Consider the following 55969-nt stretch of genomic DNA (forward strand, 5'->3'; position numbering starts at 1 on the left):
ACTGGGACCTTAGACAAGCCTCATCGTTGCAGCTCAGAAGGCACTTTCGCTTTTCCGATCATGCTCCGGACGCGACCCCGGATGAAACACGCAGGTTAGGCTCCGCAGATGGGGCGCGGGGTGCTCATCCTGGATTCGACCCCTTGCCGGCTCCCGCGCCCCTCCCCTCTCGCGGGGCGGCTGAGCCTGCCCCAGGCACGCCCTGTGGAGCCGTGTAGATCCACTAAGCAGGCGCGAAGCGCCTGGGTGATCAAGAACCCTGCGGCGCTGTCGCTGCTCTCTGTGGACTCCTGGTGGCCTCTGGCAGTGGCTCTGCTGTGCACCCCACCAGTCACAGATTTGTCACGCACGTACCCACGCTGTCTGGGACACGACGCTCTGACCTGGGGGTTTATGGACTGGGTGGACTAGACGGACGCCCCAAAACCGTGTTTCAGCCTGCAGGTCAAAAATGGGTTGGCGCAGCCAGGGCGCTTCGCTAGCGTGTGACGTGTCCGGTTCGGAGGCCGTTGGGCCGCCCGAGGAGTAGAGAGCAGGAGGTGAACCCCGTGGTCGTTGTCGCCCCGATAGCTGCCCAGGGCAGTACTCGCGTTCACCTCCTTTTCCCGGCCGCCGGCTGAGCCCTTCGCGCCAGCCGTAGCTCGCCGGGACCATTGCTCCCGAAGGGCCACTGCGTTGACCAACGCTGCCTCCGTTCCGTCGTTCTCTCCTTCTCTTTCTCTGTCTTCTTTCTCCTCCGCCGAGGTCGGCACCGCTCCCTCCGAGGCCGGCTCCGCGCTGGCCGGCTACGGCTGGACGCCCGAGCTCGCGGAGCTGTTCACCCCGCTCGGCGAGGCCGGGCTGCTCCCGGCCCGGATCGTCCGGGTCGACCGCGGCCAGTGCGACGCCGTGATCGCCGACCCGGAGACGGGCGAGCCGCGCACCGTCCGCTTCGACACCCGGCCGGTCGGCGACGCCGACATGATCAACTGCCCGTGCACGGGCGACTGGGCGGCCGTGGACCTCCACGCCCAGCCGATGGCCGCCGTCGTCGCGCTGCTGCCGCGCTCCACCGCGATCATCCGCAAGGTGGCCGGCAAGCGCTCCGACGGTCAGGTGCTGGCGGCCAACGTCGACACCGTCCTGATCGCCTCCTCCCTCGCCACCGATCCCGACCTCGGGCGGATCGAGCGCTTCCTCGCCCTGGCCTGGGAGTCCGGCGCCGAACCACTCGTCGCCCTCACCAAGGCCGACCTTGTGGACGACGCCGACTTCATCCGGGCCGACGTCGAGGCGATCGCGCCCGGGGTCACGGTGGTCGTCGTGAGCGCCGAGACCGGCGAAGGCATGGACGTGCTGCGCGCCTGTACCCCCGGCACCACCGCGGTGATCGGCCAGTCCGGCGTCGGCAAGTCCACGCTCACCAACGCGCTGGCCGGCGCCGTGGTGATGACCGTCCAGGAGGCCCGCGAGGTCGACCAGAAGGGCCGCCACACCACGACCACCCGCGAGCTGATCCCGCTGTCCGGCGGGGGCGTCCTGATCGACACTCCCGGGCTGCGCGAGGTCGGCCTCTACGGTGGCGAGGGCGTGGACCTGGCTTTCGCCGACATCGCCGAGCTGGCCGAGGAGTGCCGCTTCCACGACTGCGGCCACCACACCGAGCCGGGCTGCGCGGTGCAGGCGGCGCTGGCCGACGGGACCCTGCCGCAGCGCCGGATGGAGAGCTACCTCAAGCTCCAGCGCGAGAACGAGTGGATCGCCTCGCGCTCGGACGCCCGGGTGGCCAAGGCCCGGCTGCAGAAGTGGAAGACGATCACCAAGTCGATGCGTGCCGTGGGAGGTCCGGTGAAGCGCTGACCCGTCGGAGCCGGCCGACCGCCGTCAATCGGCCGCTGTCGCGCTGCGGCGACGGTGGCCGGCCTCCGCCCGGCCCACCCGGCTCAGCGGAGGTCGGCCACCAGCCGGAAGCGCTGGAGGAGCACGGGGGTGGTGTCGTCCACGGTGAAGTCCGGGTCATCGAGGGCGGCGAGCATCTCCGGGCTCCGCCAGAACCCCTCGTGCACGGCGCGCCAGTCAGCCACGCTGGCGTACCCCTCGCCCTCGTCCAGGGCGTGCCGCAGGTCGACCTCGGAGAGCGGGACCACACGGACGTCCGTGGTCTCGATCACCGCGACCCGGCGGCCGTCCGAGTCGAGGACGGCGCCCCGCTCGCCGGGCTGCGGCAGGGGCTCGCCCTCGTGCTCGTAGCCGGCGACCAGCCCGGTGGTGCTGGTCTTGGCGCCGCTGAGGACGGCCGCGACCAGCTGGTCGCGCAGCGGGCCGGGGAACGCGAACTCCTCCGGGGGCAGGGCGACCACGCGCGGGTCGTCCGGGCCGGCGTAGGGGTGGCCGGTGTAGGGCCGGCCGGTGGGCCGGGCACCTGGCTGCTCGCTCATGCGGCGAGCGTAGCCGCGGGCCGGCTGGAACGGCCGTGAATTTCGGGCCGGGCCGGGCCTGGGCGGGGGAGGGGTGGGGCGGGGGAGGGGGAGGGCCCCCGAACGGCGATGTCCGATTCCCGCCAGTCACCCCCCGCCCGATCCCGCAGACTGGACAACGTGATCGACGACGACATCCGGTACCGAGCCGTGGACAGCCGCGACGCCCGCTTCGACGGCGTCTTCTTCACGGCCGTCACCTCCACCGGCATCTACTGCCGACCAAGCTGCCCCGCCGTGACCCCCAAGCGGGTCAACTGCGTCTTCTACCCCAGCGCCGCGGCCGCCCAGGGCGCAGGCTTCCGTGCCTGCCGCCGCTGCCGCCCCGACTCGGTGCCGGGATCCCCCGAGTGGAACCACCGCGCCGACCTGGTCGGCCGCGCGATGCGACTGATCGGCGACGGCGTGGTGGACCGCGAGGGCGTCGCGGGTCTGGCCGGCCGCCTCGGTTACAGCTCCCGCCAGCTGCAGCGTCAGCTCACCGCCGAGCTCGGCGCGGGCCCGATCGCGCTGGCCCGCGCCCGTCGCGCCCAGACCGCCCGCCTCCTCCTGCAGACCACCGAGCTGTCCGTCACCGACATCGCGTTCGCGGCCGGCTTCGCCTCCGTCCGCCAGTTCAACGACACCGTGCGCGAGGTCTACGACCGTACGCCCAGCGGCCTGCGCGCCGAGGTCGCCGCCGGTCGCCGCACCGCGACCCCGGCCGGCGGCCTGACCCTGCGCCTCGCCTACCGCGGCGCGCTGGACAGCGACCACCTGATCGACTTCCTCGCCCTGCGCGCCATCCCCGGTGTGGAGGAGGTCGTCCCCGGCGCGCGCCCGGGCGTCCGGACCTACCGGCGCACCCTCGGGCTCCCGTACGGCCACGGCATCGCCGAGGTCGACGGCCTGGCGCCGGACGAGCCGCGCACCCGAGGCTGGCTGGACTGCCGGCTCTTCCTCGCCGACCTGCGCGACCTGCCGACCGCCGTCCAACGGCTGCGCATCCTCTTCGACCTGGACGCCGACCCGCTCGCGGTCGACGAGCAGCTCGGCGCCGACCCGGTGCTCGGTCCGCTGGTCCGCGAGCGCCCCGGACTGCGCTCGCCCGGCCACGTGGACCCGCACGAACTCGCCGTCCGCGCCGTCCTCGGCCAGCAGGTCAGCGTCGGCGCGGCCCGTACCCTGGCGGGCCGGCTCGCCGAGAAGTACGGCACCGCACTGCCCGAGCCCAGCGGCGGCCTGCGGCTGCTCTTCCCGACCGCGGCGGTCCTGGCCACGGCAGAGGCGGAGGACTTCGCGATGCCCGCCGCCCGCCGCCGCGCGCTCACCGGCCTGTGCGCGGCCCTGGCGGAGGGCGTGGTGAGCCTCGACAGCGGGGTCGACCGGGAGGAGGCCGCGACCCGGCTGCTGGCCCTGCCCGGCATCGGCCCCTGGACGGTCGGCTACCTGCGGATGCGGGCCCTCGCCGACCCCGATGTCTTCCTCCCGAGCGACGTGGGAGTCAAGCACGGCCTCGTCCGGCTCGGCGTCCCCGGCGACCCGAAGTCCGCCGCCCGCGCGGCCGAGGCCTGGGCCCCGTGGCGCTCCTACGCGGTCCACCGGCTGTGGGCCGGCCCCGCGACCACCAGCACCGGAACGGAGAACGAACGAGCATGAGCACCACCGTCCCCACTGCCACCGTCCCCACTGCCACCGTCCACACGAGCACCGCCCACACCGGCACCGTCTACACCACCATGGAGAGCCCCTTCGGCCGGCTGCTGCTCAGCGGTGTCCTGCCCGAGGACGGCGGGCCGGCCGCGCTGGCCACCGTCACGGCGCCGGGCCAGAAGTACGCGCTGGCCGAACCCGCCGACGACTGGGTCCTCGACCCGGAGGCGCTCGCCGAGCCGGTCGCCCAGCTGACCGCCTACTTCGCCGGCGAGCGCACCGGCTTCGACCTGCCGCTCGCGCCGGTCGGCACCGAGTTCCGCCGCCGGATCTGGGCCGCGCTGGACGAGATCCCGTACGGCACGACCGTCACCTACGGCGAACTCGCCGAGCTGGCCGGGCAGGAGCCGCGGATGGTCCGCGCGGTCGGCGGCGCGGTGGGCGCCAACCCGCTGCTGATCGTGCGCCCCTGCCACCGGGTGCTCGGCGCCAACGGCTCGCTCACCGGCTTCGCGGCGGGCGTGGACCGCAAGCGCCTGCTGCTGGAGCTGGAGAGCGGCACCCTGTTCTGACCGCCGGCCCGATCGCTCCGGACCGATCGCTCCGGACCGATCACTCCGGACCGATCACTCCTGAGGTGATCACTCCGAACTGCGCAGGTCCACCCGCCAGTTGTGGCTGCGCATGAACCGCCCGGGCGGGAACTCGAACTCCGTCTCGCCGAGCAGCGTGAACCCGGCCTTCGCGCAGACCGCGTTGGAGGCGGGGTTGTCCACCGACGGGAAGGCGTGCAGGTACCGGTGGGCCGCCTCGCGGCGGGCGGCCGCGACCGCGGCGCGGGTGGCGGCGACGGCGATGCCCCGGCCCTGGAAGCCGGGCAGCACGTTCCAGCCCATCTCGTGGACGGTCTCGCCCTCCCAGGTCCGGGTGCCGTAGCCGACCGTGCCAACCGACTCGCCGTCGACTGCCCCGCCGTCGACTGTCCCGTCCCCGACCGCCGCGTCCTCGGGCAGCAGCACGATCCGGTACATGCAGCCGAGGCCGGACGGGACGAAGTCCAGGTAGCGGCCGTGCCGGACGAGCAGCTGCTCCTCGGTCTCCGGGCCGCCGACGTGCGTCTTCATCTCCGGTGTGTTGACCCGGCGCAGCAGCGCGAGGTCGGCGTCCGTCCAGGGCTCGATGTGTACCCGTGCTGTGGTCATGCCGGCGACGGTAGCGGCAGGACCGGGCCGTCGACCAACGGGTTTGTCCACCGGTCGGCACCGGCGGCACCGGCGGCACCGGCCGGGACGGGGCGAGCCGGTCGACGCCGGTTCAGCCCTGTTCGGTGCCGGTCCCCGGCTGTTGCGCGAGGGCCCGGGCGAGCTGCTCCAGGGCGGGCAGGGCGTTGACGACCGCCGCGCGGTCGGCGGGTTCGAGGGCGCCGAGCGCGGTGGCGATGCGGCGCTCGTGCGCCTGCTGCCAGTCGTCGAGCTGGCGCCGTCCGGCCGGGGTGAGGGCGATCCGGGCGGTGCGGCGGTCGCCGGGGTCGGCCTGGCGGTCCACGAAGCCGGCTTCGAGCAGCTTGCCGACCAGTCCGCTGACGGTGTTGGGGGCGAGCCGCTGACGGGCGGCCAGTTCGCCGACCCGCAGTGGTGCGGCGGCGAGGGTCTGGAGGAGTTCGACCTGCGCCATCGGCAGGGACTCCCACGGGTAGTCGGTGCGGATGCTGCTGCGCAGTGCGCGGCGCAGCCGGGTCACGGTGTCGGTCAGTTGCCGGGCGTGCTCGACCGCCGGGTCGGGGCTTGTGGTGGCGGGGTCGGGAACGTGTGGTGACGACGGCATGGCGGACAGCGTATCTCCTGGTACGGGGCGTGCCGGGGGCGCGGTCCGTCCCTCGGGCGCGGTGTGGACGCCCCGCGAGACGCTTCGTATCGCAGGACGACCTGCTCGTAGAAAGAACATGTCTGCATCCGATATATTCGTCCCATGAACGCCACCGCCCTTGCCGCCCGACTGCTCACCGAGCGGCCCCGGCCCCGCGGCATCGCCGGGTGGCGCCACGCCCACTGGCTGGCTGTCGGCACGGTCTGCCTCGGCGCCTTCCTCGGCCAGCTCGACGCCAGCGTCATCGCCCTGGTCTTCCCCGCCATCGGCCACCACTTCGACGCGGGCTTCGCCGCCGTCGAATGGGTCGCCCTCGCCTACCTGCTCGTCCTGGTCGCCCTGCTGGCCCCGATCGGCCGACTGTCCGACCTGGCCGGCCGCAAGACGATGTACATCGGCGGCTTCGCCGTCTTCGGCCTCTCCTCGCTCGGCGCCGGATTCGCCGGCAGCCTCTGGATCCTGGTCGGCTGCCGGGCCGTCCAGGCCGTCGGCGCCGCGATGATGCAGGCCAACAGCGTCGCGCTGGTCGCCCGCGGCGTCCCGGAGCACGCGATGCGGCGCGCGCTCGGCATCCAGGCCTCCGCCCAGGGCCTCGGGCTGGCGCTGGGGCCCAGCCTCGGCGGCCTGCTGGTCGAACACGCCTCGTGGCGCTGGGTGTTCTGGGTCAACGTGCCGATCGCCGTGTTCGGCATCCTGGCCGGCTGGTACCTGCTGCCCCGCACCCGGACGGACGGCGTGGGCCCCGTTCCCAACCCCCGGACGCGCCCCACGGTCCGTCCGCACCGCGACGACGCCCGCTTCGACCTGCCCGGCATGCTGCTGCTCACCGGCGCGACCACGTCGCTGCTGCTCGCCCTGTCCACCGCCTCCGGCCTTCCGCTGCCCGGCTGGGTCGTCGCCGTCCTGCTGCTCGCCGCCGCCGTGCTCACGGTGGCGCTGGTGCGCCAGGAGCGGCGGGCCGCCCGGCCGATCCTGGCACCCGGCCTGGTCAACACCCCGGGCGTGCGGTCCGGCCTGGTGGTCGCGCTGATCGGCTACCTGCTGCTGTTCTGCCCGCTCGTGCTGGGCCCCGTGCTGCTCACCGGCGCGGGTGTGTCGACGGCCGGCGCGGGCCTGCTGGTCACCCTGCTGCCCGCCGCGTTCGCCTTCGCCGCGACGGTCGGCGGCGGGCTGCTGCCCCGGGACTGGTCGGATGCGACCAGGTGCCGCTTCGGCGCAGCCGTGGCGGCGGGCGGGCTGCTGCTGTTCGCCCTGCTGCCGGCCTCGACCGTGTCGGCGGCCCCGCTGCTGGTCGCCGGGTACGGGCTGGGCCTGCTGCTGCCGGCCAACAACGCGCTGGTGATGCGGGCGATCCCTGCGGAGTGTTCGGCGGTCGGCGGCGGCATGGTGAACATGGCGCGCAGCCTCGGTACGGCGCTCGGCATGGCACTGTCCGTCCTCGGCGTCCACCTGGCAGGCGCGGCGTCCGGTGGGCGGACGGTGCTCCTCCTCCTCGCGGCGGTCGCGGCCGCGGCCGCACTCCTCACCCGGCCGGCCCGCGGTCCGCTCCGCAGACATCGGGCCGTGCCCGGTCCCGGGGCTCCCGGGGCTCCCGGGGCTCCCGGGGCTCCCGGGGCGTTCGAGGCACCCGGGGTGCCCGGGGTGCCCGGGGTGCCCGGTGATCCTCATTCGAAGTCGTCGGCTGCGGTGAGGCCTTCGAGGAACGAGCGGAAGTCCGGCGCGAGCGGCAGCTCCCGGCCGAGGTCCGCCTCGAACCAGGTGACGGACGGTTCCCGGTCCCGGCCGCGCTCCCGGTAGTCCAGCCCGATCCAGCACGGTCCCTCACCCGAGAGCAGGACCACCGGGGAGGGCAGGCCCCACTCCGTGACCAGGTACGGGCTGTCGAGCAGGGACAGCGCTCCCGCGCGCCGGCCGATGCCCATCAGCCAGTCGAACGGGACGTGGTCGGCGCTCCACGAGGTCGGCCGACTGGTGGGGAAGGCGTTCCGGTCCTCCGCGACCCCGCCGCCGTCGCGGTGGTGCAGCAGGTCGAGCAGGGCGGCCGGAAGCGTGACGCCGAGCAGCCGCTGGGCCTCCGCGACCGCTTCGGCGGTCAGGGCCGACTGCGCGTCGTCCTCGGCCCCGGCGTCCCACAGGGAACACCGGAAGTCGTCACCGCGCGCCATGGTCGGTCTCCGTGCCACGGCCCGCTTCCGCGCCGTGACCGGTCTCAGGGACGGGGCGGGCGTTCAGGGCGTCCTGGGCCCGGTTCAGGCCGCGCCGCACCAGGGTCTCCAGGGCGTCCGCGCAACGGTCCAACTCGCCGGGCATGGCCGTGAGTTCGTCGTCCGAGAACTTCTTCAGCACGAAGTCGCCGACGCTCTGCCCCTTCGGCGGCCGGCCGATGCCGAACCGCAGTCGGACGAAGTCGCGGGTGCCGAGCACCTCGCCCACCGAGCGCACCCCGTTGTGGCCGCCGGGCCCGCCGCCGCGCTTGAGCCTGGCGGAGCCGAACGCGAAGTCCAGGTCGTCCTGCACGACCACCAGCTGCTCCACCGGCACGCCGTAGCGGCGCAGCAGCGCGGCCACCGGGCGGCCGGACAGGTTGATGAACCACAGCGGCTTGGCGAGCAGCACCGGCCGGCCGTCGACCGCGATCTCCGCGACCAGGGTGGCGATGCCGTGCCACCGGAACCGGGCGCCGTGCCGCTCGGCCAGCCGGTCGACGGCCAGGAAGCCCGCGTTGTGCCGGGTCTGCCGGAACCACGGTCCGGGGTTGCCCAGTCCGGCGATCAGCCAGGGTGCGCCGGGTGCGCGGGGTGCGCGGGGTGCGCGGGGTGCGCGGGGTGCGCGGGGTGCGTCGGGTGCGTCGGGTGCGTCGGGGGTCATGCGAGGTCTCCGCAGGGGGGTGGGAACGGCGGACGGCCGGGGCGCGGCGGGGACGGTGCGGGACCGTCGGCTGCGCCCCGGCCGTCCGGGGAACGAGAGCGGTGGGAGTGGTGAGCCGGTTCAGGACGCGGGCACGCCGGGGGCGGCGCCGCGCTCCGTGAGCATGTCGGTCATCAGCTGCAGCTCCGAGGTCTGGGCGATCACCATCGACTGCGCGAGCCGCTTCTCGGTGTCGTTCCTGGCCAGGTCCACGTAACCCTGGGCCATCTCGACGCCGCCCTTGTGGTGCTCGATCATCAGCTGCAGGTAGAACACCTCGGCGTCCCGCCCGCTGAGCGAACGCAGCTTCGCGATCTGGGTGTTGGTGGCCATGCCGGGCATCAGCGAACCGTCGTGCGCCTGGTAGTCGTGGCCCATCTGCATCCACGCCATCGGCTTGGCGCCCGAGTGCTGTGTCAGCCCCCACTGGTCCAGCCAGCCCATCATCATGCCGCGCTGGTTGGCCTGGGTGTTGATGATGTCGAAGGCGAGGGTGCGGGTCGGCTCGTCGCTCGTGCGGTCCCGGACGACGAACGACAGGTCCACCGCCTGCTGGTGGTGGGTCGCCATGTCGCGGGCGAACCCGGCCTCGGGCGAGTCGTCCGCGGGGACCGACAGCGCGGTGCCGGAGGCGGAGGTCCCGCTTGCCACCAGGGCCGGCACCCCGAGCGCCAGCGCCACGGCGGCGGCCAGCGCGGCCGGCCACCACATGCGCCGACGGCGCGGGGCGGCGCCCCCGCCGTCCTCGGCGGTGACGGCTCCGGTGACGGCCTCCGCAGCCGGGTCCACGGCCGTCTCCACGCCGTTCTCGGCCGCGGCCGCCTGGGGACGGCCCGCGTCGGCGGTCACATCTGCCCCATGGTGCAGGAGGCGCCCGGCTCCTGGGTCTGCTTGCCCTGGACGTACTTGGTGAAGAACTGGTTCACCCGGGGGTCGCTGGCGCTGTCCACGACCAGCTGGGTGCTCCAGGCGTTCAGGGTGATGGTGCCCTGCTCGTCCGGGTACGGGCTCATCAGCGAGTACGGGGTGGCCTTGACCTTGTCGGTCAGGGTCTTGATGTCGTCCGGGGTGGCCTTGCCGTTGTACGTCACCCAGACCGCGCCGTGCTCCAGCGAGTGGACGGCACGCTCGTTCTCGACCGGCTGGTCGTAGACGTGGCCCATGCAGTCCAGCCAGACCGCGTTGTGGTCGCCGCCGACCGGCGGGGTCATCGGGTAGGTGACCTTCTCCTTGACGTGGTTGCGGGTCAGGTCGCCGAAGGTCTTCACACCCGGGATGTCCGCGTTGGCGGCGGCTTCCTTGTCCTTCTTCTTCTGGTTCTGGTCCATGACGACCCAGGTGCCGGTGGCTATCGCGGCGATCACCAGCACACCGGCCACCACCGAAGCGACGACCTTGTTACGGCGGTCGCGGCGCTGCTCGGCGGCGCGCAGCTCGGCGATCCGGGCGCGGCGGTCGAGGCCGACCTGCTTGCCGCCGGACTTGTTGGACTGCTTGGCGGAACCCATGGTGGTGTCCTTGTCTCCGCCGCGCACAAGGTCGGTGGCGGCGGTCAGCTGGAGAGTGAGGCAGGGCGGATCCGTCGGCGGCTGGGCCGGCGGTGGGTTCCGCTCAGGACCGGTGGACCTGGAGTTCGTGCAGGTCGGGCGCCGGGTGCGAACCGTCCAGCAGGCCCGCGGGCACCACCCGGGGCAGCGCCTCGGGCGCGGCCGGGGTCACGGGTGACACGGCGGGCTGCGGCTGCGGCGGCGGATTCGGCAGCTGGGCGTCCTGCGGGCAGTACGGGTGGCTGGTGCAGCCGTTGTTGCGCGGGGGCTGGCCGTCGGCGGTGCAGAGGATCCAGTGCCCCTGCTCCTCGGCGATCCGCTGCTGGTCGGAGGCCTTCGAGGCCTTGCCGACCTCGGCGAGCTTCGCGGCCTTGGCGGGCTTGGTGGCCTGCTCGGCGTGGCCCGTGTGGGGCGCTTGTCCGGTCGCGACCTGGACGCTGACGACGCTGACGACGGTGAGGGCACTGGCCGGGGCGGCGGCCGGCACCGGACGGGCAGGCCCGTCCACCGCCTTCGCCGGACCCGCGCAGGGCAGCATCGACAACAGGGCGGCGAGCAGCAGGACCAACAGCGCACCCACCGGGCGGCCCGCCGGTGCGGCCCTCCCCGGTCGGGGTGAGCTGGGGGCCGACGCGGTCATGCGCACATTTAATCAGCCGAACGAGTGAAGCGATGCCCCCCACCGGCCCTCATTTTCGGGGGTCGGAACGCCCGGATGTCCAGGAAACACCCTGCTCCGGGCACATCCGGCAAGCACGGACGGAACGGAAGCGGGCCGGGCGGTGACGTCCCCGGTGAAGCGACCGGGCGCGGGCGACGAACCGGCTGGTCGGCGCGGTGGCCGGGATGTTCCGGTGGGTGACCGGTTGTCGCCGAAACCCGGACAGGGCCGTTGCACTTGGAGAACAATGACGTCGAGCCCGGCCCGCCGGGGGCGGCGCGACCACGGACCGAGGCAGGAGCCGCCAGATGAGCAAGCAGGGTGCACCCGCACAGCCGCACCGGCCCGACGACGGCTGGTGGGACACCGTCTACGACGGCCCGGCGGGCACCCTCCCGGACACCCCGCACGCCGACCCGGGGGACGGCAGCGTCGACGACTGGTTCGACACGGCGGCAGGGCTCATCGGGCAGCAGCGGTCGGCGGAGCCGGAGCCGGAGCCGGCCCCGGCTCCGGCGGCGGCGGAGGGTGAGCCGGAGCCCGCGCAGGACGGCCGCGACAGCCTCGACGACTGGTTCGACACGGCGGTCGGCGTGATCGACGGACCAGACGTGACCGACGGACCGGAGGGGATCGGGCGTCAGCGGACGTCCATGGAGACCCACCAGTTCCCGGCGCCTTCCTTCGCCGACGACGCGCCGAGGGCGGCGGCGGAGACGCCGGAGCCGGAGCCGGAGGAGACGGCTGTTCCGCTCTCGCTGGAGAAGAACACCCCGCCGTCAGCCCCCGGGCCCGTCGTCGCCGAGGTTCCGGAACCTCCGGAGGTTCCGGAGGTTGCCGAGGTTTCAGAGGTTGCCGAGGTGCCTGAAGCGCCCGAGGCGGTGGCCGAGGCGCCCGAAGGACCCGAGGCAGCCACCCCCGACCCGACCCCCGAACCCGAGCCCGACCACGCACCGGCGCCCGAATCCGACCCGGCACCGGCACCTGTCACCGCCACCGTCCCCGACCCCCGCCTGGCCGTCCGCGCGCCGCTCGCCGACGGCGGGGCCACCGTCCCGCACGTCGGCGAACGCCCCCCGACCTACGGGCCCGAGCCGACGGCCGTACCGGAGGCGGACCCGGGCTCGCTGCGCTCGCTCGCCCCGGACACCGTGCTGGAGGGCGCGCAGTACGGGCCGTCCGTCCTGCGCGCCGTGTCCGTCCGGGGCGACTCCGCGCGCTACCGGGGCGAACCGCGCCGCGACTCCCTCCTGGTCACCCGCTTCGGCGACGGGCCCGACGGACTGCTGCTCGCCGTGCTCGGCGGCTTCGACCGGACGGGCGGCGCCGAGGACGACACGGTCACCGCGGAGGCCGTCGCCACCGCCGCCGGTGAGGCCTGCCGCCAACTCGCCGCCGCGATCGGGCGCAGCCGGGCCGGACTGGCCGCCGACCTGCGCGACGGTGCCCGGGACCGGCTCCGCTACGGGCTCCAGCGGCTGGCCACCGGAGCCGTCGCCCCGCTGCGCGCGCTGGCACCCCGGGCGGAGGGGGACGACAGCCCGTCGCCGGCCTCGCTGCACTGCCTGATGGTGTCGCTCGACCCGGCGGCGGGCTATCGCGCGGCCTTCGGTGTCGGCCCGGGCGGCCTGTACCTGCTGCGTTCCGGCCACTGGATCGACGCGTACGCGGCCCGGCTCCTGCACCACCCGGACGGCCAGCCGCCGGCGCCCGAGGCCCCGGTCCCGGACCCGCGCCCGTTCCGCTTCCGGCTCGTTCCCGCCACGCCGGGCGACATCCTGCTCCTCTGCACCCCCGGCCTGGCCCGCCCGATCGCCGACGAACCAGCCGTCGCCCATTTCCTCTCCACCCACTGGGCCCACCCGCACACCCCGGGCACCGTCGACTTCCTGCGCCAGGTCCAGGTCCGCGCCAAGGGTTACGCCGACGACCGCACCGCCGCCGCCGTCTGGACCGAGTGACGGTGGACCGGTCTGCCTATTTCGCCCCGGGAGCGGCCGCGGCTCAGGTGCGGAGGAGGATGCCGGTGACGGCGGTGGCCTGGGTGAGGGCGGCTGGGGGGTGGGAGTCGGGGAGGCCGATGGCGATGGGGACGGCGAGGCCGTCGAGGAGGGCGCGGATCTGGGTGGCGCGGTCGGCGGCGGGGCCCGGGGTGAAGTGGCCGGTGGCGGTGCCCTGTTCGATGAGGGTCACCAGGTCGGCCTGCCAGGGGGCTTCGATCTCCTGCTGTCCCCGGCGGATCTCGGCGCTCGCGGGGGAGCGGCCCCAGACTTCGACCCAGAGGATCCAGCGCGGGTCCCCCGCTCCCTCGGGCAGGTAGAGGCGCAGGTAGGCGTCGAGGCGCTGCCAGGGGTCGAGGGTGTGGTCGGCGAGGGTGTCGCGGCGGCGGGCGCCGAGCTGGTCCTCGCTCCAGCGGAGGGTTTCCAGCAGGAGCTGGTCCTTGCTGCCGAAGTAGTAGAGCAGGTGTCCGGCGCTCATCTGGAGCTGTTTGCCGAGTCCGGCCATGGTGAGCTTGGCGAGCCCGTGTTCGGCGATCGCGGCCCGGGCGGTGGCGAAGACCTCCTCGCGGGGGCGTGCGGGCCGGCGCGGGCGGGGGTCGGCCATGTGCGGTGCTCTCCCTGGGTGGAACGGTAGTTCGAAGGCTGCCGGAGCGGGGCGGTGGGCCCCGCTCCGGCAGCCCCGGGGGTCAGGCCTTGGGCTGCTGCTGGGTGATGCAGTGGATGCCGCCGCCGTTGGCGAAGATCTCGCGGGCGTCGACGAGTTCGACGGTGCGGCCCGGGTAGGCGCGGCCGAGGATGGCGGCGGCCTCCTGGTCGCGCGGGTCGGCGAAGGCGCACAGGATCACGGCGCCGTTGGCCACGTAGTGGTTGATGTAGGAGTAGTCGACCGGTTCGCCGTCCTCGTCCAGCAGGACGGTGGGGGCGGGCAGTTCGACGACCTCCAGCGGCCGGCCCTGGGCGTCCGTCGAGGCGCGCAGGACGGCGACGAGTTCCCGGCAGACCTCGTGGTCCGGGTGGGACGGGTCGGGCTGCACGTGGGCGACCACGACGCCGGGGCGCACGAAGGAGGCGACGATGTCGATGTGCCCGCGGGTGCCGAACTCGTCGTAGTCGCGGGTGAGTCCGCGCGGCAGCCAGATCGCCTTGGTGGTGCCGAGGAAGGCATGCAGCTCGGCCTCGACCTCCTCCTTGGTCCAGTCGGCGTTGCGGCCCTCGCCGAGCTGGACGGTCTCGGTGAGCAGCACCGTGCCCTCGCCGTCGACGTGGATGCCGCCGCCCTCGTTGATCAGCCGGGAGGCGAAGCGCTGAACCTCCGTCAGTTCGCCGATGTGCTCGGCGATGTGCTGGTCCTTGTCCCAGCGGGCCCAGGACTGCGCACCCCAGCCGTTGAAGATCCAGTCGGCGGCGGCCAGCGAGCCCTTGCCGTCGATCAGGAAGGACGGGCCGATGTCGCGCATCCACGCGTCGTTGAGCGGGCGCTCGACGATCTCGACCCGCTCGGAGACGTACTTGCGGGCCTCAGCCGTCTCACCGGTGTTGACGACCAGCGTCACCGGCTCGTACCGGACGATGGTGTCGGCGACGGCGGCCCAGGCCTCGCGGCCGGCGTGCAGCGCCTCGGGGGTGTCGAAGGTGGGGTTGGCGGTCGGGAAGGCCATCCAGGTGCGGTCGTGCGGGTGCCACTCGGCGGGCATCCGGTAGCCGAGGGAGGCGGGCGTGGGGGTGGTCATCATCAAGTCCTATGGGGGAGATCGGGGGAGATCCGGGGAGATCCGGGGCGATCAGAGGAAGTAGAGACGGCTGAGCGAGACGCTGTCGGCCGGTTCGGAGCGCAGCGGTGAGCCGTCCAGCGAGACCAGCCCGGTCTCGGTGACCTCGACGTGGCCGACCCGGGCGTTGCGCACCATGTCGCGCGGCCCGATGCCGCGGGTGCCCCGGACGCCGACGCGGCGGCGGCGGGTGGGCAGCCCGTCGGCGGGGCGGTCGAGGTAGGCGCCGTCGGCGGCGGCCTGGGCGACGAAGGCCACCGAGATGTCGGCGGCGGTCGCGCCGTGGGCGCCGAACTGCGGCCCCAGGACGAGCGGTTCGCAGCGGTCGGTGGAGGCGTTGGGGTCGCCGACCACGCCGTACGCGGGGAAGCCGGCCTTGAGGACGAGCTGCGGCTTGGCCCCGAAGTGGTCCGGGCGCCACAGCACGATGTCGGCGAGCTTGCCGATCTCGATCGAGCCGACCTCGTGCGAGAGGCCGTGCGCGATGGCCGGGTTGATGGTGAGCTTGGCGATGTAGCGCAGTACGCGCTCGTTGTCGTCGCCGGTCTCCGTCGTCCCGTACGAGCCGGTGCCGTCGAGCGGGCCGAGTTCGGCCTTCATCTTCCCGGCCATGGCGAAGGTGCGGCGCACCGTCTCGCCGGCCCGGCCCATGCCCTGGGCGTCGGAGGAGGTGATCCCGATGACTCCGAGGTCGTGTAGCACGTCCTCGGCGCCCATGGTGCCGGCCCGGATGCGGTCGCGGGCCATCGCCGCGTCGCCGGGCAGGTCGACCTTGAGGTCGTGCGCGGAGACGATCATGCCGAAGTGCTCGCCGAGGGCGTCCCGGCCGAACGGCAGCGTCGGGTTGGTGGAGGAGCCGATGACGTTCGGCACGCCCGCCATCTTCAGCACGTTGGGGACGTGACCGCCGCCGCAGCCCTCGATGTGGAAGGCGTGGATGGTCCGGCCCTCCAGCACCTTCAGGGTGTCCTCGACGGAGAGGCACTCGTTCAGGCCGTCGGTGTGCAGGGCGACCTGGACGTCGTACTCCTCGGCGACCCGCAGCGCGGTGTCCAGCGCGCGGGTGTGCGCGCCCATGTCCTCGTGCACCTTGAAGCCGGACGCGCCGCCCTCGGCCAGCGCCTCGACCAGCGGGGCCGGGTCGGAGGACGAACCGCGGCCCAGGAAGCCGATGTTGACCGGCCAGGCGTCGAAGGCGTTGAACGCGTGGCGCAGCGCCCACGGCGAGTTGACGCCGACGCCCCAGACCGGGCCGAACTCCTGGCCGATGATCGTGGTGACCCCGGAGGCCAGCGAGGCCTCCATGATCCGCGGCGAGAGCAGGTGGACGTGGGTGTCGATGGCGCCCGCGGTGGCGATCATGCCCTCGCCGGAGACGATCGTGGTGCCGGTGCCGACGACCACGTCCACCCCGTCCAGGGTGTCCGGGTTGCCGGCCCGCCCGATCGAGGCGATCCGGCCGCCGATCAGGCCGATCGAGGTCTTGCGGATGCCCTGGACCGCGTCGATCACCAGCACGTTGCTGATCACGACGTCGCAGGTGTCGCGGACGGCGGCGGGCTTGAGGTGCAGGCCGTCGCGGGCGGTCTTGCCGAAGCCGGCCAGGAACTCGTCGCCGGGCGCCTGGGAGTCGGACTCGACGCGGACGATCAGACCGCTGTCGCCGAGCCGGATCCGGTCCCCGGCGCGCGGGCCGTGCACGGAGATGTAGTCATGGGGGGTGATCGCCGTCATGAGGGCACCTCCGCGTCGTCGAAGCTGGTCAGGTAGCCGGTCGCGCGGGCCTTGGCCAGGGCGGCCTCCTTCGCGCCGGGCGCGTCCAGGGGCCCGTCCACGAGCCCCGCGAAGCCGATCGCGACCCGCTCGCCGCCGATCGGCACCAGGCCGACCTCGACGGTGGCGCCCGGGTCGAAGCGCACCGAGGAACCCGCCGGGACGGCCAGGTGGGTGCCGTAGGCGGCGGCGCGGTCGAAGGCCAGGCGCGGGTTGGCCTCGAAGAAGTGGAAGTGCGAGGTGACCGAGATCGGCACCTCGGAGGTGTTGTGGACGGGGAGCAGCAGCGTCTCCTCGACCGGGTCGTAACCGGCGCCGTCGCCGATCAGCGCGCCGCCGGGGGCCTCGTCGCCGAGCGAGCCGGCGCCCTGGAACGGGTCGTTGACGACGGCGAGGCGGGTGCCGTCGTCGAAGACGGCCTCGACCTGGACGACGGTGACCACGTCGGGCACGCCGGGCAGTACGTCGTCGGCGGTCAGCACGGAGCGGCCGGCCTCGATGGCCTCGGCCAGGCGCCGGCCGTCGCGGGCGGCCTCGCAGACGGCGTCCGCGATCAGGGCGGTGGCCTCGGGGATGTTGAGGCGTACGCCCCGGGCTCGGCGGGCGCGGGCCAGTTCGGCTGCTGTGAAGATCAGCAGCCGGTCCCGCTCGGTGGGGGTCAGTCGCACGGTTCCTCGCTCGCGGTCGCCGGGGGAGGGGGTCGGCTCGGGGGCCGGGGGGCTTCCCGGGGGTGATGTTAGAACGGCGTTCAAACATCTCGGGCCATTGAACCCGGCCCGGGGCGCCCTGTCCAGCGTTGCCGGTCCGCGCGGGTTCGGCTTCCTGGGCGGCGGATGGGGGTGAGAGGCGGCGGCCGGGGTGACGGGCAGGGGTGACGGGCAGGGCGGAAGGGGAGGGGGCGCGGGCGGGAGCGGGGTCGGGGGCGCGGGGTCGGGGGCGCGGCCCGTACGGGCGCCGGGTGTGCGCGGGATCGAGTGGCGGCGGCTTCGAAATCGCCTCTGTGCTTCGCAAACCTGTCCGGCGCGGGCAGTTGGATCACGCGGACCTCCCCGTGCCCCTTTCACCCCACGTGATCGGACGCACACTGTTGCAAACGCCGTCAACTGGGCATGAGGATGGTGGTCAGATCGAGGGGGCCACCCGGCCGGCGGGGGATCCGGAGGCGGGGGCCCGGATTTCAGGGCGGGGGCATTGTGGTGATGGACGGTCAGTCGCGATTCCCGCGGCAGCGGACGAGTTCGGGCGACGCCTACCGGTCCGGCCCGGTCCAGGGTGCGGTCGGCAACACCGGGACGGTCGGCGCCACCGGCACCGCCGGGGCCACCGGGACGGCCCTGCCGGGCACACCGGCCCCCGGGTGCGCGCTGCACCGCCGGCTGCACCTGACGCTCGACCCGGCCGACCTGGTCGCGGTCGGCTCGGTCCGGCGGCGACTGCGCTCGGCGCTGGACCGCTGGGGGGTGCCGGAGCTGTCCGACACCGCCGAGCTGCTCTCCTCCGAGCTGGTCACCAACGCGCTGCTGCACACCACCAAGGGCGCGGTCTTCGACGCGGTGCTCGGCTCGGACCACCGGCTGCGCATCGAGGTGCAGGACGGCACGAGCAGGCTGCCCGGGCGCCGCCGCGCCCCGGAGGCCGAGTACGCGACCTCGGGGCGCGGCCTGCTGCTGGTGGAGGCGCTCGCGGACTCCTGGGGCGTGCAGCTGAGAGGCGACGGCAAGGTCACCTGGTTCGAACTCGCGTTGCCCTGAGCCCGGCCGCCGCGGCCGTACGATTGTTCGCGGCCGATTGATTCGCCGGCGAAGGAAGCCCTGAACAGAAGGCGGAGCGGAAGATTTCCGGACCGTTGGCATTGCCGCTCGGCGGAACATTGGCCAGGATGGTGGGAATGTGTGTCCACGTGCGGGAAGTAGCGGGGAGACCGTACCTCGACTGACCACCGTCCGTCGGCACCGTCCTATCCAGCACGACCCATCACACCGCCACGCGGCCCGTCCGAACGGTCGGCGCGGTCCGCCACGGCAGCGGCAGGAGCAGCATGCCCACTGAGCCCGAGTCGCCGGGGCCGGCGCTTCCTCCCGGCGCGTCCGCCGTAGAGCCGCGAGCCGTGGAGCCCAGAACCGCAGAGCCGCGAGCCGTGGAGCCGTCGCGAGCCGTGGAGTCCGCAACCATCGAGCCGACCCTCCCCGAGCAGCCGACCGTCCCCGAGCCGTGGAGCCCCGGACAGCCCCTCGTCGGCCCCACCACCGCCGGGACGGGCCGGGCCCGGCCGCCCGCGCAGTCGACCCGGCGAAGCCCCGCGGTGCGCCCGTCGCCGAGCCTCGCCGCCGCCCGGCTGGCCCCCGTGCTGACCGGCGGACTGCCGCCCGCCTCCGCCGACTCCATGCCGGACTGGCTGGAGCCCGCGATGGCTGCCAACGGCATCGGGTCCTTCGACTGGGACATCCGCCGCGACGTCCTGGAGGGCGACCAGCGGGCCTGCACGATCATCGGCCTGGACGGCCCGGGGCAGGCCCGCTTCGACCGCACCGCCACCTCCTTCCTGGCCCTGCTGCACCCCGAGGACGCGCCGGTGGTGCGTCGCCGGGTCGAGCGCGCGGTCGCCGAGCTCGGCCAGTGCGGCGCCTACTACCGCACCGTCGGGCCGAACGGCACCATGCGCGCGGTGCGCTTCCGCGGCCGGGTGCTCGCGGACGCCTTCGGCCGCGCCTCCCGGATGGTCGGCTTCGTCTGGGACGCCACCGTCGAGCTGCACAAGCGCGACCTCGCCGACCGGATGGCCCTGCTGCGCGAGGACCGCTCCCGGTTCATCAAGGAGGCGGCGCGCGCCCTCTCCGAAGCCGTCACCGTCCGTGACGTGGCCCGGGTGTTCACCGAGCTGCCGCTGCCCGGCCTGCCACCGGACGGCCTGGTGCTGGCCTCCTTCGAGGCCGGACGGGCCCGGATCCTCGGCGCCTTCGGCTACCGCGCCGACGCGCTGGCGGTCTGGGACCGCACCGTGCTGCCCGCCGGCCACCCGGCCGCCGAGGCGCTGCGGCACCGCGCGCCGGTGTTCGTCTCGACCCGCGAGGAGTTCCGCGCCGGCTACCCCGAGGTGTGGGAGCCGACCAGCCGCACCGGCCGCGGCTCCTGGGCGTACCTGCCGCTGGTGGCCAGCGGCCGGGCGATCGGCGTCTGCGTGGTCAGCTTCGACGACGAGCGCGAGCTGGACGCGGACGAGCGCACCCTGCTGTCCACCCTGGGCGGGCTGGTCGCCCAGTCGCTGGCCCGGGCCCGGCTGCACGACGCCGAGCACGAGCTGGCGGCCGGCCTGCAGCGGGTGATGCTGCCGCGCACCGTCCCCTCCGTGCCGGGCGTGACCACCGCCGTGCGCTACCTCGCGGCCGGCTCCGGCCTGCAGATCGGCGGCGACTGGTACGACGTGGTGCCGCTGCCCGGCGGGCACGTCGGCCTGGTGATCGGCGACGTCCAGGGGCACGACGTGCACGCCGCCGGGATCATGGGCCAGCTGCGGATCGCGCTGCGCGCCTACGCGGCCGAGGGCCACCCGCCCGCCGCCGTGATGGCCCGCGCCTCCCGCTTCCTCGCCGACCTGGACACCGACCACTTCGCGACCTGCACCTACGCCGAGGTCAACGTGGACTACGGCGTGGTCTACGCGGTCCGGGCCGGCCACCTCGACCCGGTGGTGCGCCGCGCGGACGGCACCGCCGCCGTGGTGCCGGTGGCCGGCGGGCTGCCGCTGGGCATCGATCCGGACCAGGAGTACCGGGTCACCCGGTTCAGCCTGGACCCGGGCGAGACCGTGCTGCTCTGTACCGACGGCCTGGTCGAGGCACGCGGCATGGACCTGGACGAGGGCATCGCCCGGCTCACCCAGGTGCTCGCCCGCCCGCTGCCGCCCGCCGGGGAGGCGGCCCGCGACCCGCTGGACGAGCTGGCCGAGCGGATCGCCTCCCAGGCCGCCGACTCCAGCGAGCGCGAGGACGACATAGCGCTGCTGCTCCTGCGCTGGGACGGCCCGGCGGGCGGGCTCGCCGCCCAGCAGCTGCGCCGCCGGATCGGCCAGGCCGACCTGGCGCGGGTCGCCGAGGTGCGGGCCGAGCTGCGTGACGCGCTGCGCCGCTGGGGCGTCGCCGAGTTCATCGACACCGCCGAACTGCTCTCCTCCGAGCTGGTCACCAACGCCATCCGGCACACCGACCGGGACGCCATGTTCACCGCCCGGCTCTACCGGGAGCCCGAGGAGGACGGCGGGCGGGCCCGGCTGCGGGTCGAGGTGGAGGACGAGTCGGACCTGTGGCCGACCCGCCGGACCCCGGGGGAGCAGGCCTCCTCAGGCCGCGGGCTGATGCTGGTCGAGGCGCTCGCGGACTCCTGGGGCGTGGAGCCCCGCGGGTCCGGCAAGCGGATGTGGTTCGAGCTCAGCGGGGCGGCGGCCTGAACACCCGCGGGGCCCGGGCAACCGGGGTGGCCTGAGCAACCGAGCGGCCTGAGCACCCGGGGCGCCCCGGGTGCTCAGGCCGCTCGGGCGCCGACGCTCCTGCGGGAGGGCCGACGGTGCCTGGCGGATCATCGGGCCCCGGGGCGTCGACAGGGCGTCAGCCGAACTGCTGCTCCAGGTCCTTCAGCTTGCGCTCCAGCGAGTCCAGCCGGGGCAGCGTGACGGTGTCCTCCTCCAGGGTGAGGTCGATGGTGCGCCGCTCCGGGCGGGCCGGCAGGCCGGGCTGGACCACGGTGCCCTCGGCGGGCTCGACCTCGGCGGGCTCGACCTCGCGTGGAGCGGCGGGCCGTTCCACCTCGGGGCGGCCCGCCCGGCGCCGTCCGGTGGCGGCGGGCCGGTCGGCCCCGGGCCCGTCGGCTATGGCGGGCTCCGAGCCGGACTCCAGCTGCCGCGCGGCGCCGCCGCCGCGGCGCCAGGTGCTGTGGGATCGGTTGATCGCCCGGATCTCGGCCCGCTCGCGGCGCCCGGCCAGCCTGCGGCGCTCCTTGTCCAGGGCGCGCTCCCGCTTGTCGTCGCGGACCTCCTCGACCGCCTCGTCCAGGCTGCGCACGCCCTCCAGGAGCATCAGCGACCAGGCCGCGTAGGTCTCGCGCGGGGCGCGCAGCCAGCGGACGATGCGGATCTGTGGCAGCGGCCGGGGGACCAGCCCCTGTTCGCGCAGCGCGGCCCGGCGGGTCTGCTTCAGCGCCCGGTCGAACAGGACCGCCGCCGAGAGGGACATGCCGGAGAAGAACTGCGGGGACCCGGCGTGGCCGAAGCCGCGTGGTGCGTGCACCCAGTTGAACCAGGCCGAGGCGCCCGCGAAGATCCAGACCAGCAGCCGGGAGCCGAACGCCGCGTCGCCGTGGCTGGCCTCGCGGACGGCGAGCACCGAGCAGAACATCGCGGCGCCGTCGAGCCCGAAGGGGACGAGGTACTCCCAGCCCCCGGAGAGGTTGAGGTTCTGTACGCCGAAGCCGACCAGCCCGTGGAAGGAGAGCGCGGCGGCGACGGCGGCGCAGCAGAACAGCAGCGTGTACGAGGCGGCGCCGTACAGGGATTCCTTGCGGCGGCGCCGTTCCTCGGCGCGCTCCCAGGAATCCGCGCCGGTGGCGTTGACGGATCCCCGGTTGCGGAGCAGGGCCACCAGGAGCGCGCTGACCAGTAGCCCCGCGACTACGGTGACGGCCCACCCGAGCGGTATGTCGGACAATTTCATCGCCGGAACCAGCCTCGCTTTCCTGCGTCGCGTTCCTGCGTCGTGATGGCGGGGACCATCATGGCCGATGCTCGGCGGAGGAATGGCCGATTCGCCGTCAATGCGCTGGGGAGAGGGATTTCTGACGCGGCAGCAAAACGATTGTCTGATAAATCTGAAGCAGATTGTTCCTGGAATTCCGGGCTTTCCGGATCTGGATTCGGACGAATGTTCGTCAACTCCGCGTGACGCGTGGGCAGCCGCCGCACATCTCCTGCGGTTCCACGGTGTAGACGAGGCAGCAGCTGGCCCGGGCCCGGTCCGTACTCGAAGCGTCGACGCATCCGGGCGCCGGGGGCGCGAAGCCGGCGCCCGGGGTGAAGGGGGCCGGGGCGGGGGCGGGGCCGCCGTCCGCGCCGGGCGTGCACGCGGGCCTGCCGGGCGCCAGCAGCGCGGACAGCTCGGCGCGCGCCCGCTCCGCCTCCCCGAGCAGCCCGCCCGCGTGGCAGAGCCCCTCCACCACCGCGTCCGTGGCCATCGCCCACAGCACCCGGGGTCCACGCCGCGCCTCCGGGCGGAAGGCGGCCAGCACCGGCGTCAGGAACCCGCCCAGCGCGCACCGCAGTTCGGCGGCCAGCGCGTCCTCATCCGGCGCCGTACGGGCCTGCGGCGCGGCGGCCGCCGGGTCGTCCGGCAGACAGACGAACGCCGTCGGGCGGACCGTCAGCTCCATCGCGCCGGGCCGCCGGCGCAGCGAGACGTCCCCGAGGGCGAGCAGCGGGACGCGCCGCTGCAGGAACCACGGCAGCGTGAACAGCAGCGAGACCGGCCAGACGAAGCGGTGCAGCCCGAAGCCGGCCGCGACGTCCGGGCGCAGCGGCCGCCCGTAGCGGGCGAGGCCCTGCCGGGCGTCATGGGCGATCAGCTCGCGCACCGCCTCGGGGCGGGCGGCCAGGTCGGCGGCGGGCAGCCAGCCGCCGCCGCGTCGGGGCGGGGCGCAGCGCACGCTCAGGACGGGGGTGAGCCCGGCCAGCCGGTGGTACGCGGGGGCGCCCGGGGCGTCGAGTGGTGCGGCGGGGGTGGGGGTGGGCGCGGTGGTGCTGCGGGGAGTCGGTGGGGTGGGGGCGGGTCGGGGGCTGGTCGGCGAGGGGGAGGCCGGCGCGGGGGTGTGCGCCCCGGGGGTGCGGGGGGCGCACGGCGTGGGGCCGGGCCTGGCGCTGCTCGCGGTCATGGGTGGGCCCCATCGGGTCGACCGGGGCCGCCCATGGACCGCCCGGCGGTGCCCGGCGGCGCGGTGGTGCGTGCCGGGCGCGGCCGGACCGGGGCATGGCGGTGCCCGGGGAACGGCAAGGCGACCCGGCCGGGGCACTGCTCGCCCCAGCCAGGTTAGGCTCACCTTAGCTGATTGTTCCCTGGGTTTCGCTGGTGGTGCGCCCGTCCGGGGGAGGCCCCGGCGCGCGGGCGGCGCCCAGCTGGCGTGCGAGCCAGACCGGGACCCCGCCCAGGGCGTGCACCAGCCGGGTCGCCTCGGCGCGCAGCCGGGCGGCCTCGTCCGGTTCGGACACCTCGGCGAGCGCCGCGAGCGCCGGAGCCACCCCCACCGTGAAGCCGAGTTGCTCGCGCAGCCGCAGGGAGGCGTCGAAGGCCTCGCGGGCGTTGGCGCGGTCCCCACGGGAGAGCGCCAGCGCGCCCAGGTGACGCCAGGTGTACGAGCGCAGCAGTTCGTCCCCGCGCTCGCCGGCGCCCTCGTGCGCCCGGCGGTAGGCGATCCAGGCGGCACCGCGGTCGCGTAGCAGGTTCTCGGCGACCAGGCCGCGTCGGAAGTCCAGCAGTGGGCGGCCGGGCGCGTCCGGCGGCAGCAGGGCCGAGGTGCGGCCGAGTGCGGCCTGGGCCTCGTCCAGCCGGTCCCGCGGCCCGAGCACACTCGCCACGTACGCGAGGAAGCCGCGGGCGCAGGCGGCGGCCGCGCGCTGTTCGGTGCCGGCCGCCAGTGCCTCCGCCAGGCGTAACGCCTGCTCCGCCTGGGTCCAGTGCGTGGCGGTGAACAGGCACTGCTCGATGAGGAGTTCGGCCCGTCCGAGGGCCGCTGCCGGGTCCTGTTCGGCGGCCGGGCGCAACAGTTCGGCTGCCTCCTGCCAGCACCCCCGGGACCTCAGTCGCCACACGGTGTCGCCCGGCTCCTCCGCTGCTGCCCGCCCCCGCCCGTTCGGGCCGCTCGGGCCCCATCCGTGCTCTGACAACGCCACCTCCTTGTGTGCGCCATCCAGCAGGGCACGGACCTGCCCCTGGGGCCCTGCCGCCACGACCGTGCGCATGGCAACGGCAGGGCGAAAGGCCCGCGCTGTGGCGGCAATTCAACACGGGGGTGAGCTTGTGCACCAGATCACGAGCGAAGGTTGTTGATTTTGAGGAAGAAATGATCTAGGGGTGCGCGGGCGAAACGATCCGGCGGGGCATCCGGTCGGTCAGGAGGTCCAGCCGGTCTCCATCAGGGCCTCGGCGGCGCCGTTCGCGGGCTGCGGCACACCTGCCAGATCCAGGCTGAACAGGGCGACCAGCAGCTGCTCGCCGCGCACGGTGGCCTGGTGCGAATAGCCCGCGAGAGTGAACATCGCGGCGGCCATCTCCTCGGCGTGCAGGGTCTGCAGCCACAGGCACTCGACCGCCTTCACGTCGGCCGGTTCGGTCCAGGTGTCGACCTGGGCGACCATCCGGCCGCCCAGCAGGGTGACCCCGTCGCGCTCCTGCGCCTCGGTCAGCTCCAGGTCGTCGAAGCCGAGCCACTCCAGGTAGCGGGCGGCGGTGATCACCGCGTCCTGCGAGGTACGCACCGGGTTCGGGCGGAAGGGCGTGCGGTGGCGGAACGGGCGGGAGCGGCCGGTGGAGGCGCCGGGCGGCGCGGGCGGGGCGGGCGCCGGCGCGCCCAGCGGGTGGGCCGGGTGGGGGCGGGAGGCCTGCGGGCCGGGGGCGGCGAGCGGGGCGGCCGTACCGCTGCCCAGCCGGGTGGCACGGTCCACCGGCAGCCGGACGGTGGCGCCGCAGTTGCAGGTGAACTCGGGCTGCGGCCACTGGTCGGAGCGGCCGCAGTGCGGGCAGCGCATGCTCAGCCAGGAGTCCTCCCAGGAACGGAAGCGCACCTGCACCGGCACCCCGCCGCGCAGCAGCGGCACCTTGAGCGAGGCACCGCAGGGGCAGGGCAGCGAGGGCGGCTCGTACAGGTGCTCGCGGCGGCAGGCGGGGCAACGGATCGCCCGGGCGCCACCGCCCGCCCCCGGCCGCGTGGGGTCGTGTCCGGTGAAGTCGTCGGGCAGTCCGGCCATCGCGGGCTCCGTCCGTCGGTGTCGGGTGGGTGGGACGATTCCCATGCTCCCCGAAATGTCCGGCGCTGGGCGCGGAATGGGGCAATCCTCAGGGACGGATCAGGGGTCGCCGACCGTCAGGGGCGAGGCGGCCTCCGTCCCGAGGAGGACGGTCACCCGGCGGACCAGCGGGCCAGGTCGGCGGGGGTGTCCAGGTCGTCCGGGACGGCGACGTCGGCGCACTCGACGAGGACGACCTCCGCCGCGTGCGCCGCCAGGAGGGCGCGGGCGCCGGCGTCGCCGGAGGCGCCCGCGGCCGCCTCGGCGAAGTGCCGGGCGCCGATCAGCACCGGGTGGCCGCGCCGCCCGTCGTAGGCCGCCGCGGCCAGCTCGGCGCCCGCCCGGTGCGCGGCCAGCAGCCGGGCCACGGCGGCCGGGGTGACGCCCGGGGTGTCCACCAGCATGACGAGCACCGCCGAGGCCTCGGGCGCCACGGCGGCCAGGCCGGCCCGCAGCGAGGAGCCCATGCCGCCCGCCCAGTCCGGGTTGGCCACCAGGCGGCAGCCCGGCAGGTGGGCGGTGGCCCTGACCCGCTCGCCCGCCGCGCCCAGCACCACCGTGACGTCCACGCAGCCGCCGGCCCGGACCACCGCCACCGCGTGCTCCACCAGCGGTCGGCCCGCGTACCGGATCAGCGCCTTGGGGCGTCCGCCGAGGCGCCGCCCGCCCCCGGCGGCGAGCACGAGGGCGGCGACCGGGGCGGGGCCGACCGGGTGCGGGCAAGCGGGCGTCGGCGCAGTCTGCATGGGCCCAGCCTGCCGCCCCCGGACGGGGGCGCGCATTGTGTGAATCCACAAGGCGAAGCCGCAGGTGGCGGCCGCTCCCCGGCGGTTCGGCCGCTGGTCCTGCGGGCTCCCGCCGCCTGTACTGGGTCGATGAACACCGCACCGCGCCCGCTGGTGGACCGTTTCGGTCGGGTCCACACCGATCTGCGGGTCTCGTTGACCGACCGCTGCAACCTGCGCTGCACCTACTGCATGCCGGCGGAGGGCCTCGACTGGCTCGCCCGGGCCGAGGTGCTCGGCGACGACGAGGCGGTGCGGCTGGTGCGGATCGCCGTCGAGCGGCTGGGGATCGCGTCGGTACGGCTGACGGGCGGCGAGCCGCTGCTGCGGCGGGGACTGCCCGGGCTGGTCGGCCGGATCGCCGAGCTGGGCGCCGACGTGTCGCTGACGACCAACGGGATCGGCCTGGCACGGACGGCGGTCGCCCTGCGCGAGGCCGGTCTGGGGCGGGTGAACGTCAGCCTGGACACGCTGCGGCCCGAGCGCTTCGCCGCGATCACCCGGCGGGACCGGCTGGCCGACGTGCTGGCGGGGTTGGCCGCGGCGAAGGCGGCGGGGCTGGGCCCGGTGAAGGTCAACGCGGTGCCGGTGCGCGGGGTGAACGAGGACGAGATCGTCGCCCTGGCCGAATTCGCCGTCGAGCACGGCTACCTGATGCGGTTCATCGAGTCCATGCCGCTGGACGCGCAAGGGGCGTGGGACCGGGCCGCGATGGTGACGGCGGAGGAGATCCTGGCCGCGCTGGGGGAGCGGTTCGACCTGGTGCCGGTGGGGCGGCACGGCAGCGCGCCGGCGGAGGAGTGGCGGATCGCGGGGACGGACGCGGTGGTCGGGGTGATCGCCTCGGTGACCAGGCCGTTCTGCGGCGGCTGCGACCGGGTCCGGCTGACGGCCGACGGGCAGTTGCGCAACTGCCTGTTCGCGACGGAGGAGTCCGACCTGCGCGCCCTGCTGCGCGGCGGGGCGGACGACGCGGCGATCGAGGCGGCCTGGCGGGCCTCGGTGACGGGCAAGGGGCCCGGACACGCCATCGGGAGCGCGGACTTCGTCCGGCCGGACCGTCCGATGTCCGCGATCGGCGGCTGACACCCCCGGGGGGCGGGTTCGCCGTTCGGGGCTCGCGGTGGGCGGTGTGGGGCTCGCGGTGTGGGGCTCGCGCTGCGCGGTGCGACCCGGATCCGGGGTGGGTGCGGTGCGACCCGGATTCGAGGCGGGTGCGGGTCGGATGGTATTCGTGGGCAGTGGCCCCGATGATCTCCCGCTTCCCTCGTCCCGCCCGGTTCCCCCGGCGCGCCCTGTCCGCCCTCGCCGTCGCCGCCGTGCTCGCCCTCGTGGGCGGCTGCACCGGCGCCGGCGGCGCGGGCAGTACCGGCAGCCGGCCGCCCCTCGACCAACTGGTCGCCGCCACCGCCACCCCGGCCCTGCGCGCGCTCTACAGCCAGCGGATCGACTGGCGGACCTGCCCCGACGAGGACGACGGCGACCAGGACGCGCCGACCATCCAGTGCGCCACCCTCACCGTCCCGCTGGACTACACCGACCCCGGCGGCCGCACCATCGGCGTCGCCCTCGTCCGGTTGCCCGCCGCCGACCGGGACCGGCGGATCGGCGCCCTCTTCGTCAACCCCGGAGGTCCCGGCAACTCCGGTATCAGCATGGTCCGTTGGGACTGGAAGACCTACCAGGGGCTGCACGGCCGCTTCGACCTGGTCGGCTTCGACCCGCGCGGCGCCGGAGCCACCACCCCCGTCCACTGCCTGGACGACCACACCCGCGACGAGTGGAACGCCACCGACGACCCGGCCTACGACCACGGCCGGATCCTCGCCGACGCCTGCCGGACGAACCACCCCGACCTGCTGTCGCACGTCGCCACCCGCGACACCGCCCGCGACCTCGACGTCCTGCGCGGCGCCCTCGGCGAAGCCAAGCTGGACTTCCTCGGCCTCTCCTACGGCACCCACCTCGGCGCGCTCTACGCCGAGGAGTTCCCCGACCGCACCGGCCGCCTCGTCCTCGACGGCGCCGTCGAGCACGGCACCGACCCGATGCAGCTCGACGTCGAACAGGCCGTCGCCGGCGAGGCCGCGTTCCGGGCCTTCGCCACCTCCTGCGCCACCGACGACGGAAAGGACTGCCCGTTCGGCGCCGACCCGGCCGCCGCCCCGCGCCGCCTCGCAGCCTTCCTCGACGGCCTGCACAAGCACCCGCTGCACGCCACCGACGGCCGCACCCTCACCGCCGCCCTCGGCTGGACCGCCACCCTCAACGTGCTCTACGACGGCCACCGCTCCTGGTACCGGCTGCAGGACGCCCTCACCCCGGCCGTCACCCGGGGCGACGCGGACGCCCTGCTCGCACTCGCCGACGGCGCCAACGGACGCGGCGAGGACGGGCACTACGCGACCGTCGCGGACGCCTACGCGGCCATCTCCTGCGCCGACCTCCCGCCGCCCACCCAGGCGGAGCTGAGCGCGGCCCTCGCCGACCTCGCCGGCCAGGCCCCGCTGACCAGCCGGCACAACCCCCTGGTCACCCTGCTCGCCCCCGACTGCCGCCCCTGGCCGTACCGCTCGACCGAACACCCGCACTCGATCCTGGCGCCCGGCAGCGCCCCGATCCTGGTCGTCGGCTCCACCGAGGACCCGGTCACCCCGTACCCGTGGGCGCAGCGGCTGGCGGCCGGTCTGGAGCACGGCGTGCTGCTCACCCGCGAGGGCGACGGGCACACCGCGTACGACAAGAGCTCCTGCGTCCGGACGGCCATCGCCGCGTTCCTGGAGGACGGCCGGATGCCGGCGGCGGGGACGCACTGCCCGTCCGACTGAGCGGCTCCGGCGCGCCCGGGGACGGGAAAGGCCGCGACAAGGGGGCGTGCCGCGCGAACGCGGCACGCCCCCTCGGGGATCGGAGACCGGGGACCGGAGTCAGGAGGTCGGGGCCGTCAGGTCGTAGAAGGTGGCCGAACCGACCGTCTTGACGGTGAAGTGGGCGGCCACCCAGGACTCGATCCGGGCGTTCTCCGACTCCTGCTGCTCACCGCCGGCCGCACTGCCGGCCCTACTGCCGCCCGCACTGCCGCCCGCGCCGCCGAAGCCGCCGCGGGAACCGCCGGCGATGAACCAGTGGACCTTGCCCTCCTGGACGTACTTCTGGAAGCCCGCCAGGCTCAGCGAGGGATCCGTGCCGTTGAAGCCGCCGAGGGCCATCACCGGCTCACCGGTGGCGAGTTGGTAGCTCGCGGCGTTCTGCGAGCCGACGGTCGCGGCCGCCCAGGTGTAGTGGTCGGCGTGCTCCTTGAGCAGGGCGGCGGCCTCGTCGCTCACCTTGGTGCCGCCGAGCAGGCCGCCCATGCCGCCACCGCCCATGCCGCCGGGGAAGCCACCGCCCATGCCGCCGGGGGCCGTGCCCTCGGGGCCGGCCGCGCCGGGAGCGCCGGGGAAGGTGCCATTGCCGCCGGCGGTGCCGTTGCCACCGTTGCCGCCGGCGGTACCGCGCTCGTGGCCTCCGTTCGCGTGGTCGGAGCCGGAACCGTTGCCGCTACCGGAGCCCGAACCGCCGCCCATGCCGCCGGGGAACCCGCCGGGGAAGCCCCCGCCGTTCTGCCCGCGCGGAGCCTGGCCGCCGGGGAAGCCCTGCTGTCCGCCCTGTCCGCCCTGTCCGCCCTGTCCGCCTTGCCCACCCTGGCCGAACCAGCGGCCGTTGCCGCCGCCGCCCGGGAAGCCCTTGCCGCCGCCCTTGCGTCCGCCACCGCCGCCCGGCCCGAACGCGCCCTGCACGCCCGGCCCGGCGGTCACGATCGAGCCGGTGTGCGCCGTGTTGACGGTGTCCACCGCGTACGCCGCCGGACCGCCGAGCGCCGCCGCCAGGCCCACCAGGCCCGCCACCGAGGCGATCCGCGCGCCGACCCGGCCGGAGGCCCGCCCGGCGAGCTGCCCGCCGACCAGGGCGACCGCCGCCGCCAGCCCGCCGACCAGCACCGCCCAGCGCAGCCACGGCAGGAAGCCCGGGCTGCGGCCGAGCAGCACGAACGCCCAGACCGCCGTCACCGCGAGCGTCCCGGCCAGCACCAGCGCCCACGGCAGCCGGTGCCGCGCCCGCCACAGCCCGTCCACGCCCATGCCGACCAGGGCCGCGACGGCCGGGGCCAGCGCCACCGTGTAGTACTGGTGGAAGATCCCGGACATGAAGCTGAAGATCAGCGCGGTGGAGAGCAGCCAGCCGCCCCAGACCAGGAACGCGGCGCGGGCGCTGTCGGCGCGGGCGTAGCGGCGGGTCGCCCAGAGGCCGACCAGCAGCAGGATCAGCGCGGCCGGCATCAGCCAGGCGATCTGCCCACCGATGTCGGTGCCGAACAGCCGGGTCAGGCCGGTCGAGCCCCAGCCGCGGCCGCCGCCGCGCATCGCGCCGCCCGGCAGGTCGAGCCCGACCGGGAGCCGTCCGCCGCCGCCCACGCTGCCGCGCTCGTTGCCGTCCACCCGGCCGAGGCCGTTGTAGCCGAAGGTCAGCGACAGGAAGCTGTTGTCCTGCGAGCCGCCGACGTACGGGCGGGCCGACGCGGGCAGCAGCTCGACGATCGCGACCCACCAGCCGCCCGAGACCAGCAGCGCCACGCCCGCGAGCAGCATCTGCCGCACCCGCCGCCAGAAGCCGGTGGGCGCCACGACCAGGTAGATCACCGCGAAGGCGGGCAGGACCAGGAACGCCGCGAGGGTCTTGGTGAGGAAGGCGAAGCCGAACATCGCCCCGGTGAACAGCAGCCACCGGGTGCCCGCGGCCTCGATCGCCCGCACCATCCCGTACGCGGCCAGGGTCAGCAGCAGCACCAGCAGCGCGTCCGGGTTGTTGAAGCGGAACATCAGCGCCGCCACCGGGGTGAGTGCCATCGCGGCGCCCGCCAGCAGGCCGCCGAGCGGGGAGAAGCGGCGGCGCACCGTGGCGTACAGGACGCCGACGGTGGCCGCGCCCATCAGCGCCTGCGGGGCCAGCACCGACCAGGAGGAGAGGCCGAAGACCCGCGCCGAGAGCACCATCGGCCACAGCGAGGCCGGCGGCTTGTCGACAGTGATGAAGTTCCCGGCGTCGGAGGAGCCGAAGAAGAAGGCCTTCCAGCTCTGGGTGCCGGCCTGGACGGCGGCCGAGTAGAAGGCGTTGGCCCAGCCGGAGGCGCTCAGTCCCCACAGGTAGAGGACGGCCGTCGCGGCCAGCAGCGCCAGCAGGGCCGGGCGCACCCAGCGCGGGTCGTCCGCGCGCCCGCGCCAGGCGCGGGCCGGGAGGGTGCGCAGCCGGCCGGACCAGGAGGCGGGGCCCTTGGGGCCGGCGGGCGGCAGGGACTGCTCGGGGAAGAGCGGTGCCGGGTCCGGTCGGTCGGGGCCCGGCTGCGACACCTCCGGCGGCGGGTGGTTCGCAGCCTCGGGCCACGGGTCGCCGGCCGGAGGGGAGTAGCTGCTCGTGGTCATGCGCCATACGCTGCGTGGCGCGGCTGAGAGAACCGTGAGACGGGGCTGTGAGGCGGGTGTGATCTGCCGGGTTGCCGGCTCGGCTACGCGGCGGCGGGCATGGTGATGTGCTTGCCCAGCCACTCCAGGGCCGGGGGGATCTCCCGGGTCCAGGTGTGGAAGTTGTGGCCGGCGGTGTCCAGGGTGATGGTGGACATCTTGGTGGGGGCCTTGAAGGCGGCGACCATGGCCTTGGTCTCGTCGAAGTTGTTCTCGTCGTTGGCAGTGGTCAGCAGCAGCGAGACCGGCGCGGCCGGCTGGTTCTTCAGCCGCCACAGCAGGTCGTTCTCCTGCTTCAGCTGGGCGCTGCCGCCGAACAGGTCGCCGGTGGTCTCGTCGTGGGCGGCGCTGTAGTAGCCGGAGAGGGCGACCGCCGCGGGGTAGGAGCCGGGCTTGCGCAGCGCGAACTTGAGCGCGCAGTAGCCGCCGGTGGAGTTGCCGATCACGGCCCGGTTGGCCGGGTCGGTGCCGATCCGGTAGGTGGTGGCGAGGGCCTTGGGCAGGTCGCTGGTGAAGAAGGTCTCCACCTGCGGGCCGTTCGGCACGTCCACGCACTCGGTGTCCCGGTTGCCGACGAGCGTGGGCCGGGCCATCACCAGGATGGTCGGCGGCAGCTTCTTCTCCTCGATCGCGGCGAGGGTCGACGCCGGGTACTGCATCAGCGAGATCAGCTTCTCCGGGATGCCCGGGTAGCCGGTGAGCACCAGGGCCATCGGGAACCGCTGCTTGGTGTAGTCCGGCTGGAAGTACTGCGGCGGCAGGTAGACGTACGCCTCGGTGCTCAGACCGCTGCCCGCCCCTTTGACGGCGATCTGCTGGATCATCCCCGACCGCTCCGGGTCCGAGCCCTGGGAGGAGTAGAACTTCTGCTCGCCGGTGACGGCCACCCCGGAGGCGTTCGGCGTGTGGTCGACCACCGTGCCGAGCTTGCCGCTGGTGCCGAGCAGGTCGGTCCAGGAGCTGTAGAAGCCGAAGTAGCCGTTCGCGATCAGGCCCATCGCGACCAGCACCGAGACCTGGGTGGCCAGGAAGGCGCCGATCCGGCCCAGCCAGGACTTCCAGCCCTTCCCGCCGAACCGCGGCCAGAGCCACATGGTGGCGGCGAAGACGACGATCGCGATGACCGAGGTGATGATCTGGAGGGGGAGTCCGGTGAGGCTGAGCACGTGCCCGATCGTAGTTGACCCTGACGGGCGGGCCGGGGCGGGCCCTTCCGATGATCGTTCGAAACGGGTTGACCGGGGTCGTTCGTACTCGGCAGCATGTCGTCCCGGATGCGCGTGGGGAGCGCGCACTGGATGACATCAGGGGTGGGTTCGTGAGGTCTTCGGGGTCCGTGTTCAGGTCCGGCCTGGCCGTCGGCGGAGTGCTGCTGCTCGTGGCGTGTTCGGGCGGCGGGGGCGGAGGGACTGCCGCGCCGAGTGCGTCGGCGACGCCGAGCGCTTCGGCGACGCCGTACGGTACGACGCTCGACCAGGTCCTCGGACCGATCAACACCGGGCTGGCGAAGGTGGCGGCGGCCAAGACCACGAACGAGGTCGGTACGGCGCTCGCGGCCGTCGAGTCCAGCGCCGACCGCGCCTCCCGCAACCTGAACGCCGCCGGCACGCCCGCCGGAGCCGAGACCACGCGCACCGAACTGGTGAACGGACTGAACGCGCTCTCCTCCGAGGCGTTGACGATCCGCGTCGACCTCAACGACAAGAAGTTCTGCACTGTCGATGTCGTTCAGGCCCAGCTCGGCGCCGGCCAGGGGCTGGTGGCGGTCCCGGCCGCCCTGGCCAAGCTGGCAACGGCCGGCTACCAGGCCACCTTCACCGTCCCGGACCTGCCCAAGCCGCAGCCGCAGCCGCGGACCCTGGAGAACGGCACCATGGTCCGAGAAGGTGAGCAGAACGGCCTGGGCACGCTGAAGGTCGTCAACAACGAAGCGGAGGACGTGGTCTTCTCCATCGCGCGGGACGGGCAGTCCGTCGCCTCGGTGTACTCGGCCAAGGGGCAGCAGGTCACCGTCGAGGGCATCACGGACGGCACGTACGACTTCTACTACACCAGCGGTTCGGACTGGGACTCCGGGGCGAAGGTGTTCACCCGGAGCTGCCGGTACGTCAAGTTCTCGACGCCGAAGGACTTCAAGGTCGAGAAGACCTCCTCCGGGAGGACCGCGACCACCTGGACGATCACCCTCAACCCGGCGCGGCCCGGAAACGGGAAGACCGAGTGGTCGGATGTGAACTCCGTCCCGCAGCCGTAGCAGGCAGCAGCCGTAGCACGTAACGGGCATACCGGGACGGGTGGTTACTGCGGGGTGGCACAACAGGCCATGACGAGTGGCGAGTTCGGGCAGAACGGTTGACCCCCTTGAAGTGGCCATGGCACTTTCGTGCGGCGTGGGCGTCGGCGACCAGTCGTACACCCCGCGATCCCCCACAAGGAGAGCCATGTTCAAGAGACTTGTCGCGGTGGCCGGCACGAGCGCCGTCGTCGCGGGCGGGCTGGCCTTCGCGGCCGCCCCCGCGCACGCCACCCAGGCGGCCGACCTGACGTCCACCATCGCCCTGAGCAACTGCTCCGCCTCGCTGGTCCGTTACCCCACCTCGGTGGCCGGCGACCGGGCGCTGATGCTCACCAACGGGCACTGCCTGCCGACCATGCCCTCGGCCGGCCAGGTCATCCAGAACGCCAGCGCCAGCCGCAGCGGCACCCTGCTCGACGGCGCCGGCAACAGCCTGGGCACCGTCCAGGCCGACAAGGTGCTCTACGCGACGATGACCGGCACCGACGTCGCGCTCTACCAACTCACCGACACCTACGGCTCGATCACCTCCAAGTACGGGGCCACCGCGCTCACCGTCAGCGACACGCACCCGGTCGACGGCGCCGCGATGTACATACCCTCCTCGTACTGGAAGCAGGTCTGGAACTGCTCCGTCAACGGGTTCGTGCCCACCCTCCGCGAGGACGAGTGGACCTGGCACGACTCGCTGCGCTACAGCTCCGGCTGCAACACCACACACGGCACCTCCGGCTCGCCGATCATCGACTCCGCCAGTGGGCGGATCGTCGGCATCAACAACACCGGCAACGACGACGGTGCGATGTGCACCCTCAACAACCCGTGCGAGGTGGCCGCCGACGGCACCACCAAGGCCGTCAAGGGCCAGAGCTACGGCGAGGAGACCTACTGGTTCACCACCTGCCTGAACTCCACCCGGGCCATCGACCTCAACGTCGCCGGCTGCCTGCTCACCAAGCCCGCCGGCAGCGGCGCCGTCTCGGTGACCAGCCCCGGTGACCAGTCGACCGCCGTCGGCGGCTCGGTGAACCTGCAGATCAACGCGTCCGGCGGCACCGCTCCGCTGTCGTACTCGGCCACCGGCCTGCCCGCGGGCCTGGCCATCAACGCCTCGACCGGCGCGATCACCGGCACCACGACCACCGGCGGCGCCTACCCGGTGACCGTCACGGTGAAGGACTCGGCCGGCAAGACCGCCACCGCGAGCTTCACCTGGAACGTCATCGGCAGCGAAGGCTCGTGCACCCCGGCGCAGCTGCTCGGCAACCCGGGCTTCGAGACCGGTTCGGCGGCGCCGTGGACGGCGAGCTCCGGCGTGGTCGACAACAGCTCCAGCCAGGCCGCGCACGGCGGTTCCTGGAAGGCGTGGATGGACGGCTACGGCTCCTCCCACACCGACACGGTGTCGCAGACCGTGAGCATCCCGGCGGGCTGCAAGGCGACGCTGAGCTTCTGGCTGCACGTCGACACCGCGGAGTCGGGCACCACCGCGTACGACAAGCTGACCGTGTCGGTGAACGGCACCGCGCTGAAGACGTACTCCAACGTCGACGCCGCGGCGGGCTACCAGCAGCGCACCTTCGACCTGTCGGCCTACGCGGGCCAGAGCGTCACCGTGAAGTTCAACGCGGTCGAGGACTCCTCGCTGCAGACGAGCTTCGTGATCGACGACACCTCGATCCAGACCGCCTGACGCGGCACCCCGGCCGCGCAGCCCGGCCCCCGGTCCGCCGGGGCCGGGCTGCGCGGTCTTCCGCCGCAACTCCAGGACCGGGAAAGCCCCTTGGGTCGGGCCCCGTTCGTGGACGGCCGCCGCCGTATGCTGTCCGGGTGATCAAGCCGATTGAGCTGGTGATATTCGACTGTGACGGCGTGCTGGTGGACAGCGAGGTGATCGCCGTGCGGGTGCTGGTGCGGCTGGGGGAGGAACTGGGCTGGCCGCTGACCGAGGCGGAGGCGATCGAGCGGTTCGTCGGGCGGTCGGAGGCGGTCAACAACGCGCTGGTGGCCGAGCGGCTCGGGGCGGAGACGGCGGCGGTGTGGGGCAAGCGGTTCCACGAGCTGCACGCCGAGGCCGTGGACGCCGGCCTGACCCCGGTGGACGGCCTGCCGGAGGCGCTCGACGCGATCGGCCTGCCCGCGTGTGTGGCCTCCAGCGGTGCGCACGAGAAGATGCGGCACACCCTGGGCCGGACCGGACTCTACGAGCGCTTCGCCGGGCGGATCTTCAGCGCCACCGAGGTCGAGCACGGCAAGCCCGCGCCCGACCTGTTCCTGCACGCCGCGCGGAGCATGGGCGTCGACCCGGCGGCCTGCGTCGTGGTCGAGGACAGCGCGCCCGGCGTCACGGCCGCCCGCGCCGCCGGGATGCGATCGCTCGGCTACGCGGGCGGCGTCACGGCGGCGGAGCGGCTGGCCGGGCCGGGCACGGTCGTCTTCCACGACATGCGCGAGCTGCCGGGGCTGATCGCGGCCGGCGCGGTTCAGCCGGCCTAGTCACCAGGGGTGGTCACCAGGAGTGGTGGCCACCCTCGGCGTGGAAGAACCGGCCGGTCGGCCCGGCGGCCGCCTCGCCGAGCTGCCGGGCGATCCGCCGGCCGCCCTCCTCGACGGTGGCGAGGCCGCTGTGCTCGTTGAGGTCGGTCGCGCAGTAGCCCGGCTCCAGCGAGCTGACCTTGACGGCGGAATCGCGCAGCGCCCGGGCGTAGACCAGGGTGACGGCGTTCAGCGCCGCCTTGGAGGAGTTGTAGGCGAGCAGGGTCGCGTGCTCCCAGACCGGGGAGTCCGGGTCGGCCAGGAAGGCGAAGCTGGCGAGGCCGCTGGAGACGTTGCCGATCAGCCCGGCCGGTGACTTCCGCAGCAGCGGCAGCATGGCGTTGGTGACGGCAATGACGCCGAAGACGTTGGTCTCGTAGGTCTCGCGCACGGCCTCGACCGGCAGCTCCTCCGGCGTGCGCCGCCAGTCCCGGGCGATGCCCGCGTTGTTGACCAGGGTGTCCAGTCGGCCGTACTCGGCGGCGATCAGCTCGGCCGCGGCGGCGACGGTCGTCGGGTCGGTCACGTCCAGGCGGACGAAGCGGGCGTCCAGGCCCTCGGCGGCGAGCCCGGCGGCGGCCGCTTCACCGCGCTCCGGGTCGCGGGCGCCGATCAGCACGGTGTGCCCGGCGCGGGCGAGTTCCCCGGCGGTGGCCAGGCCGATGCCCTTGTTGGCGCCGGTGATCAGGACGATGCGGTTGGTGTTCATGGCCCCACCCTGGCCCGGTGGCGCCGGGGCCGGGAGAGCACTGTCGAGGGTGGTATCGGCGGTCCCATGGTGGCCGGGCACGTGGTCGGGCCAGACTGGGGCCGTGGAAAACGTGGACCGGGCGGAGCTGGCCGCCTTCCTGCGGGGTTGGCGCGCCCGCATCCAGCCCGCCGACGTCGGCCTGCCGGCCGGCGGACGGCGCCGCACCCCGGGCCTGCGCCGCCAGGAGGTCGCGCAGCTCGCGGGGATGTCGGTGGAGTACTACATCCGGCTGGAACAGGGCCGGGGGCCGCGGCCGTCCCGCCAGATGATCGGGGCGATCAGCCGGGCCCTGCGGCTGTCCGAGGACGAGACCGCCCACCTGCACCACCTGGTCGGCGAGCCGCCGCTGCCCCCGAGCACGCTGTCCCGGGACGTCCGGCCGGGCATCCTGCACCTGCTCGACCGGCTGGACGACACCCCGGCCATGGTCTGCAGCGCCGCCCGCGACATCCTCGCCTGGAACCCCATGGCGGCCGCCCTGCTCGGTGACTTCTCCGCCCCGCCGCCCGGCGAGCGCAACCTGATCTGGCGCTTCTTCACCGACCCGGACACCCGCGCCCGCCACGACGCCTCAGGCCAGGCCGAGTTCGGCCGCCGCGCGGTCGCCGACCTGCGGTCCGCCGCCGCCCGCTACCCCGCCGACAGCGCCCTGCGCGCCCTGGTCGAGCGGCTGCTCGCGGCCGACGCCGAGTTCCGGGAGCTGTGGGCGCGGCAGGACGTGGAGGTCCGCCGCTCGACCCGCAAGCGGATCCTCCACCCGGTGGTCGGCCCGCTCGACCTCGACTGCGAGGCGCTGCACGACCCGCACCGGGACCAGTGGACGATCTTCTACACCGCAGCCCCCGGGACGCCGTCGCACACGGCGCTGCGACTGCTGAAGGTGGTGGGCAGTCAGGACCTGGCCGTGCGGGAGTGAGCGGGTGCGTCCGCGGCGGGCCGGCGCAGGGTGGTGGTGGCGATGGCCAGGAAGTCCGGTACGGGGCCGGTGCCACCGCCCTCCGGGACCGCCAGGCAGGTCTCGACGGGCAGCGAGTCGGTGACCGGCAGGTAGACCAGGTCGGGACGGGAGTACGAGCCCGTGACGCTGAGCGGGACCAGTGCGATGCCCTGCCCGGAGGCGATCAGCTCGAACTTCTCGTCCAGGGAGGACGTCCGACGCTTCCTGGCGTCGAGGATCGGCTCACCGTCGAGGTCGGCCGAGGTGAGGGCACGGCGGCCGGCCAGCGGATGCGTCACCGGCAGGCAGGCCACCTTGGCCTCCTGGCCGATCGGGACGGTGCGCAGCCCCGTGTCGTCGAACGGCCGCCGCAGGTAGCCGACGTGCGCGCGGCCGTCGCGCAGCGGGGCGTCCTGCTCCCACCAGCGCAGCGGGAGGACGTCGACCCCGATGTCCGGGTGGCGCGCGGTGAACGCCCGGATCGCCTCCGACACGTGCAGGCCGGGCGAGAAGGCGACGACCAGCCGCTGTTCGCCGCGCGCGGCCTCCTGGACGCGCCGCAGGGCGGTGTCCACCGTGGCGGTGATCCGCTGCGCCTCCTCGCGCAACTGCCGTCCGGCAGCGGTCAGTTCGACACTGCGGGTGGTCCGGGTGAACAGCAGAAAGCCCAACTCCCGCTCGAACGCCCGGATCTGCCGGCTGAGGACCGGCTGCGCGATGAACAGCTCCTGGGCCGCCCGGCCGAACTGTCGGTGCTCGGCCACCGCGAGGAAGTAGCGGAGCTTGCGCAGGTCCAGATCCATGCCCGCACGGTATCAATGCGTGCGGAAGGGTATTGGACGCCCGGCCCCGGCCGCTCGGAGACTCGACCCATGACCGACACCCACTCCACGGCCGACACCCGTTCCACAGCCGACACGCACTCCATGGCCGACACCCGCCTCGCGGCGGACACCCACGTCGCCGCCGAACCGCGCAGGACAGCCCTCGTCATCGGCGCCTCCCGCACCCTGGGTCTCGGGATCGCCGCCGAGTACCTCCGCCGCGGCTGGGACGTCATCGGCACCGTGCGCGGCAGCCGCCGCACCGGCCTGCACGACCTGGCGGACTCCGCCGACGGGCGGCTGACCGTCGAGCAGTTGGAGATGACCGACCCGGAGCAGATCGCGGCCCTGCGCGACCGGCTGGCCCGGCGCACCCTCGACCTGCTCTTCGTCAACGCCGCCGTCGCCCGCGGCGACCTGCCGATCGGCGAGGTGCCGACGGAGATGTTCACCGAGGTGATGGCCACCAACGCGCTCGGCCCGATGCGCGTCGTGGAGACCCTCGGCCCGCTGGTCGCGCCGACCGGGACCATCGGGGTGATGTCCTCCGACCAGGGGAGCATCGCCCTGAACACCGAGGGCGGGCAGGACCTGTACCGGGCGAGCAAGTCCGCGCTGAATCAGCTGATGCGCTGCTACGCCGTCCGTCAGGCCGGGAGCGCGCGCAGCCTGCTGCTGATGGACCCGGGCTGGGTTCGGACCGAACTCGGCGGCATGGAAGCGGAGTTGAGCGTGGAGGAGAGCGTTCCCGGCGTGGTGGGGACGATCGAGCGCCACCGCGGCGAGCCGGGGCTCCGGTTCCTGGACCACGAGGGCAAGGACGTGGCCTGGTAGCCGGTGCCCTGGAAACCGGTGGCCTGGCGGTTGGCAGCCGGTGGCCTGGTGGCCGCGCGGGCTAATTCGGTTGCCCGGGCCGATGGTTGCTGGCAGGGTCGGGCGCCATGCCTTCCTCCCGCACGATGCACGCCGGCGAACTCGCCATCGACGACGCCCTGGTCCGCCGGATGGTCGCCGCGCAGTTCCCGTACTGGGCGGCCCTGCCGGTCGAGGCGGTCGCCGCGGCCGGGACCAGCAACGCGATGTACCGGCTGGGTGCGGACCTGGTGGTGCGCATCCCGCGGATCCCGGGGGCCGTCGAGGACATCGAGAAGGAGTGCGTTTGGCTGCGGCGCCTGGCCCCGGAGCTTCCGGTCGCGGTGCCCGTACCGTTGGCCCGGAGCGGGACGGTGGACGGCTGCCCGTGGCCCTGGTCGGTCCTCCGCTGGCTCGACGGTGCGAACCCGGTGGTCGGGCAGGTGGCCGAACCGGCCCTGCTGGCCGCCGACTTGGCGGCCTTCGTGACCGCCATGCGCCGGGTGGACCCGGCCGGCGGCCCCGCTTCCTACCGCAGCGAGTCCCTGCCGGAGCGGGACGGCGCGGTCCGGACGGCGATCGCGGCCCTGGCGGACGTCATCGACACCGGGGCTGCGACCGGCGCCTGGGAGGACGCACTCCGGGCCCCCGGGCATCCCGGCCCGCCGGTCTGGATCCACGCCGACCTGCAGCCCGGCAACCTGCTGCTGGACGGGCGCGGTCGGCTGAGCGCCGTCATCGACTTCGGCTGCGCGGGCCTCGGCGACCCGGCCGTGGACCTGATCGCCGCCTGGTACGTGCTCCCCGTGGCGGCCCGTGCCGCCTTCCGGGCGGGCGTGGCCGCCGACGACGCGACCTGGGCGCGCGGCCGGGGCTGGGCGCTGTCCGTCGCGCTGATGGAGCTGGCCTACTACCGCGAGACCAGCCCGCGGATGACGGGCATCGCCCGGTACGTGATCGGCGAGGTGCTGGCCGATCACGCCTCGGGAACCGATCGTGCCTCGGGTACCGATCGTGCCTCGGGTACCGGTCGTGCCTCGGGTACCGCTCACGCCTCCCCGGCCGGCAGCCGCCACTCGTAGGGGAACAGTTCCTCCGCCCAGCCGGGGGAGTCGGCGGTCGCAGCGTCGGGGGTGCGCAGGAGGCAGCGGTGGCGCAGGAGTTCGCGCCGTTCGGCAGGGGTGAGCAGGCGCTCGTCGGGCCCGAGGTCCTTGTAGTGGCCGAGGTCGGGGCGGCCGTCGACCGAGCCGTCCTCGGTGACGTTGAGGTGGTCGCCCTCGGGGGTGCGGTAGTCGAGGCGGAGGTCCGTGCGCCACTGGGAGTTGCCGCCCCAGCCGTGGGACAGGTCGTGCGTGGGCCGGTCGGCCCGGCGGAAGGTCCAGTAGAGCGGGGAGCGGTCCGCCACCCCGCGCTCGGCGTGCTCCGCACCGGCCCGGATCCGTACCCCGGCGCGGTTGAACAGCAGCTCGCCCAGCATCAGCCCCGGGTGGCGGACCGCCAGGACTTCGATCGGCGCCTGCGGGTCCTCGGCCTGCTCGACCTCGACGATCTCGTGCAGGAACGGGTCGAAGGGCGCGGCGTCCTCGAACGGCGTCATGCCGAGCGCGGTGAACAGGCCGAGGTACGAGGGCAGTTGCGGGTCGATCAGCAGGACGTCGGCGACCCGGCCGAGGGCGTAGAGCTCCCACAGCAGCCCCTGGCCGTCCTCGTCGCCCCACCAGGGGTGGTGGGTCGAGGCGGTCCGGAGCCGCTCGGCGTAGCCGCCGGCCCCTTCCCGGGCGAGCCAGGGGCCGATGACGTCCTCGGGCGGGCCGTCGGTGTCGAGCAGGGCCTCGTACAGTGCGCGAGCGTTCACCCCGGCGATCCTGGCAGGTTTTACGAAACGGTCAACCAACGTCCGGGCCGCCCCGGGTAGCGTCCGGGGCCATGAGCGTGGTCGATGTGAACGAGCGGGCGGCGCGGCTGCCCGAGGCCTGGCACTCCCAGGTGCTGGGGCGGGTCGGGGCTGCGGCGGTGAAGGTGCTGCGGATGGACGGGCGGGAGCTGGCGCCGGAGGTGCACGGGACGGCCGAGGTGCTGTTCGTCGCCGAGGGGTGCCTCGAACTGCTCCTGGACGGCGAGGAGTCGACCGTACGGGCCGGCGAGCTGTGCGTCGTGCCGGCGGGCGCGCGGCACGCCGTCCGGGCGGGCAGCCGGGGGACCCTGCTGATCGTGGAGGTGGCGGTGGAGGGGTGATCGCCGCCCCGGGGCCGGCCTTCCGGGCTTCCCGGCTTCCGGGGGGCCTGCGGGGCCGGGCGCCCGGCCGGGGTGGCCGGGCGCCGGTGGGGTCACGTCCGGCTGGTGAGGTGGCGGGCGAGGAATCGGGCGCCGCTGTCGGCCTCGAAGCGGGGGAGCTCCTTGTGCTTGCCCGCGTTCACGTGCAGGGACTTCTCCTTGGAGGCGAAGGCGTCGAACAGCGCGACACCGTCCTCGCGGGAGATGTGCTCGTCGTCCCACTGCAGGGCGAACTCGATCGGGATGGTGATCCGCTTCGCCTGCTCGGCCAGGACCTCGGGCCAGTGCTGGCCGAAGACGGCGGCGGTGATCCGGGGCTCGCCCGCCACGAAGGGGATGCCGATCGCGGTGCCCATGTTGATGCCCCAGTAGCCGACCGGCCCGTCGGTGCCGATCTCGGGGAGCTGCTGGAGGGCGTCCAGGGTCGCGTGGTACTCGGGCACGGCGAGCTTCGCCAGGTGCTCGTTGTAGCGGACGACGATGGGGCCTTCGGGCTCGCCGGCCGCCCGCACCCGGAACATCTCGGCGATTTCCGCCTCGTCGTGTGCCGTGCGCGGCCGGTCGCCGTGGCCGGGTGCGTCGATGACGGCGACGTGGAAGCCGTAACCGTGTACGAGGAGCCGGGCGCGGCCCGACATCGCGGGGTGCTTCTTGTGGTTGCCGCCGCCGTGTCCCATCAGGACCAGCGGGGCGCGGTCGGTGCCGGTGGCCGGGGACCAGAGCACGCCGGGGACGTCGCCCACGGTGAAGTCGCGCTCGCGGATGCCGTTCGCGGTGGAATCGGCGGTGAACTGGAAAGCAGACATGGTTGGTGCCTTTCGGAAGGGCCTTGAGGAAGGAAGGCGCTCCCGGCGACGGCTACGTCAGTCGCCGACCGTGACGAAGAGGGGGAGCACCCACGGGGATACAGCCTTCACGGGTCTCACCTCCTCTGACGGTGTCTCGGTCAGGGAAGATCTTGTACCTCGAACGCCGCCCCGTGCAAGCCCCTTTCCTGCCCGCTCTCCTGCCCGTTTCCCGTCACCGGTCGCCGAGGGCGGCGGCCACGGCAGCCTCCGCATGCAGACGAGCGGTGGGGAACACCGGGACCGGGCTGTCCTCCGGCCGGACCAGGAGTTCGATCTCGGTGCAGCCGAGCACGATCCCCTCCGCGCCCGCCGCCACCAGCTCTTCGATCACCCGCCGGTAGGCGGCCCGTGATTCGTCGCGGACCACGCCGACGCACAGTTCCTCGTAGATCACCCGGTGGACCAGGGCGCGGGAGTCGGCTTCGGGAACGAGGACGTCCAGGCCGTGCGAGGCCAACCGCCCTCGGTAGAAGTCCTGTTCCATGGTGAAGGCCGTCCCCAGCAGCCCGATCCGCTGTGCGCCGGCCGCCCGTACGGCCAGCGCGGTGGCGTCGGCCAGGTGCAGAAGGGGGACGGCGACCGCGGCCGCGACCTGGTCGGCGACCTTGTGCATGGTGTTGGTGCAGATCAGCAGCAACTCCGCGCCCGCCGCCTCCAGGGACCGCGCCGCGGCTGCCAGGACCTCGCCGGCCTCGTCCCAGCGCCCAGCCGCCTGCAGCTGCTCGATGGCGGCGAAGTCGACCGAGTAGAGCACGAGTTGCGCGGAGTGCAGCCCGCCGAGCCGGTCGCGGGTGAGTTCGTTCAGCAGGCGGTAGTACTCGGCGGTGGATTCCCAGCTCATGCCGCCGATGAGGCCGATGGTCTTCATGGCGTCATTTATAAGGGAATTCGAGAAAGGAAGACAACTCCATAAGACTATCTTTTAGGTTCTCTCCCTGGGTACCCGGTGCTGCCACTCGCGGCTGAACACCACCGACCCGGCCTCCAGCGCCCGCAGCTGCACGATGCTGAGGAAGTGCCCGGCGTCGCAGCGCAGTTGGGCGCGGGTCTGGACGGTGACGTCCCAGCCGATGTCGGGGCGCTCCAGCCGTACGGTGTGGTCGGTGCGGGCCTGGGCGCTGAGCGGGGTGTCGGTGAGGACGCGGTAGGCGGTGACGGTGTGCTCGTCGCGGACCAGGCCGTCGGGGTGGGTGCGGGTGCCGTCGGTGGCGGGGGAGAGTTCGGTGCGCCACTCGTGGCGGCCGATGTCGTGGATGGTGAGGTGCTCGGGCCGGGCGGTGAGCGGCTCGGTGAGGTGGATGTCGAGCGGATCGGGCAGTGCCGGGGTCTCGAAGGTGATGGGCGTGGCGCCGACGTCGGCGGCGAGGTGGCGGACGGGCAGGCTCAGGGTGGACCGGGACGGGTCGAGGGCGTATCCGGCGGCGTCCGCCGGGGGCCACACCCACGGCCAGTAGACGGAGGAGAAGGCGAGCCGAAGCCGGTGCCCGGCCGGGACCGTCCGGCCGCAGGCGGCCAGCTCCACTTCGGCGTCCGGCCCGGCGTCGGGCGGGGCGATCAGGACGCCCCGGGTGACCAGCTCCGAGGTGCCGTCCGGGCCGACCGCGCAGAGCCGGACCGCCACCAGCGGCGCGGGCCCGCCCTCGCGCAGCCGCAGCCGTACCGTCGGGGCGCCGAGCAGCTCGACCGGCTCGGGCAGCGGCTGGGAGTCGAAGCAGACCGAGCGGCCGTCCTCCTCGCGCTGGTCGGGCGGCTGGTCGGCGGGGCGGCCGCGCGGGAGGTAGGCGCCGGCGTTGAGGCCGGTGTGCTGCGGGGAGCGGACGTGGACGTAGCGGTCGTCGGAGGCGGTGCCGGCGGTGCGCAGCGGCCCGTCCAGGCCGTAGTGGATCTCGCGGACGTCGGGGGAGGGCCAGGCGTCGTCGCCGGCCCAGCGGGTGCTGATCCAGCTGCGCAGGGCGGGTTCCTTGGTGGCACCGGTGTCGACGCCGCGCAGCCAGTGGTCCCACCAGCGCAGGGTCTCGGGCAGGGCGTCCTCGGGCAGGCCGTGCGGCCAGGGGCCGATCAGGGCGCGCGCGGTGGGGGACTCGGCGAGCAGGCGCAGCACGAAGGAGCAGGACGGGTCGCCCCAGCCGGCGATCGCGAAGGTGGGGACGGAGATCGGCACGGTGCTCTCCCCGGCGGCGAGCCAGGTGTCGACGGGCGGCTCCAGGGTCTCCAGCCGGGTCAGCCAGCGGCCGCGCCAGGCGTCGCCGACGTGGCGCGGGTCCGGGGGCAGGGCGGCGTCGGCGACCAGGGCGGTGAGCCGGGTGTGCAGGTCGGCGGCGAGCACGGCGCCGCCGAGCCGGTGGCCGCCCTCGGGGCAGACGGTGACCACGGCGCCGACGGTCTCCGGCACCCGGGCGGCCAGGCGCAGCGCGGTGGTGCCCGCGGCGCCGACGCCGAGCAGGCCGACCCGGCCACTGGCGTGGGGGCGGCGGGCGAGCCAGTCGACCACGGTGGCGCCGTCGACCAGCTCCTGTTCGCCGCCGGGCTCGCCGGGGGTGCCGGCGGAGTTGCCGTGCCCGCGGGTGTCGACCCGCAGGACGGCGTAGCCGTGGCCGGCGTACCAGGGGTGGCGGCGGGCGTCCTCGGCGGCGGTCCGGTCGGTGAGGCGGCCGCCGGAGTACTCCAGCAGCGCCGGGACGGGCTCGTCGTCGACCGGCCGCCACAGCCGGCCGGCCAGCAGCGTGCCGTCGGGCAGCGGGATGCGGACGTCCTCGCGGGTGGTGTGGAAGGGGTACGACGGCATGGCCGCTCCCATCGGGTCCCGGGCCGGGTGGGCGCCGGCGGGCCCGCGGCGCGCGGGTCGTACGGGTGTCCGTACGTGCGCGCCGCGGGCGTCGGCATTCCGACCCTAGGGGAGGAACCGGCCGTTTTCCTGGCGAGGGCCCCTCGGCGGTTACGCCTTGCTCAGCCAGGCGGTGGCGTTGAGGGCGAGGGCGGCGTCGGTGCCGGCCGGGTCGTCCCAGCCGTTGAAGAGGGTGTTGCCGGACTGGCCGGTGCCGTCGTCGATCGGGGAGCTGTCGCCCCAGATGGCGACCCGGCCGGAGCCGAAGGTGCTGGTGACGAAGAAGGCGCCGGTGTTGCCGCTGTAGCCGGTCCGGTAGACCAGGCCCTTGACCGAGGGGTTGTCGGCGGGCTTCAGGGTGAAGGTGGTGCCGTTGCGCAGGATGGAGCCGGTGACGGTGCCGAAGGAGCCGTTCAGGACGGGGTCGGTGGCGTCGTTGACCGCGCGCGGGTTGTCGGTGGTGATGTTGAGCAGGTCGACCGAGAAGCCGAAGGGGTCGTTGTTGTTGACCCCGTTGCTGGTCAGCAGGTCGTTGATGATCTTCGGCGAGTCCCAGCCGTCGTTGTTGCGGTCGCTGTTGTTGTGGTCGGAGATCAGGAAGAGTCCGCCGCCGTTCTGGACGAACTTCATGACCGCGGTCTTCTCGGCCGCGCTGAGCCGGATGTTGGGCTCCGGGACGACGAAGGTGTCGAAGTTGGCGAGGTCGAGCGCGCCGCCGGTGCCGTAGGTGATGGTGGAGCCGGCCGGGAGGGTCTTGAGGCTGTACTGGCCGGTCTTCTGGAGGGCGACGCCCCAGGCGGACAGCGCGCCGGTCCAGCTCTTCTCGGTGGTGGGGCTGGGGTTCTGGGCGAGCGGGTCGGGCTGGCTGGTGCTGATGATCCAGTCGGCGTTGCCGGCGGTCTCGGCCTTGCTGTTGTCGAACAGCACCCGGTGCGGGGTGGCGCTCACCGAGGTGGTCGTGGCGGCCGAGGCGGTCGTGGCCGGGGCGGCGGTGGCGGCCGGGGCGAGGGTGGTGAGACCGGCCGCGAGCAGCGCCGCGCCGGAGAGGGCCGCGACGGTTCGAATGCGGATCGTCATGTGCCGTTCCTCCGTGGGGAGTTGAGGTGTTCGGCGCCCGAGTTTTCGCGCGTAGAACGGGAGTATCCGCGCGTAGAGCGGCCGGAGAAAGGCCCGGGAGGTGACGAAGCCCTGTACGGATCGTGGGGATCTCGAGGTGGGCAGAAACCAGACCGTAATTGCGCATGACTTGCAACTGCGCGTGTCCAGGCGGAAAGATGGCCCAGCTCTGCCCGCTGCACCGACCGGCTCTGCCCGCTCCGCCGAAAGGACCCGATGATGACCGCCCCTCGCTGGCGCGACCGGCTCACCCGTGAGGAGTGGATCCGCCTGGCCGGAATGGGCGGGTTCATCCTCGCGCTGCACGTCGTCGGCTGGTTCACCCTGCTCGCGCTCGTCGCACCCGAGCACTACACCGTCGGCGGCCAGGTATTCGGCGCGGGCATGGGCCTGACCGCCTACACCCTCGGCATGCGGCACGCCTTCGACGCCGACCACATCGCCGCCATCGACAACACCACCCGCAAGCTGATGGGCCAGGGCAAGCGGCCGCTGTCGGTCGGCTTCTGGTTCTCGCTCGGGCACTCCTCGATCGTCTTCGGCCTCTGCGCGCTGCTGGCCTTCGGCATCCGCTCGCTGGCCGGCCAGGTGGAGTCCGACGACTCGACGCTGCACGAGATGACGGGCCTGATCGGCGTCACCGTCTCCGGCACCTTCCTGCTGCTCCTCGGCCTGATCAACCTGGGCGCCTTCAACGGCATCCTCAAGGTCTTCCGCAAGATGCGGGTGGGCGAGTACGACGAGGCCGAGCTGGAGCGCCAGCTGGAGCGGCGCGGGCTGATGAACCGCATCCTCGGCCGGGTGACCAGGGCCGTCACCAAGCCCTGGCACATGTACCCGGTGGGCCTGCTGTTCGGCCTGGGCTTCGACACCGCCACGGAGGTGTCCCTGCTGGTGCTGGCGGGCGGCGCGGCGGCATTCTCGCTGCCCTGGTACGCGCTGCTCACACTGCCGATCCTGTTCGCGGCCGGGATGAGCCTGCTGGACACCATCGACGGCTCGTTCATGAACTTCGCCTACGAGTGGGCCTTCTCCAAGCCGGTCCGCAAGATCTACTACAACCTGACCGTCACCGGGCTGTCGGTGCTGGTCGCGCTGGTCATCGGCTCGGTCGAGCTGATCGGCCTGCTCGGCGAGAAGCTGGACATCACCAGCGGGCCGATCGCCTGGATCGGCTCGGTGGACCTCAACTTCGTCGGCTACGCGATCGTCGGGCTGTTCGTGCTCACCTGGGCGGCGGCGATCGCCTACTGGAAGTTCGGCAACGTCGAGGAGAAGTGGTCGGCCGGGCTGGCCGCCGCCTCGGCCGAGTCCGACTGACGCACAAGCCGAGCAGCGCACGGGTGAAGCAACGCGCGGCCCGAACCGAGGGGCCGGTGACCGGGGTCTGGTCACCGGCCCCTCGGGGCTTTCCGGGAGCGGGACGGGTCCTGGGGACGGGTCCTACCGCAGCGCGGCGAGCACCGCGTCCGCCATCACCTTCTCGCCGGTCGCGTTCGGGTGGAACGGCACGGCGGGCGAGCCGGGCAGCGCGCCCTCGATCCAGCGGTCGTCCGAGCAGACGTCGTGTCCGAGGGTCGGCGTGGCGGTGTCGACGTAGGTCGCGCCGCCCGCGGCCGCGGTGGCCCTGAGCGCGGCGTTCAGCTTGTCGAGCACGCCGTGCATGTACTCGACGTCGCCGGGGGTGACGGGCTGGCGCAGCACGCAGGACGAGCCGTCGGCGGGCAGCACGGACGGGTAACCGACCAGCAGTACCTTGGCCTTGGGGGCCTTGCTGTGGATGCGCTGGAGGGTGTCGGCGATCTGCGGGGCGATAGTGGTGGTGATCCGCTCGGCCAGGTCGTCGTTGCCGTACTGCCAGGACCACGTGCTCCAGTCCCAGTAACCGTGGTGGTACACGTCCTTGCACGGCGTTCCGAGCGGGTTGACGACGGCGCCGGCGATGCAGGTGGCGACCAGTTCGCCGAGTCCGAGGTCGCTGGCCGCGAGGTCGTTGCCGCCGATCCCGAGGGTGACCAGGTCGGTGTCGGGGGTCACCGCGCCCAGCTGGGGGTCGTTGACCTTGATGAACGCGTCGTACTGGGGTTGCGTCATCGCCTTGACCTTGGCGGCGGCGCAGGTCACGTCGGTGTACGCGCCGGCCTTGAGGGCGGCGGCGACCAGGTGGCCGTAGTTGTGGTCGGAGCGCAGGCAGAGGCCGGCCGACTGGCCGGGTACGCCGGCGCCGGCGGCGTAGGAGTCGCCGAGTGCCACGAGGTGCTTCGGGGCGGGCGTGGCGGCCTGGGCGCTGGTGGAGGTGAGTGCCAGGGCGGCGCCGAGGGCGACCGCGGCGAGCGCGGTGGAATTGCGGAGGTGCCGGGAATTCCGGGCAGGGCGGAGCACGGTTCCTCCTGGGGGAGAGAAACGACGGGTGGGGGTGGTGCCGAGCCGGGCCACAGCTACTCGCAGGTAAGTTACTGCCAGGTTTCGTGGGCGTCCATGGTTTGCGCAGAAATTGCCGAAATTCCGTCAGATGGAGTCGCGTGACATTTCGAATTTCGCTCCACCGTGTATCGGAGGTATTTCCGAAACGGTGTGGAGCGGAATTCATGCACGCGGTTGTCACCAACCGGTCGACCAATGGTTGACCGAACGTCACCGCAGGCCGCAGTATCGGGCGCACAGCGACGGCGGTGCCCCCACCCGCCGCCACCGCGAGCCGCGACGGAGGACTGCGCATGGCCCTGGACGCCGACGTCATCGTCATCGGAGCGGGACTCGCCGGCCTCGCCGCCACCGCCGAACTCGCCGACGCCGGACGGAAGGTGATCCTGCTCGACCAGGAACCGGCGGCCTCGCTCGGCGGACAGGCGCACTGGTCCTTCGGCGGCCTCTTCCTGGTCGACTCGCCCGAGCAGCGCCGGATGCGGATCCGCGACTCGCACGCCCTCGCCTGGCAGGACTGGCTCGGCACCGCCGGCTTCGACCGCCCCGAAGACGCCTGGCCCCGCCGCTGGGCCGAGGCCTACGTCGACTTCGCGGCGGGCGAGAAGCGGTCCTGGCTGCGCGGAATGGGCGTGCGGTTCTTCCCGGTGGTCGGCTGGGCCGAGCGCGGCGGCTTCCTCGCCGACGGGCCCGGCAACTCGGTGCCGCGCTTCCACATCACCTGGGGCACCGGCCCGGGACTGCTGGCGCCCTTCGTCCGCCGGGTCCGCGACGCCGCCGCGCGCGGACTGGTCGACCTGCGCTTCCGACACCGCGTCACCGGACTGACCGCCACCGCGGGCGCCGTCGACACCGTCACCGGCGAGGTGCTGGAGCCCAGCCCGGCCCCCCGCGGCGAGGCCAGCTCCCGCGAGGTCGCCGGACACTTCGAACTGCGCGCCCAAGCCGTCGTCGTCACCTCCGGCGGCATCGGCGGCAACCACGACCTGGTCCGCAAGGCCTGGCCCGCCCGGCTCGGCACCCCACCCGCCAGAATGCTCTCCGGCGTGCCCGCGCACGTCGACGGCCTGATGCTGGACATCGCCGGCGCCGCCGGGGCCAGCCTGATCAACGGCGACCGGATGTGGCACTACACCGAGGGCATCGAGAACTTCGATCCGATCTGGGCCCGCCACGGCATCCGGATCCTCCCCGGCCCGTCCTCGCTCTGGCTGGACGCGCGCGGCCGACGGCTGCCCGTCCCGCTGTTCCCCGGCTTCGACACCCTCGGGACACTCGAACACATCATGTCCACCGGGTACGAGTACACCTGGTTCGTGCTCAACCAGCGCATCATCGAGAAGGAGTTCACCCTCTCCGGCTCCGAACAGAACCCCGACCTGACCGGGAAATCCGTGCGCGGCGTGCTCGGCCGCACCCTGCCCGGCGCCCCCGGACCGGTCCGCGGCCACCTGCGGCACGGCCGGGACTTCGTCGTCGCCGGCAACCTCGCCGACCTCGCCCGGGGCATGAACGCCAAGACCCGCGAGCCGCTGATCGACCCCGACGAGCTGCGCCGCACCGTCGAGGACCGCGACCGGCAGCTGGCCAACCCCTTCGCCAAGGACCTCCAGGTCACCGCCATCCACGGCGCCCGCCGCTACCTCGGCGACAAGCTCGTCCGCACCGCCGCCCCGCACCGCGTCCTCGACCCCGACGCCGCCCCGCTGATCGCCGTCCGGCTCAACATCCTGACCCGCAAGTCGCTGGGCGGGCTCGAGACCGACCTGTCCTCGCGGGTGCTGCGGCCGGACGGGGAGGTGCTGCCGGGGGTGTACGCGGCGGGCGAGGCGGCGGGCTTCGGCGGCGGGGGCGTGCACGGCTACCGCTCGCTGGAGGGGACGTTCCTCGGCGGGTGCCTGTTCTCGGGCCGTACGGCGGGGCGGGCCGCGGCCCGGGCGGTGGGATGACGGACGCCGGGGCAGCGGGCGGTGGGGGGCGGCTCGGCCCCGGGGATACAGTGCGGGTGCAGAGCGCGCCGCCGACCACGAGGGGTACCAGAACCGATGAGCCGCCGAGACCGCGACCGCGACGGCGCCCAGGGCCACGACCGGAAGCGGGGCGCCGGCTCCCCGGTGACCGTCACGGTCTGCCGCGGCTGCTGCTGCGGCACCGAGGCGAAGCACCCCGGCGTGGACCACGCGGGGCAGTACGAGCGGCTGCGGACGGCGGTGGGAGAAGCGGGCCGGGTCCGGGCCGTCAAGTGCCTGGACGTGTGCAGCCAGTCCAACGTGGTGGTGGTCGGCCCTTCCGGTGAGGGCCGGGCCGCGGGCGGGCGGCCGGTCTGGCTCGGCTTCGTGCTGATGGACGAGATGATCGACGACATAGCGACCTGGGTGCGCGCGGGCGGCCCCGGCCTCGCCGACCCGCCCGGTCTGCTCGACCTCCAGCTGATCTCGGTCTCCCGCCGGGTCCGTGAGGCCCTGCCGGAGTGACTTCCGGGCCGGAATCCTGATCGATTGTCAGATCGTCGGCCCCGGGGTGGTTCGGCGGCCCGCACCACTACCATGACCGGTGGCGTCGAGCCGTTCCGCGCGAGGGAGGAAGACGATGACGACGGTCTGTCGGATCTGCGCGGGCACCGGCCGGACCGCCGGCCTCAGCTGCCGGACCTGCCAGGGCACCGGCACCACCGAGGTGGGCGGCGGGGGCGGCAACTGCTTCCTGTGTGACGGCACCGGGGAGTACGTGCGTTACCGGGTGGACGCGACCGGCGCCAAGCACGCCTACCGGGACGAGATCTGCCGCACCTGCGACGGCACCGGCAACCGGACCGCCACGCAGTGGGACGAACCCTCCTGACCCTCCGGCACGTTCCCCCCTCGTCGTGGTATCCGTCGACATCCGCTCAGGTGGCGCAGCCGGTGGCGGTCATGATCCGGCGTCGGATCGACGCGGACATGCCCTTTACCGAACCATGGTCGAACATTGGCGTTCGAATGGGGGACGCGCTGCGACCCGTTCACCGCGCGTCCGCGTGCGATCCACGCGCCGCTGACAGAGTCCCGCGCATGGATATCCCCAACATGGGCGTGCCGGCCAAGCTTGCCGACCGCATGAGCACGGCCGAGCAGCACGAGTACTTGCGGGCCCGCTTCTCCCGCCGCCGGATGCTGCGTGCCGGTGCCGTGACCGTCGGCGCCGTCGCCGTCGGCGGCGCCCTGGGCGGCGGCACCGCCTTCGCGGCGCCGGCCGGCCCGCAGCTGCTGACGGGCGGCACGACGGACGGGATCGACGGTTCGCTGGTCGCGCCGGTCGGTCGCCACCTCCAGTTCGGCCCCGAGCCGGACACCCAGTTCCGGGTCTCCTGGCAGGTCCCGGCGCCGGTCAAGAAGCCGTTCCTGCGCTTCGGCAAGACCCCCTGGGAGCTCAGCCACAAGGTGCAGGCCGAGGTCCGCGCCCTGCACACCCCGGCGCTGACCCCCGGCAGCCAGCCGGTGGACCAGTACTACCTGCACGTGGCGCTGGAGGACCTGCACCCCGACACCACGTACTACTACGGTGTCGGCCACGAGGGCTTCGACCCCGCCTCGCAGCAGCAGATCTCCACCCTGCACACCTTCCGCACCGCGCCCTCCCGCGACCACCGCTGGGGCAAGGTGTACGAGCCGTTCACCTTCACCGCCTTCGGCGACCAGGGCGTCAGCTCGCACGCGGCGGGCAACGACCACATCATCAAGGCCCAGAAGCCGGCCTTCCACCTGCACGCCGGCGACATCTGCTACGCCGACCCGGCCGGTTCCGGCACCGACCCGGACAAGTCCGTCTACAACGCGAAGACCTGGGACGACTTCCTGGTCCAGACCGAGACGGTCGCCGCCGAGATCCCGTGGATGGTCGCCTACGGCAACCACGACGTCGAGGCCTGGTACTCGCCCAACGGCTACGGCGGCGAGAACACCCGCTTCTTCCTGCCGAACAACGGCCCGGACCCGCGCACCGTGCCCGGCGTCTACACCTTCCGCTACAAGAACGTCGGCGTCATCTCCCTGGACGCCAACGACGTCTCCTACGAGATCCCGGCCAACCTGGGCCTCTCGGCGGGCAAGCAGACCAAGTGGCTGGAGCGCACCCTCAAGGACCTGCGCAACGACGAGACCATCGACTTCGTCGTGGTCTTCTTCCACCACTGCGCCTTCTCCACCACTGTCGCGCACGCCTCCGAGGGCGGCGTCCGCGAGGCCTGGGTGCCGCTGTTCGAGAAGTACCGGGTGGACCTGGTCATCAACGGCCACAACCACATCTACGAGCGCACCGACGCCATCCTGGGCAACAAGGTCTCGAAGCAGGTGCCGAGCGGCGCCACCATCGAGCCCGAGAAGGACGGCGTGGTCTACGTGACCGCGGGCGCGGCCGGCCGCAGCCTGTACAAGTTCGACGTGCCGGACACCTACGAGGGGCACGAGAACCACCGGGACGAGGTCGCCACCTACTACTGGGGCAAGGGCCGGGTGAAGACCCCCGAGACCATCCAGTGGTCGCGGGTGCGCTACACCGGCTACTCCTTCATCAAGGTCGACGTCACCCCGGCGCACCTGGGTCAGAAGTCGGTCATGAAGGTCACCGCGCTGGCCGAGGACGGCACGCAGATCGACAACTACTCGATCCTGCGCAAGGTCGGCGAGGGCTGGGACTCCGGCCGCGACGACGACGGCGAGGGCGGCGGCTGGGGCTGGTAGTCCCGGGCGGTCGTGACGGTGCCCCGGGGTCGGAACTCCGACCCCGGGGCACCGGCGTCGGCTCTCCGGTGCTCAGCGCCGGGGGCCGTACATGATGACGGCGACCCCGGCCAGGCAGATCAGCGCGCCCACCACGTCGTAGAGGGTCGGCCGGAAGCCGTCCACGGCCACGCCCCACAGCAGTGAGCCGGCCACGAACACCCCGCCGTACGCGGCCAGCACCCGGCCGAAGGCGCTGTCCGGCTGCAGCGCCGCGACGAAGCCGTACGCGCCGAGCGCCACCACTCCCAACCCGGCCAGCCACCAGGGCCGTTGCTCGCGCACGCTCTGCCAGACCAGCCAGCAGCCGCCGATCTCGGCGAGCGCGGCGAGGACGAACAGGGCGACGGAGCGCAGGACGGTCATGACCGGTGAGCGTACGTGCTGTCAGCCCTGCCGGTACGTCGCCAGGAAGCGGCCGATCCGGTTGACGGCGGTCTCCAGGTCGTCGGCGCGGGGCAGGGTGACGAAGCGGAAGTGGTCCGGGCGGGGCCAGTTGAAGCCGGTGCCCTGGACGACGTGGATCTTCTCGCGCAGCAGCAGGTCCAGCACGAACTGCTCGTCGTCGACGATCCGGTGCACCGCCGGGTCCAGCTTGGCGAAGGCGTACAGGGCGCCCTTGGGCTTGACGCAGCTGACGCCGGGGATCTCGTTGAGCGCCTTGACCGCGATGTCGCGCTGCTCGGTGAGCCGGCCGCCGGGCAGCACCAGGTCGTTGATGGACTGGTGGCCGCCGAGCGCGGCCTGGACGGCGTACTGGGCGGGCACGTTGGGGCACAGCCGCATGCCGGAGAGCATGGTGAGGCCCTCCAGGTAGTCGGTGGCGTGCTGCTTGGGCCCGGAGACGACCAGCCAGCCGCTGCGGAAGCCGGCCACCCGGTAGGACTTGGAGAGGCCGTTGAAGGTGAGGGTGAGCACGTCGTCGGCGAGGGCGGCGAGGCAGTGGTGCTCGGTGCCGTCGTAGAGGATCTTGTCGTAGATCTCGTCGGCCAGGACCATCAGCTGGTGGCGGCGGGCCAGGTCGAGGATGCCCTCCAGCAGTTCCTTCGGGTAGACCGCGCCGGTGGGGTTGTTGGGGTTGATGACGACGATCGCCTTGGTGCGGGGGGTGATCTTGGCGGCGATGTCGTCCAGGTCCGGGTACCACTCGGCCTCTTCGTCGCACAGGTAGTGCACGGCCTTGCCGCCGGCCAGTCGGACCACGGCGGTCCAGAGCGGGTAGTCGGGCATCGGCACGAGCACCTCGTCGCCGTCGTCCACCAGCGCGGTGACGGACATCTGGATCAGCTCGGAGGCGCCGTTGCCGAGGTAGACGTCGTTGACGGTGACGCCCTGGACCCCGCGCTGCTGGTAGTACTGCACCACGGCGCGGCGGGCCGGCAGGATGCCGCGCGAGTCGCTGTAGCCGTGCGCCTTGGGCAGGTTGCGGATGATGTCCTGGATGATCTCCTCGGGCGCCTCGAAGCCGAACGGTGCCGGGTTGCCGGTGTTCAGCCGGAGGACGGTGTGCCCGGCCTCCTCCAGGGCGTTGGCCTGGTCGACCACCGGGCCCCGGATCTCGTAGCACACGTCATTCAGCTTGCTGGACTGTCGAAAC

Annotated in this window: 49 protein-coding genes and 1 pseudogene (1 of these 50 cut by a window edge); 21 read left to right on the plus strand and 29 right to left on the minus strand. The window is 73.6% G+C overall.

Annotated features, from left to right (window positions below; translation table 11 throughout):
- Window positions 1-720: 720 nt before the first annotated feature.
- Window positions 721-1839: a ribosome small subunit-dependent GTPase A gene (gene rsgA, locus ACZ52R_RS24240; protein ID WP_465618787.1), complete on the plus strand. Its 1119-nt coding sequence runs from the start codon at window positions 721-723 to the stop codon at window positions 1837-1839.
- 83 nt (window positions 1840-1922) lie between these two features.
- Here the strand turns inward: rsgA and ACZ52R_RS24245 are convergent, their stop codons facing one another.
- The gene (locus ACZ52R_RS24245; RefSeq protein ID WP_465618530.1) at window positions 1923-2417 is read right to left on the minus strand and encodes an ASCH domain-containing protein; all 495 of its coding nucleotides are present in this window, start codon (window positions 2415-2417) and stop codon (window positions 1923-1925) included.
- 108 nt (window positions 2418-2525) lie between these two features.
- On the opposite strand from ACZ52R_RS24245, the gene ACZ52R_RS24250 reads away from it, so the two are divergent.
- Window positions 2526-4094 (plus strand): DNA-3-methyladenine glycosylase 2 family protein, encoded by a 1569-nt coding sequence (locus ACZ52R_RS24250; protein WP_465618532.1) that lies wholly within the window; start codon window positions 2526-2528, stop codon window positions 4092-4094.
- Window positions 4091-4660, plus strand: coding sequence for a methylated-DNA--[protein]-cysteine S-methyltransferase (locus tag ACZ52R_RS24255; protein WP_465754123.1), 570 nt, complete (start codon window positions 4091-4093; stop codon window positions 4658-4660). The genes ACZ52R_RS24250 and ACZ52R_RS24255 overlap by 4 nt, the downstream gene beginning before the upstream one ends.
- Window positions 4661-4729: 69 nt before the next feature.
- On the opposite strand, the gene ACZ52R_RS24260 is transcribed toward ACZ52R_RS24255, so the two are convergent.
- Complete coding sequence (locus tag ACZ52R_RS24260) at window positions 4730-5290, minus strand: GNAT family N-acetyltransferase (protein ID WP_465618536.1); 561 nt, start codon at window positions 5288-5290, stop codon at window positions 4730-4732.
- 112 nt (window positions 5291-5402) lie between these two features.
- Window positions 5403-5912 carry a MarR family winged helix-turn-helix transcriptional regulator gene (locus ACZ52R_RS24265; protein ID WP_360499235.1) on the minus strand — a complete coding sequence of 170 codons (510 nt, stop codon included), beginning with the start codon at window positions 5910-5912 and terminating at the stop codon, window positions 5403-5405.
- Window positions 5913-6056: 144 nt separating this feature from the next.
- On the opposite strand from ACZ52R_RS24265, the gene ACZ52R_RS24270 reads away from it, so the two are divergent.
- Window positions 6057-7751 carry an MFS transporter gene (locus tag ACZ52R_RS24270; protein WP_465754124.1) on the plus strand — a complete coding sequence of 565 codons (1695 nt, stop codon included), beginning with the start codon at window positions 6057-6059 and terminating at the stop codon, window positions 7749-7751.
- Here ACZ52R_RS24270 and ACZ52R_RS24275 read toward each other — a convergent pair.
- From ACZ52R_RS24275 to ACZ52R_RS24295, 5 genes and pseudogenes are all read right to left on the minus strand, one after another.
- Window positions 7709-8119 (minus strand): annotated as a pseudogene (locus tag ACZ52R_RS24275) (SMI1/KNR4 family protein); the annotation flags it as partial. The gene ACZ52R_RS24270 and the pseudogene ACZ52R_RS24275 overlap by 43 nt on opposite strands.
- Complete coding sequence (gene pth, locus ACZ52R_RS24280) at window positions 8106-8822, minus strand: aminoacyl-tRNA hydrolase (RefSeq protein ID WP_465754125.1); 717 nt, start codon at window positions 8820-8822, stop codon at window positions 8106-8108. The pseudogene ACZ52R_RS24275 and the gene pth, both read right to left, overlap by 14 nt.
- 120 nt (window positions 8823-8942) lie before the next feature.
- On the minus strand, window positions 8943-9572 hold the full coding sequence (locus ACZ52R_RS24285) for a DUF305 domain-containing protein (protein ID WP_360499406.1): 630 nt from the start codon (window positions 9570-9572) through the stop codon (window positions 8943-8945).
- A 134-nt stretch (window positions 9573-9706) separates the two neighbouring features.
- On the minus strand, window positions 9707-10369 hold the full coding sequence (locus ACZ52R_RS24290; RefSeq protein ID WP_360499241.1) for a DUF3105 domain-containing protein: 663 nt from the start codon (window positions 10367-10369) through the stop codon (window positions 9707-9709).
- A gap of 103 nt (window positions 10370-10472) precedes the next feature.
- The gene (locus ACZ52R_RS24295) at window positions 10473-11048 is read right to left on the minus strand and encodes a hypothetical protein (RefSeq protein WP_465618545.1); all 576 of its coding nucleotides are present in this window, start codon (window positions 11046-11048) and stop codon (window positions 10473-10475) included.
- Between the two features lie 329 nt (window positions 11049-11377).
- On the opposite strand from ACZ52R_RS24295, the gene ACZ52R_RS24300 reads away from it, so the two are divergent.
- Window positions 11378-13030: a PP2C family serine/threonine-protein phosphatase gene (locus ACZ52R_RS24300; protein WP_465754126.1), complete on the plus strand. Its 1653-nt coding sequence runs from the start codon at window positions 11378-11380 to the stop codon at window positions 13028-13030.
- Window positions 13031-13073: 43 nt separating this feature from the next.
- Here ACZ52R_RS24300 and ACZ52R_RS24305 read toward each other — a convergent pair whose 3' ends face one another.
- The 4 genes from ACZ52R_RS24305 to ACZ52R_RS24320 all read right to left on the minus strand — a co-directional run bounded on the left by ACZ52R_RS24305 (window position 13074) and on the right by ACZ52R_RS24320 (window position 17279).
- Window positions 13074-13673: a TetR/AcrR family transcriptional regulator gene (locus ACZ52R_RS24305; protein WP_465663850.1), complete on the minus strand. Its 600-nt coding sequence runs from the start codon at window positions 13671-13673 to the stop codon at window positions 13074-13076.
- Between the two features lie 82 nt (window positions 13674-13755).
- Window positions 13756-14802 (minus strand): agmatine deiminase family protein, encoded by a 1047-nt coding sequence (locus tag ACZ52R_RS24310; protein WP_465663849.1) that lies wholly within the window; start codon window positions 14800-14802, stop codon window positions 13756-13758.
- Between the two features lie 48 nt (window positions 14803-14850).
- Window positions 14851-16572: an urease subunit alpha gene (locus ACZ52R_RS24315; RefSeq protein ID WP_360499251.1), complete on the minus strand. Its 1722-nt coding sequence runs from the start codon at window positions 16570-16572 to the stop codon at window positions 14851-14853.
- Complete coding sequence (locus ACZ52R_RS24320; RefSeq protein ID WP_465618553.1) at window positions 16569-17279, minus strand: urease subunit gamma; 711 nt, start codon at window positions 17277-17279, stop codon at window positions 16569-16571. Before ACZ52R_RS24320 ends, ACZ52R_RS24315 begins: the two co-directional genes overlap by 4 nt.
- 531 nt (window positions 17280-17810) lie before the next feature.
- Here ACZ52R_RS24320 and ACZ52R_RS24325 point away from each other — a divergent pair.
- Both ACZ52R_RS24325 and ACZ52R_RS24330 read left to right on the plus strand, forming a co-directional pair.
- Complete coding sequence (locus ACZ52R_RS24325) at window positions 17811-18362, plus strand: ATP-binding protein (RefSeq protein ID WP_465618555.1); 552 nt, start codon at window positions 17811-17813, stop codon at window positions 18360-18362.
- A gap of 404 nt (window positions 18363-18766) precedes the next feature.
- A complete protein-coding gene (locus ACZ52R_RS24330) occupies window positions 18767-21055 on the plus strand; it encodes an ATP-binding SpoIIE family protein phosphatase (protein ID WP_465754127.1) in 2289 nt (762 codons plus the stop codon).
- A 157-nt stretch (window positions 21056-21212) separates the two neighbouring features.
- Here the strand turns inward: ACZ52R_RS24330 and ACZ52R_RS24335 are convergent, their stop codons facing one another.
- From ACZ52R_RS24335 to ACZ52R_RS24355, 5 genes are all read right to left on the minus strand, one after another.
- Window positions 21213-22313: a DUF2637 domain-containing protein gene (locus ACZ52R_RS24335; RefSeq protein WP_360499258.1), complete on the minus strand. Its 1101-nt coding sequence runs from the start codon at window positions 22311-22313 to the stop codon at window positions 21213-21215.
- Window positions 22314-22527: 214 nt separating this feature from the next.
- Complete coding sequence (locus tag ACZ52R_RS24340) at window positions 22528-23523, minus strand: (2Fe-2S)-binding protein (protein WP_465663847.1); 996 nt, start codon at window positions 23521-23523, stop codon at window positions 22528-22530.
- Window positions 23524-23689: 166 nt separating this feature from the next.
- Complete coding sequence (locus ACZ52R_RS24345; protein ID WP_465663846.1) at window positions 23690-24532, minus strand: hypothetical protein; 843 nt, start codon at window positions 24530-24532, stop codon at window positions 23690-23692.
- Window positions 24533-24757: 225 nt separating this feature from the next.
- Entirely contained in the window at window positions 24758-25612 is an 855-nt protein-coding gene (locus tag ACZ52R_RS24350; protein ID WP_360499264.1) for a hypothetical protein, read from the minus strand.
- Window positions 25613-25764: 152 nt separating this feature from the next.
- Window positions 25765-26397 carry a nucleotidyltransferase family protein gene (locus ACZ52R_RS24355; protein ID WP_465754128.1) on the minus strand — a complete coding sequence of 211 codons (633 nt, stop codon included), beginning with the start codon at window positions 26395-26397 and terminating at the stop codon, window positions 25765-25767.
- A 129-nt stretch (window positions 26398-26526) separates the two neighbouring features.
- Between ACZ52R_RS24355 and moaA the strand changes: the two genes are divergently transcribed.
- Window positions 26527-27522 (plus strand): GTP 3',8-cyclase MoaA, encoded by a 996-nt coding sequence (gene moaA / locus ACZ52R_RS24360; protein WP_465754129.1) that lies wholly within the window; start codon window positions 26527-26529, stop codon window positions 27520-27522.
- Between the two features lie 164 nt (window positions 27523-27686).
- Window positions 27687-29264 (plus strand): alpha/beta hydrolase, encoded by a 1578-nt coding sequence (locus tag ACZ52R_RS24365; RefSeq protein WP_360499270.1) that lies wholly within the window; start codon window positions 27687-27689, stop codon window positions 29262-29264.
- Between the two features lie 99 nt (window positions 29265-29363).
- Here the strand turns inward: ACZ52R_RS24365 and ACZ52R_RS24370 are convergent, their stop codons facing one another.
- Entirely contained in the window at window positions 29364-31895 is a 2532-nt protein-coding gene (locus ACZ52R_RS24370; RefSeq protein WP_465754130.1) for a glycosyltransferase family 39 protein, read from the minus strand.
- 83 nt (window positions 31896-31978) lie between these two features.
- Complete coding sequence (locus ACZ52R_RS24375; RefSeq protein ID WP_465754131.1) at window positions 31979-33100, minus strand: alpha/beta hydrolase; 1122 nt, start codon at window positions 33098-33100, stop codon at window positions 31979-31981.
- 170 nt (window positions 33101-33270) lie between these two features.
- On the opposite strand from ACZ52R_RS24375, the gene ACZ52R_RS24380 reads away from it, so the two are divergent.
- The 3 genes from ACZ52R_RS24380 to ACZ52R_RS24390 all read left to right on the plus strand — a co-directional run bounded on the left by ACZ52R_RS24380 (window position 33271) and on the right by ACZ52R_RS24390 (window position 36726).
- Window positions 33271-34188: a hypothetical protein gene (locus tag ACZ52R_RS24380; protein WP_465618571.1), complete on the plus strand. Its 918-nt coding sequence runs from the start codon at window positions 33271-33273 to the stop codon at window positions 34186-34188.
- 187 nt (window positions 34189-34375) lie between these two features.
- Window positions 34376-35923 carry a putative Ig domain-containing protein gene (locus tag ACZ52R_RS24385; RefSeq protein WP_465754132.1) on the plus strand — a complete coding sequence of 516 codons (1548 nt, stop codon included), beginning with the start codon at window positions 34376-34378 and terminating at the stop codon, window positions 35921-35923.
- Between the two features lie 137 nt (window positions 35924-36060).
- Window positions 36061-36726, plus strand: coding sequence for an HAD family hydrolase (locus ACZ52R_RS24390; RefSeq protein ID WP_360499280.1), 666 nt, complete (start codon window positions 36061-36063; stop codon window positions 36724-36726).
- A gap of 13 nt (window positions 36727-36739) precedes the next feature.
- Here the strand turns inward: ACZ52R_RS24390 and ACZ52R_RS24395 are convergent, their stop codons facing one another.
- Window positions 36740-37474, minus strand: coding sequence for an SDR family NAD(P)-dependent oxidoreductase (locus ACZ52R_RS24395; RefSeq protein WP_360499282.1), 735 nt, complete (start codon window positions 37472-37474; stop codon window positions 36740-36742).
- Between the two features lie 103 nt (window positions 37475-37577).
- On the opposite strand from ACZ52R_RS24395, the gene ACZ52R_RS24400 reads away from it, so the two are divergent.
- On the plus strand, window positions 37578-38432 hold the full coding sequence (locus tag ACZ52R_RS24400) for a helix-turn-helix transcriptional regulator (RefSeq protein ID WP_465663843.1): 855 nt from the start codon (window positions 37578-37580) through the stop codon (window positions 38430-38432).
- Here the strand turns inward: ACZ52R_RS24400 and ACZ52R_RS24405 are convergent.
- Window positions 38408-39256 (minus strand): LysR family transcriptional regulator, encoded by an 849-nt coding sequence (locus ACZ52R_RS24405; protein ID WP_465754133.1) that lies wholly within the window; start codon window positions 39254-39256, stop codon window positions 38408-38410. The two genes, ACZ52R_RS24400 and ACZ52R_RS24405, sit on opposite strands and share 25 nt — an antisense overlap.
- A gap of 123 nt (window positions 39257-39379) precedes the next feature.
- Here ACZ52R_RS24405 and ACZ52R_RS24410 point away from each other — a divergent pair, with 123 nt between their 5' ends.
- The gene (locus tag ACZ52R_RS24410; protein WP_360499408.1) at window positions 39380-40111 is read left to right on the plus strand and encodes an SDR family oxidoreductase; all 732 of its coding nucleotides are present in this window, start codon (window positions 39380-39382) and stop codon (window positions 40109-40111) included.
- A gap of 107 nt (window positions 40112-40218) precedes the next feature.
- On the plus strand, window positions 40219-41211 hold the full coding sequence (locus tag ACZ52R_RS24415) for an aminoglycoside phosphotransferase family protein (RefSeq protein ID WP_465754134.1): 993 nt from the start codon (window positions 40219-40221) through the stop codon (window positions 41209-41211).
- Here the strand turns inward: ACZ52R_RS24415 and ACZ52R_RS24420 are convergent.
- On the minus strand, window positions 41178-41984 hold the full coding sequence (locus ACZ52R_RS24420) for a hypothetical protein (protein ID WP_465754135.1): 807 nt from the start codon (window positions 41982-41984) through the stop codon (window positions 41178-41180). The genes ACZ52R_RS24415 and ACZ52R_RS24420 overlap by 34 nt on opposite strands.
- A gap of 71 nt (window positions 41985-42055) precedes the next feature.
- Between ACZ52R_RS24420 and ACZ52R_RS24425 the strand changes: the two genes are divergently transcribed.
- Window positions 42056-42364 carry a cupin domain-containing protein gene (locus tag ACZ52R_RS24425; RefSeq protein WP_360499292.1) on the plus strand — a complete coding sequence of 103 codons (309 nt, stop codon included), beginning with the start codon at window positions 42056-42058 and terminating at the stop codon, window positions 42362-42364.
- Between the two features lie 92 nt (window positions 42365-42456).
- Here ACZ52R_RS24425 and ACZ52R_RS24430 read toward each other — a convergent pair whose 3' ends face one another.
- From ACZ52R_RS24430 to ACZ52R_RS24445, 4 genes are all read right to left on the minus strand, one after another.
- Window positions 42457-43209, minus strand: coding sequence for an alpha/beta hydrolase family protein (locus tag ACZ52R_RS24430; RefSeq protein WP_465754136.1), 753 nt, complete (start codon window positions 43207-43209; stop codon window positions 42457-42459).
- A gap of 214 nt (window positions 43210-43423) precedes the next feature.
- A complete protein-coding gene (locus ACZ52R_RS24435; protein WP_465618587.1) occupies window positions 43424-44119 on the minus strand; it encodes an aspartate/glutamate racemase family protein in 696 nt (231 codons plus the stop codon).
- 54 nt (window positions 44120-44173) lie between these two features.
- On the minus strand, window positions 44174-46036 hold the full coding sequence (locus ACZ52R_RS24440) for a CocE/NonD family hydrolase (protein ID WP_465754137.1): 1863 nt from the start codon (window positions 46034-46036) through the stop codon (window positions 44174-44176).
- A 150-nt stretch (window positions 46037-46186) separates the two neighbouring features.
- The gene (locus ACZ52R_RS24445) at window positions 46187-47152 is read right to left on the minus strand and encodes a hydrolase (RefSeq protein WP_465618591.1); all 966 of its coding nucleotides are present in this window, start codon (window positions 47150-47152) and stop codon (window positions 46187-46189) included.
- Between the two features lie 258 nt (window positions 47153-47410).
- On the opposite strand from ACZ52R_RS24445, the gene nicT reads away from it, so the two are divergent.
- The gene (gene nicT / locus ACZ52R_RS24450; RefSeq protein ID WP_465754177.1) at window positions 47411-48511 is read left to right on the plus strand and encodes a Nickel transporter NicT; all 1101 of its coding nucleotides are present in this window, start codon (window positions 47411-47413) and stop codon (window positions 48509-48511) included.
- Window positions 48512-48634: 123 nt separating this feature from the next.
- Here nicT and ACZ52R_RS24455 read toward each other — a convergent pair whose 3' ends face one another.
- Window positions 48635-49573, minus strand: a complete 939-nt coding sequence (locus tag ACZ52R_RS24455; RefSeq protein ID WP_465618593.1) for an SGNH/GDSL hydrolase family protein — start codon at window positions 49571-49573, stop codon at window positions 48635-48637.
- A gap of 335 nt (window positions 49574-49908) precedes the next feature.
- Between ACZ52R_RS24455 and ACZ52R_RS24460 the strand changes: the two genes are divergently transcribed.
- The 4 genes from ACZ52R_RS24460 (at window position 49909) to ACZ52R_RS24475 (ending at window position 54333) form a co-directional block, all read left to right on the plus strand.
- The gene (locus tag ACZ52R_RS24460; RefSeq protein ID WP_465754138.1) at window positions 49909-51564 is read left to right on the plus strand and encodes an FAD-binding dehydrogenase; all 1656 of its coding nucleotides are present in this window, start codon (window positions 49909-49911) and stop codon (window positions 51562-51564) included.
- Window positions 51565-51660: 96 nt separating this feature from the next.
- The gene (locus ACZ52R_RS24465; RefSeq protein ID WP_465618597.1) at window positions 51661-52089 is read left to right on the plus strand and encodes a (2Fe-2S) ferredoxin domain-containing protein; all 429 of its coding nucleotides are present in this window, start codon (window positions 51661-51663) and stop codon (window positions 52087-52089) included.
- A 115-nt stretch (window positions 52090-52204) separates the two neighbouring features.
- On the plus strand, window positions 52205-52456 hold the full coding sequence (locus ACZ52R_RS24470) for a hypothetical protein (RefSeq protein WP_360499309.1): 252 nt from the start codon (window positions 52205-52207) through the stop codon (window positions 52454-52456).
- Window positions 52457-52665: 209 nt separating this feature from the next.
- The gene (locus ACZ52R_RS24475; protein WP_360499311.1) at window positions 52666-54333 is read left to right on the plus strand and encodes a purple acid phosphatase family protein; all 1668 of its coding nucleotides are present in this window, start codon (window positions 52666-52668) and stop codon (window positions 54331-54333) included.
- Window positions 54334-54405: 72 nt separating this feature from the next.
- Here the strand turns inward: ACZ52R_RS24475 and ACZ52R_RS24480 are convergent, their stop codons facing one another.
- Together ACZ52R_RS24480 and ACZ52R_RS24485 are read right to left on the minus strand one after the other, a co-directional pair.
- Window positions 54406-54738, minus strand: a complete 333-nt coding sequence (locus ACZ52R_RS24480; protein ID WP_465754139.1) for a YnfA family protein — start codon at window positions 54736-54738, stop codon at window positions 54406-54408.
- Between the two features lie 21 nt (window positions 54739-54759).
- Window positions 54760-55969: the 3' portion of a pyridoxal phosphate-dependent aminotransferase gene (locus tag ACZ52R_RS24485; protein WP_360499315.1), read on the minus strand. 5 nt of this gene lie beyond the right edge of the window; only the last 1210 of its 1215 coding nucleotides appear in the window; its start codon lies beyond the right edge, outside the window; it ends in the stop codon at window positions 54760-54762.

This window comes from Kitasatospora sp. NPDC034023 (assembly GCF_055575795.1).

Bases quoted from the DNA above. Each gene is read 5' to 3' on its own strand.
- ACZ52R_RS24335 (WP_360499258.1), bottom strand. From the start codon at position 22,313: ATGAAATTGTCCGACATACCGCTCGGGTGGGCCGTCACCGTAGTCGCG.
- ACZ52R_RS24425 (WP_360499292.1), top strand. From the start codon at position 42,056: ATGAGCGTGGTCGATGTGAACGAGCGGGCGGCGCGGCTGCCCGAGGCC.
- ACZ52R_RS24300 (WP_465754126.1), top strand. From the start codon at position 11,378: ATGAGCAAGCAGGGTGCACCCGCACAGCCGCACCGGCCCGACGACGGC.
- ACZ52R_RS24465 (WP_465618597.1), top strand. From the start codon at position 51,661: ATGAGCCGCCGAGACCGCGACCGCGACGGCGCCCAGGGCCACGACCGG.
- ACZ52R_RS24350 (WP_360499264.1), bottom strand. From the start codon at position 25,612: ATGGCCGGACTGCCCGACGACTTCACCGGACACGACCCCACGCGGCCG.
- ACZ52R_RS24270 (WP_465754124.1), top strand. From the start codon at position 6,057: ATGAACGCCACCGCCCTTGCCGCCCGACTGCTCACCGAGCGGCCCCGG.
- ACZ52R_RS24445 (WP_465618591.1), bottom strand. From the start codon at position 47,152: ATGACGATCCGCATTCGAACCGTCGCGGCCCTCTCCGGCGCGGCGCTG.
- ACZ52R_RS24250 (WP_465618532.1), top strand. From the start codon at position 2,526: ATGTCCGATTCCCGCCAGTCACCCCCCGCCCGATCCCGCAGACTGGAC.
- ACZ52R_RS24325 (WP_465618555.1), top strand. From the start codon at position 17,811: ATGGACGGTCAGTCGCGATTCCCGCGGCAGCGGACGAGTTCGGGCGAC.
- ACZ52R_RS24405 (WP_465754133.1), bottom strand. From the start codon at position 39,256: ATGGATCTGGACCTGCGCAAGCTCCGCTACTTCCTCGCGGTGGCCGAG.
- ACZ52R_RS24305 (WP_465663850.1), bottom strand. From the start codon at position 13,673: ATGGCCGACCCCCGCCCGCGCCGGCCCGCACGCCCCCGCGAGGAGGTC.
- ACZ52R_RS24385 (WP_465754132.1), top strand. From the start codon at position 34,376: ATGTTCAAGAGACTTGTCGCGGTGGCCGGCACGAGCGCCGTCGTCGCG.
- nicT (WP_465754177.1), top strand. From the start codon at position 47,411: ATGACCGCCCCTCGCTGGCGCGACCGGCTCACCCGTGAGGAGTGGATC.
- ACZ52R_RS24430 (WP_465754136.1), bottom strand. From the start codon at position 43,209: ATGTCTGCTTTCCAGTTCACCGCCGATTCCACCGCGAACGGCATCCGC.
- ACZ52R_RS24315 (WP_360499251.1), bottom strand. From the start codon at position 16,572: ATGACGGCGATCACCCCCCATGACTACATCTCCGTGCACGGCCCGCGC.
- ACZ52R_RS24285 (WP_360499406.1), bottom strand. From the start codon at position 9,572: ATGTGGTGGCCGGCCGCGCTGGCCGCCGCCGTGGCGCTGGCGCTCGGG.
- ACZ52R_RS24410 (WP_360499408.1), top strand. From the start codon at position 39,380: ATGGCCGACACCCGCCTCGCGGCGGACACCCACGTCGCCGCCGAACCG.
- ACZ52R_RS24255 (WP_465754123.1), top strand. From the start codon at position 4,091: ATGAGCACCACCGTCCCCACTGCCACCGTCCCCACTGCCACCGTCCAC.
- ACZ52R_RS24415 (WP_465754134.1), top strand. From the start codon at position 40,219: ATGCCTTCCTCCCGCACGATGCACGCCGGCGAACTCGCCATCGACGAC.
- ACZ52R_RS24370 (WP_465754130.1), bottom strand. From the start codon at position 31,895: ATGACCACGAGCAGCTACTCCCCTCCGGCCGGCGACCCGTGGCCCGAG.
- ACZ52R_RS24435 (WP_465618587.1), bottom strand. From the start codon at position 44,119: ATGAAGACCATCGGCCTCATCGGCGGCATGAGCTGGGAATCCACCGCC.
- ACZ52R_RS24265 (WP_360499235.1), bottom strand. From the start codon at position 5,912: ATGCCGTCGTCACCACACGTTCCCGACCCCGCCACCACAAGCCCCGAC.
- ACZ52R_RS24310 (WP_465663849.1), bottom strand. From the start codon at position 14,802: ATGATGACCACCCCCACGCCCGCCTCCCTCGGCTACCGGATGCCCGCC.
- ACZ52R_RS24470 (WP_360499309.1), top strand. From the start codon at position 52,205: ATGACGACGGTCTGTCGGATCTGCGCGGGCACCGGCCGGACCGCCGGC.
- ACZ52R_RS24245 (WP_465618530.1), bottom strand. From the start codon at position 2,417: ATGAGCGAGCAGCCAGGTGCCCGGCCCACCGGCCGGCCCTACACCGGC.
- ACZ52R_RS24290 (WP_360499241.1), bottom strand. From the start codon at position 10,369: ATGGGTTCCGCCAAGCAGTCCAACAAGTCCGGCGGCAAGCAGGTCGGC.
- ACZ52R_RS24460 (WP_465754138.1), top strand. From the start codon at position 49,909: ATGGCCCTGGACGCCGACGTCATCGTCATCGGAGCGGGACTCGCCGGC.
- ACZ52R_RS24260 (WP_465618536.1), bottom strand. From the start codon at position 5,290: ATGACCACAGCACGGGTACACATCGAGCCCTGGACGGACGCCGACCTC.
- ACZ52R_RS24440 (WP_465754137.1), bottom strand. From the start codon at position 46,036: ATGCCGTCGTACCCCTTCCACACCACCCGCGAGGACGTCCGCATCCCG.
- ACZ52R_RS24365 (WP_360499270.1), top strand. From the start codon at position 27,687: ATGATCTCCCGCTTCCCTCGTCCCGCCCGGTTCCCCCGGCGCGCCCTG.
- ACZ52R_RS24480 (WP_465754139.1), bottom strand. From the start codon at position 54,738: ATGACCGTCCTGCGCTCCGTCGCCCTGTTCGTCCTCGCCGCGCTCGCC.
- ACZ52R_RS24395 (WP_360499282.1), bottom strand. From the start codon at position 37,474: ATGAACACCAACCGCATCGTCCTGATCACCGGCGCCAACAAGGGCATC.
- moaA (WP_465754129.1), top strand. From the start codon at position 26,527: ATGAACACCGCACCGCGCCCGCTGGTGGACCGTTTCGGTCGGGTCCAC.
- pth (WP_465754125.1), bottom strand. From the start codon at position 8,822: ATGACCCCCGACGCACCCGACGCACCCGACGCACCCCGCGCACCCCGC.
- ACZ52R_RS24475 (WP_360499311.1), top strand. From the start codon at position 52,666: ATGGATATCCCCAACATGGGCGTGCCGGCCAAGCTTGCCGACCGCATG.
- ACZ52R_RS24340 (WP_465663847.1), bottom strand. From the start codon at position 23,523: ATGACCGCGAGCAGCGCCAGGCCCGGCCCCACGCCGTGCGCCCCCCGC.
- ACZ52R_RS24295 (WP_465618545.1), bottom strand. From the start codon at position 11,048: ATGACCGCGTCGGCCCCCAGCTCACCCCGACCGGGGAGGGCCGCACCG.
- ACZ52R_RS24355 (WP_465754128.1), bottom strand. From the start codon at position 26,397: ATGCAGACTGCGCCGACGCCCGCTTGCCCGCACCCGGTCGGCCCCGCC.